The organism is Brackiella oedipodis DSM 13743, from assembly GCF_000621025.1.
In the GTDB taxonomy this organism is placed as follows: domain Bacteria; phylum Pseudomonadota; class Gammaproteobacteria; order Burkholderiales; family Burkholderiaceae_B; genus Oligella; species Oligella oedipodis.
The window spans coordinates 228,836-286,506 of the sequence record NZ_JHZJ01000009.1; the positions used below are offsets into that span (position 1 = coordinate 228,836).

The window sequence follows — 57,671 nt, forward strand, 5'->3', positions numbered from 1 at the left end:
GCGATCGACAACAGGATCCAAACAATCTCGGAGCGCTTGTTCTAATAGACTAAAATCGATACGACTTTCGGATTTAGAGACGCCTAGACGCTCACAAAAGAGACGAATGGCCTCGGGTGTGTAACCGCGTCGACGCAGACCAGAAAGTGTCGGTAAGCGCGGATCATCCCAGCCATTGACATATTGTTCTTTGACTAATTGCAACAGCTTACGCTTGCTGGTCACAATATACGTCATATTTAAGCGCGAAAATTCATGCTGATGTGGCAGGGGCTTGAGTAATTTACCCAATGCTTGTAGATGCTCTAAGAGCCAGTTATAGAAAGGGCGTTGATCTTCAAACTCCAGGGTACAAATACTATGCGTAATACCTTCGAGGGCATCTTCGATGGGATGAGCAAAGGTGTACATGGGATAAATCGGCCATTGTGTGCCGGTGCGATGATGCTCAGCATGACGAATGCGGTAAATCACAGGATCTCGCATATTAATATTGGGCGACGCCATATCGACCTTGGCTCGCAAGCATAAGCTACCGTCAGCAAATTCACCCGTGCGCATGCGCTGGAAGAGATCTTTGGATTCGGCAATTGGGCGGTCTCGGTAAGGGGAATTGACGCCGGGTGCCGTCAGCGTGCCGCGATTGCTACGAATTTGTTCGGGGGTTTGCTCATCCACATAAGCTAGACCAGCATCGATCAGGGCATGCGCAAACTCGTACATGTAATCAAAGTAATCACTGGCGAAAAAAAGGTTTTCTTTGTCACCTTCATGCCAATCAAAACCCAACCATTTGACCGCATCAATAATCGAATTGACGTATTCGGCTTCTTCTTTTTCGGGATTGGTATCATCGAAACGCAAATGGCAGGTGCCTTCGTAATCTTGGGCAAGACCAAAGTTAATGCAAATACTTTTGGCATGACCTAAATGTAAATAGCCATTCGGTTCGGGCGGAAAGCGAGTGCGAATGCGAGCGGGATCTAGAGGTGCATTGGCTTGCACGGCGGCCGGTCCAGGCGTGCCGGACCAATGTTTTTGTTCGAGTCGACCTGACTTAAGATCGTGCTCAATAATATTGCGTAAAAAATTAGAAGCCACAGGGCTTGTACTAGACGTACTCATATAAAACAAATCTAAATAAAAATATCAGTGAAGCGTGGGCGCTTATTGGAGAGGTTCAGGTACAGCCGCTTTTTCGACAGTGTAAGAGGCTTGACTTAAAATCTTGCGGCTATCTTTGTCGCGTAATCTGACACTGGCTTTGGTCGGTGTAAGCGTGTCATGTTCTAAATCCTGCCCCCCCTTGACCTGCGTGAAATTGCCAACGACCGTATCGATGGCTTGAAGGTGGGCATAACCGAGGCGACCGTTTTTGTAGCGACCCTGAATTTCAATTTCGATGACGGCATTGATATCTGGGGCGTCTGCGTTTTTTTTCATGACTAAGAATTGATAGTCAAGGTGACCCATAATGCCTTTAAGTTCAGCGCCACGGACACTCGCTGGCGCACCGCTAGGATCGGCTGGAATGGCCTGCATCACCATATCAAGCTTAGTTTGCAATTGTTTAATTTTCTCGTCTTTTTGGGCGAGCTGATTGGTGATTGAGTTTTGTTGCCCTTCATTGGCCCCTAATTTTTGTTGTAAATCATCGACTTGGGCTTTGAGGCTTTGACGCTCTTGGCTAAGGCTGTTGACCTCGTCATTGAGTTCGCGGGATTCTTGGACAGAGATGGTTGGTGGACCATAATTGGTGCGTACGAACCAGTAGCCGACGGCACCGATAATAATACCCGTAAAAAGAATGACGACCCAGCGTGGCAAGCCACGGCGTGGGCGCGTGCTAGATCCGTAAACAGAAGGTTTAAAGACATTCTTTCTTGAGCGGAACATAGATTATCCTTGTTAATGTTGGTGTTGCAATAATTGATTGATATGTTGCAGCCGCTCTGGGGTGCCAATATCAAACCACTGTCCCTGAAAGTGCTCGCCGGCTACCAAACCTTGCGCGATCGCCTGGCGCAGTACAGGCGCCAAGGGGCTAGAGGTATTCGGGACGATATGAGTAAATAACTTATGATTATAGATGCCAATGCCGGAGTATGTGAGCCCTGTCTGGCTTGCACTGGAATTTTCTAGGCGACCATCGGCATTGAGCACAAAATCGCCTTGCGGATGGTGAGCAGGGTTATCGACCAACCACAAATAAGCCAGCAGAGAGTTGGCTGTAAAATCCGCAATACGTTGCTGGGCTTGCTGGGGAGACCAGTCACACCAAATATCGGCGTTGATCACCAAAAAAGGCGCCTGGCCCAACAGCGGCAGTGCTTTAGCAATACCACCCGCGGTTTCAAGGCCAAGTTGCTTTTCGTCAGAGTATTGGATCTGTGCGCCCCACGCGGCACCATCTTGCAGATAATCACGAATTTGGGGGCCCAACCAAGCCAAGTTAATGACAATTTCTGTGATTGAGGCCTGCACTAAACGCTCGATATGATGCACGATTAAGGGTTTGCCGGCCACTTCGATAAGAGGTTTGGGCGTAGTGTCGGTCAAGGGTCGCAGGCGGGAGCCGCGACCCGCAGCAAGAATCATGGCTTTCATTAAAAGGTATACCCGCTAGTAGTTTGCACGTTTTCGAGACGATTAAAGATTTTGAGGAGCGGCGCATAGCGCTGATAGCGCTGAATGACTTGGCGTACGTATTTTTGGACTCGCGGCATATGAGCCAGATAATGCGGCTTATGGTCGCGGATGGCAAGCCGCGCAAACACACCCAAAATCCGTAAATTGCGTTGCAGGCTCATGCGTTCATATTGTGCATGAAAAACCGCAAAATCCTCTGGAATCGGTAAACCGGCTTGTTTGGCTTTTTGCCAATAACGAATCGCCCAGTCGAGTTGTTGAGCCTCTTGCCAAGTGGTACGGGCATCCATAATTAAAGACACAATATCGTAGCTGATGGGCCCTTGCAGCGCATCTTGAAAGTCTATGACAGCTGGATTATTGCCCTCGGGTCCCTCATAAATCATAAGATTGGGTGAATGGAAATCACGATGCATAAATACTGTGGCTTCTTGGCTGATCTCTGTCACTAATTGGTCGTACAAGGCATATAGCGATTTTTGTTCAGCTTCACTCAGTTGCTCCTGGCAATGTTGTTGCACATACCAGGTTTCAAATAAATCTAGTTCTGAGCGCATACGCTCAGCATCATAGTGGCCTAGCGAAGAGGCATCAGCTTGTTGCATATGCACGAGGGCGTCGATCGCCTCTCTATAGAGCTTTTGTAATTCTTGATGACTGATGGCTTGTTGGAGGCGGGCGTAGTAAGTCATGTCTCCCAAGTCATTAAGCAATAGAAAGCCCTGATCTACATCTTGTTCAAGGATTTGGGGGACATTGACGGCACTGGCGGCTAGTAAATGATCAATGTGCACAAAAGTAGCCACATCTTCTTGAGGCGCGGGTGCGTCCATAACAATCAAACTGCGATTACCGGCTTGCAATCTAAAATAACGCCGAAAACTAGCGTCAGCCGAAGCGGTGCTAAGTGTGTTAAGGTGTAAGTCGTACTTAGTTTGCAGAGGTTGCAACCATTGTTGCAGTGCTGTCACACGTGAATCTTGTGGTAGAGACGTTTGCATAAAGAAAAATATATAATGAGTACTAGCCAAGAGCTATGGCCTCAAGATTAAGGCTAAAATATCGGATCATTTTAACAGTAGCTACGTATTTCGTGTTTAATTCAGAGCCTCTAGCACGCAAGTACACCAAAGTTTTCAGGGAATCAATGTGCGCAAGATTAGTAGTCTTTTATTGTTAGCCTACGCATCAAATTCGCTGGCGCAAGTCACCAATTTTGGGTTACAAACTCATCCCCAACCGCGGTTGACAGAATCCAATTTGTTGCAAGATATCAGTCAGCCCCAGGATCAAATTGCGACCTTCAGTAGTAGTAAAACCGCCGATGTCATTGACGATACCAATACCATTATTTTGCAAGGAGAGGCTCAGGTAAGGCGCACGGATGCTATTCTCAAAGGCGATCGCATTGATTATGATCGGGAATCGGGGCAGGTCACGTCAACAGGCAATGCGCGATTATTCCAAAAAGGCAATCTTGTGACCGGCCCAAGTCTGACCTACAACGTCGACAAAGAACGCGGTAGCATCCAGAGTCCTATTTATCGTCTCAATACCGGAGCCGCTGGGCACGGTCGCCAAGCCGATATTCTTGATAATAACCACATGCGCATGTACGACACCTTTTATACAGGGTGTAATTGTAGCGCTGATCCCGTCTGGTACGTTAAATCTTCCAAAATCGATGTGTATGACGACGAAAATGAAGGCATGGCCGATAACGGCACCTTGTATATCAAGGGTGTACCCGTTTTGTACTCGCCCTGGTTGACGTTCCCCATCAAAAAAGAGAAAAAAACCGGTTTCTTATTGCCAACCTATGGTTATACCTCAAGGAGCGGGTATGACTTTATGTTGCCATATTTTATTAATTTGGCACCAAATTACGACATGACCATCACGCCGCGCTATATGACGAAACGTAATTTTAGTGCCGATGGTGAGTTCCGTTATGTCACTAAAAACTCTGCAGGTGTGCTGTCAGGCTCTTTTTTGCCAAATGACAAGGAATTTAAGGGTCGTTATGAGGACCAAAGTAAACGTCGCTGGACGTGGACTTGGTTACATCAGCACAAATTGGGCGAAGTGGCGGGTTTACACTTTGATTTAGACGTCAATTGGTCACAAGCCTCCGATGACGATTATTATCGTGACCTGCGCCAACTCTCCATTAGTCAAGCTGACAAATCCTATCTAGAGCAACGTATTAGTTTGAATTTTTCGGGCTACAAATACTGGAGTGGTTATTTGATGCTCAAAAAATACCAAGCGATGAGCGATCGAGATAGCGACTTGCTCTATGGCAAATACGAAAAACAACCTGAGTTGTTTATCCGTGGAGAACGGTATGACTGGGGTGGTTTTGACCTCAAAACCGAAAATACACTGACACATTTTGTGTTTCCAAAAATCCCCGACGGTTACTGGTGGGATAGTTACGGCCAACAAGCAGATGACCAACACGGTCACCTAAACCCTAACGGTACGCGCTTTATGTCGTATACCAGCATCGCTTATCCAATTGAGCGGGCAGGTTGGTACATCAAACCTAAGGCCGGGATTCATTATTCCAATTACCATACGGACTGGTTTGATGGCTACAAAAACTTTGCGGGTTTTTTCTCCCAAAATGGCTCTCAAATCCAAAACCGCAGTCGCACCTTACCGATTGTATCGGTGGATTCTGGCTTGACGTTTGAACGCAATACCACATTATTTGGTCATTCTGCCATCCAAACTCTTGAACCGCGATTGTATTACTTATACATTCCTTACCGTGATCAGTCAGATTTACCGGTTTATGATACCAATACCACCAGTCTGGATTTTGCCACCGCTTTTGCAGAGAATCGCTATGCAGGTTGGGATCGCATCAATAATGCCAACCAGATTACGGCTGGTTTGACCTCACGTTGGCTCGACAAAGACACCAATTATGAGCGTCTTGCCGTCGAAGTAGCACAACGTTTTCATATGCAAAAGCAACGCGTCACCATCGACAATCTTGAGCGCGAAGAAGATAAATCCCGTTCTGAATTCTTAGCGGGTGTGAGGGGGAGTATCACCAATAGCCTAAAGGCACAGGCTAATGTACAGTACGATCCCTATAAAGAACGTTTTATAGAGAGTTATGCGACTTTGCGTTGGAATCCCAAACGTCTCACGAGTGTGAGTATTGCCTATCGCTACCAACGGGATCCCTATGATGAAGAGCATCACCCACAAACGCGCTCTTTACTCGAAGGTCGCGAAAATATTATCGGTGCGTTCCAGTGGCCATTTACCAAAAATCTCAGTGCAGTGGGGCGACTTGATTGGTCAATCCGTGATCGTCGCAACACCCAAAGCCTATTAGGTTTAGAATATAGAGGCGATTGTTGTTGGGCGGCGCGTCTTATGATGCAACGCTACGTCGTGTCTCGAACTAAATCCAACTCTGCCATTTATTTCCAAGTCCAGTTGAGTGGTTTAGGGGATATTGGTACGAACCCAATGGAAGAACTTCGCAAAAATATCCCTGGATATGAGGATTCAACCCCTAAACCAATACCTGTCTCAACGTTTGAAAAGTATGAATAATATGACGACATTCAAAAAGAAAGCTACCCATCTTTTGCTACTGCCGATCTTGGCTGCGGGTCTAGGTTTGCATGTACAGGCCATGGCTGATACCAAGCAGCCCACCAAAAAAGCCCACACCAGCAAAAAAGCCAAAACTACCAAAAAAAGTGCAGCGCCAAATACTGCATTTAAGTCAGGTCAGTTTGCTGATGGCGTGGCCGCCATTGTCAATACCGAGGTGATCACGCAACGTCAACTTGAAAACCGATTGGGTGCGAATCGCCTGATGCAGGGTAATGGCGGTGATCCACAGCAGGTATTGCAAGACATGATCGATCAAAAATTAATCGAAGATGAAGCTGGACGTTTTGGCATGGGGATCACTGACGAGCGCCTCAAAGCTGCCATCAAAACCATCGCCGCCCGTAACAATCTCAGTATTGAGCAATTTCAACAAGAAGCCAAACGTCACAATATCGACTGGGATGCTTATACCAATGAGCTGCGCAACCAAATGCTAGTCGACGAGATGCAAAATCGTGTCTTATCAAATCGTATTAGTATTACCGATCAGGACGTTGATGCCTTTCTTAAACAAAATCCAACGGGTGTAAGCCCTGACTACAAACCCGAAGTACGCCAAGGCCAAGCGCCTCCACCCGAAAAACGCATTATGGTTGAGCGCTCTTTTGAGCCTAAGGCCATCGCTTTCAAACACATTTTTATTCGTGTCCCTGATAATGCCTCCGAAGCCGTCACCGAAAAAGCCCGCAAAAAGGCGAATGAAGCCTTACGCAAATTACGCGGTAGCTCTTCGTTTGAAGCCATCGCTCGACAATATTCAGATGCCCCTGAAGCCAGCAGTGGTGGTGATTTAGGCATTCGTATGTTTGAAGACTGGCCGAAACTCTTTGTCACCGTCACCAAAAACGTCAAAGACGGTCATGTGTCTGGTGTCTTCAAGGCACCGAATGGTTTCCACATCCTCAAAGTCGTTGAGCGCCGTGGTCTCATCAAAGAAAACCGTCGCGAAGTGGTGGTGCAAGCACCACCGCCAAAACCTCAAGTGGTTGAGGACCCACGAGTGATCGCCGCGCGGCAAGAAGGTCCTGTCGAAGTTACTGAGGCTCACGTTAAACATATTCTTGTTAAAAGCACGCCAGTCTTCACGTTTGATCAAGCGCACCAAAAAATCGAAGAGATTCAAAACCGTATTAACAACGGTATGAGCTTCGATGAGGCGGCCGAGAGATTCTCTGACGATACCTCTGCGCCGTTAGGGGGAGATATTGGTTGGTTGGCGCCCGGTACGGCAGATCCCGCGTTTGAGCAGACTGTCAATCAACTGGAGCTTGGCCAATTGAGTCAACCAGTCAAAACACGTTTTGGATGGCACTTAATCGAAGTCGTAGACCGTCGCACTGAAGACAAAAAAGAAGATATTCGTCGCAATCTAGCGAAAGAAGCCATTTATACGCAACGGGCCGATGCCGTCATTGCCGACTGGATGGCTCAACTACGAGCGCGGGCTTATATCGATAATCGTCTCACGGGTCAGGTGCTTAATCGCAATAGCCCAACGGTTAAATAGTCTTAGGTCGTGAAGCAACATCAAGCCCGTAAACGCTTTGGTCAGCACTTTTTGGTCGATAACACGGTTATCGAGCAGATTGTGCGCGCCATCGCGCCGCAGCGCCAAGACAATATGGTTGAAATTGGCCCTGGATTGACAGCGCTCACCCAACCACTCCTCCAACAGCTAGATCATTTACACGTCGTAGAAATCGATCGCGATCTGAGTGCGCAACTTTTACAAAAATACCCAGCGCAGCAAATGACGGTACATCAGGCCGATGCCTTACGTTTTGATTTTGCGAGCCTCGGTGCGCGTCTGCGCATAGTGGGTAATCTGCCCTACAACATCTCTAGTCCTTTATTATTCCATTTGATGACGGTGGCCGATCAGGTCATAGATCAGCATTTTATGCTCCAAAAAGAAGTGGTCGATCGCATGGTCGCGACCCCTGGTAGCAAGGATTACAGTCGGCTCTCTGTGATGTTGCAAGCACGCTATCGCATGATGTCTTTGTTTGATGTGCCACCAGAGAGCTTTGAGCCGCCGCCTAAAGTGGATTCAGCCATTGTGCGCATGCTTCCCTTGGGCGCAGATCGCCCGCAAGCCAAAGATCCCGCGCTTTTTCACAAAATTGTAGCGCAGGCCTTTACGCAACGTCGCAAGATGTTACGCCGTAGCTTGGCCGACTGGCACATCGATTATGCCGCGCTGCAAATAGCAGAAACCGCTAGGCCCGAAGAACTAGCGGTTGCAGATTTTATAAAATTAGCGGACTATGTCACACAGCATGCGCGCCCTTAGCCTTGACTTAACGTAAGCCAGCGCCTTCGGCTTGCATATCTTTACGTTCTATTAATTCGATTTTATAGCCATCTGGATCTGTCACAAAAGCGATGACCGTGGTGCCGCCCTTGACGGGACCGGCTTCACGAGTGACATTGCCACCCGCCGCTTTGACGCGTTCACAGGCGGCATAAGCATCGGGCACGCCAATGGCGATATGGCCATATGCATCGCCTAAGTCATAACTCTCTTGGCCCCAGTTATAGGTCAGTTCGAGCTCGGCTTGCTCAGGATTAGGGGCATAGCCTAAAAATGCCAAATCGTATTTGTACTCGGGGTTAGATGAGGTACGAAGCAGCTTCATGCCCATGACTTTGGTGTAAAACTCAATCGAACGCTCTAGGTTTCCCACTCTGATCATCGTATGTAAAAATTGCATATAAACTCCTTAAAGATTAAATATAAGCACTCAAATTCACAGTTTTGAGAAGCTGATGCGGGGTGTTGTAATCTGGCATAATTCGTGCGACCTCAGCCCAGAACAAGTCACTGTGATTCATATGCTTAAGGTGTGCTAATTCATGCACAATCACATAATCAATCAGTGCTGGTGAAAGACGCATGAGCTGCCAATTGAGGCGAATCACTTTGTTACTCGCGCAACTACCCCAGCGCCGACTGGCCTTGGTTATGGCAATTTTGGACGGTGCTAGACCGCTGTATTGACTCCAGTATTTAGCGCGTTGCCTAAAAAACACCAGTGCTCGGCCTTGTAACCATTCTTCAACGTATTGGCAAATCAGCTTGGCACTGAGCGATTCTGAGTCGGGTATGGTGAGCAGCAAACGATCGTCCTGGCTAGGGTCATTAAAATCACCTTGATAGACATGACCAATACCTTGACGTCGAATCTTCAATTGAATTTTTTGGCCTAAGTAGGCAAAATGACCGCCATCCTGCCAAACTGCAGCAATAGGGGGAACATGGTTGGTATAAGTCAAGAACTACCTCTTATGCAATGCGTTTTGAGCTTGCTGAACCAAGTCCTGTGTTTCTTGTTCAATCCATTGTTCGACTTCAGCCAGCACGGTATTGGCTTCACGCGCCTGCGCGTGGATTTCTGGACCAAACGAAAACGTCACTATCCCCGCATACTTAATAAACGAGCCCTTGGGCCAGAATACCCCTGCATTATGAGCCACAGGGACGATAGGGGTCTTGCTATGAATCGCTAAGCGCACACCGCCTGCTTTATAGTGGCCTTTTTGGCCCACAGGGACGCGGGTACCCTCAGGAAACAAGACGGGACTACGACCTTCTGCAATGCGCTGACTGCCCGTGCGTAGCACTTGTTGCATCGCTTCGCGTTTATTGCTGCGATTAATGGGAATATTGTGCAGACTTGCCAAACACCAGCCAAAAATCGGAATCCGTTCGAGGCTTTTTTTGTAGACAAAGACCACAGGAAAAGGCGAATACCAGGGCAGAAAAAAGGTCTCGTAAGTTGACTGGTGCTTGACTAAGTAAATCACAGGATGTTCTTTAGAAATATTGTCGGCACCGCGCACCTGGAACTTAATGCCAATGGTATATCGCGCCAAAGCCATCACAATCTTTGGCCAGCGTGTGACAAACCAATAATATTTCTTAAAGGGCAAGATAAAACTGGCGCATAACACTAGTAAGCCGTAGCCCACCAGCACAAACGACAGGATTACATAAAACAGTAGAGTACGTAAGAGCGCAATCAACTTCATAGAGCTTAAGTCTTAGGTTGTAGAAAGTGACTCACAAAATCCGCTAAATCGTTATAAACCGGGATTTGGCTATCAGCGCTCAGTTTAGTGAGCGTATTGATACCATTGCCTGTTTTCACCAGTACTGGCCTAAAGCCCGTCGCCTGAGCTGCTTGTAGGTCACGTAACGAATCCCCAACGGCAACGACCTCTTGTTCATCGCTTAAGTGATAACGCTGGCGAATTTCTTTAAATAAACCGGGTGCTGGCTTACGACAGTCACAGCTTTCGTCTGGATGATGGGGACAGATAAAAAAAGCGTCGATACTGCCCCCTAAGCTACTCAAGGCTTGTTGCATCTTAGTGTGCATGGCGAGTAAGTCATTAAAAGAAAACAAGCCACGACCAATCCCAGACTGATTAGTCGCGACAGCAACTTTATAGCCAGCAGCATTAAGACGAGCAATGGCTTCAAGGCTACCCGCTAGTGCATGCCATTCATCGGCTGACTTGATGTAATCGGGACTGTCTTTGTTGATCACGCCATCGCGATCGAGAACCACTAACTTCATCTTAAACCACTAAACCGCTGATATCTGCCACTAAATTCATGGTGTGATGCAAGGCTTGCAAGAGCGCAAGACGGTTATGTTTGAGGCGCTCATCATCACTCATCACCATGACATCGGCAAAGAAGGTATCGACGGCATCGGCAAATTGCGCCATGATTTGTAAGGAACCGCTAAAGTCCTTGGCGTCGAAGGCTGCTACCGCTTTTGGACCTTGTTCTTGCAATAATTTGTAGAGGGCTTGCTCAGCAGGCGCTTGCAATAGTGCAGGATCGACGGCAGGCAGTGCATCGTCGACTTTTTTGAGCAAATTACTAATGCGCTTGTTGGCGGCGGCTAGATTTTGCGCCGCCGGTAGATTGGCAAACTCAGAGACCGCGGCTAGACGACTAGGAATTTGATCTAAAGGTGGTTGTTTGGCCAGAACCGCATCGATCGTGCGTTTGTCATAATCAGTGCTTAGCTGATTGCGATAGCGCTCTAAAATAAAGTTAAACACCTCTTGAGCGGTATGCGGGGCGACTAAATCACCAAAGCATGTGGCCGCAAAATCGAGTAGGGCTTGGATGTCGAGAGGCTTAGCAAGCTGTGATGGTTGCGCGGCTTGTAGTTTTTCACTGGCGCTAATAATACCTAAGGCAGCACGTCGTAAGGCATAAGGATCGCGCTCACCACTTGGAATTAAGCCTACGCCCCAAATGCCGATCAGCGTTTCGGTACGTTCAGCAATATACAAGGCAATAGCTGTTAAATCATCGGTGCTCTGGATATCGGTCACAAAACGCGTAGCGTATTGTTGTGCCAAGGCTTGGATAACCCCCTCAGGTTCTTGCTGGGCTTTGGCGTAATAGGCTGCCATAATCCCTTGAAGCTCAGGAAATTCACCTACCATGCTGGAGCTTAAGTCATTTTTAGCAATCGCGGCGGCACGCGCTACCTCGTCTTGCTTGGCACCTATTTGTTGGGCAATATAGACGGCGATTTTTTGGACCCTAGCCGTGCGTTCTAATTGCGAACCTAATTGGTTTTGGTACACCACTTTGCTTAGTTTTTGCATGCGGTGTTCTAGACTTTCTTTGAGATCGGTAGTAAAGAAAAATTCGGCGTCTGCCAATCGTGGTCGCACCACGCGCTCGTTGCCTTCAATAATATTACTTGGGTCGGCCACTTCCATATTGGACACAATAAGGAACTTATTGAGTAGCTTGCCATTCTCGCGATTGAATAATGGGAAGTACTTTTGATTAAGACGCATGGTCAAAATCAAACACTCTTGTGGTACTTGCAGGAATTTTTCTTCGAATTGACCGACATAGACGCAAGGATATTCGACCAAAGAAGTGACTTCTTCGAGTAGATCTTGGACTTCTGGGTCTTGGTCTTGGATACTGGCATCGTACTCTTGGGCGGCTGCCAATAATTGCTCTCGGATGCGTTGCTTACGCTCATCATAAGAGGCAATGACTTTGCCTTCTTGCAAAAGGGTTTCGGCATAGGCATCGGCGTGTTTGATTTTGGGGCGAACTTTGCCCAAAAAACGATGACTAAAACTGAGGTTATCAGCGTCAATTCCCAGAATATTGGCCGGTAGTACCTCTGCACCATGCAGCACAATCAAACTATGTGCAGGGCGTACAAATTTTACGGTGGTATGACCGTCCGCTAATTGGTAACGCATCATTTTAGGAATGGGTAATTGCTCAATCGCCTTATTAATAAGGGCTTCGATCTGAGCGGCAAGTTGTGCTCCGGGAGCCTTACCTTTGGCAATTAAGAAGTCTTGCTTACCATCGTTTTCGGTCTCTAAATTAGCGAGGTTGAGGTGTGAGAGATTTTTGGCGGCCAGTTTTTTGAGAAGGGCAGGACTCGCTTCGCCCTCAGCCGTCAAGGCGACTTTTTTGGGCATGAGTTTTTCAGTGAAGGATTGCTCTGGCGCTTGCTCGAGGACATCAGGAATATGCACGGCCAAACGGCGGGGTGTGGCAAAGTATTGGGGCTGACTGTCCTCAGCCACTAGGTGCAATTGTTGTAAACCTTGGATAATACTAGTGGCAAAACTCTGACCGAGTTTGCGCAAGGCTTTTGGGGGAAGTTCTTCGGTGACTAACTCTATAAGTAAAGGATTTGTGGTCATCTTATGCTGCCTTATCTTGTTTCCGAATCAATGGGAAACCTAATTTTTCTCGAGAATCGTAATAACATTGGGCGACGGCTCTGGATAGATTACGGATTCGACCGATATAGGTGGCTCTCTCAGTGACACTGATGGCGCCCCGCGCATCTAAGAGATTAAATAAGTGGGCGGCTTTGAGCACCGATTCGTAAGCCGGCAAGGCTAAGGGAATCTCTACTAAGCGTTTGGCATTTTGTTCGTAATCATTGAATTGCCGAAATAACATATCCACATCGGCCACTTCGAAGTTATATACCGATTGTTCGTATTCATTTTGGTGAAAGACATCGCGGTAATAGACTTTTTCGCCGTTAGGATTGACAGACCACACCAGATCATAAACACTTTCGACCTTTTGCAGATACATGGCGAGGCGTTCGATACCGTAGGTAATTTCGCCTGTAGTGATGGGACAATCTAGACCGCCGACTTGTTGGAAATAAGTAAATTGCGTCACTTCCATGCCATTGAGCCAAACTTCCCAACCTAAGCCCCAAGCCCCTAGTGTTGGGTTCTCCCAGTCATCTTCGACAAAGCGCACATCGTGCTCTTGGGGGTCAATGCCTAAGGCTTTGAGAGAGCCGATGTATAAATCGATAATTTCTGGGGGCGCCGGCTTGAGCACTACTTGGAACTGATAATAATGTTGGAGGCGATTCGGATTTTCGCCATAGCGACCGTCGTTAGGGCGGCGTGATGGTTGTACATAGGCGGCATGCCAAGGCTCAGGCCCGATCGCGCGCAAAAATGTAGCGGTATGAGAGGTGCCGGCACCGACTTCCATATCGTAGGGTTGCAATACTGAACAACCCTGATTGGCCCAGTATTCCTGGAGTTTAAAAATGATTTGCTGGAAAGTAAGCATAATGATTAATCGATTTTGTCGTCAGAGTAAGCAATAATTTTAGGTGATTACATGCTGACTAGGTATAAAATTTCGGAGATGTTTTATTTTAAATGACTTTTGTAACTTTTTGCATAGCCTAACAGCCCTAGGCTCAGCGTCGACCTGCAGTAAACCCCTTAGAATGAAGTACCGATTAGTCTCTAAATTTTTTAGTAAATTTTCTTGCCAAGCTGGCATTTGCAAACCACAAAGCCATTCACTACACACCCAGCCCCGCGCAGGCCTTAAGCTTAAGTATAGGCGGTGGTCAATGCTGCTGGGCAGCCTACTACTGGCATTGGCACCCTTGGCGCACGCTAAGCCAAGCCAGACGTTAGTCTACTGTACCGACAATAGTCCCCAGGGGTTTGATATCGCGCAACTGACGACGATTCCCGATGCCGACGTGGCCGCGCAGATTTTTAATGGTTTAGTGCAATTTAAAAAAGGCAGTACCCAAGTTGAACCGGCGCTCGCGGAGCGTTGGCAAGTTAGTGAGGATGGCCGCCACTACACTTTTTATTTGCGGCACGATGTGAAATTCCATGACACCAGCTATTTCACACCGACACGAGCGTTTAATGCCGATGATGTCGTGGCGACCTTTGAACGACTCAGTCATACCACTGACGCTTTTAATCAAGCTTATCCCGCTCAATTTCCGTATTACGCGACGATGGGTTTGAATACCTTGATTAAACAAGTCGTTAAACTCGACGATTACACGGTTAGGTTTGATTTGAATTACAACTATGCGGCTTTTTTGCAAACACTGGCCATGAGTATTGCTTATATTTATTCCGCTGAGTATATGCAGTACTTGTTGCAGCACCAGCAAAGTAGTCAAATCAACCAGCAACCCATAGGCACGGGGCCTTTTAAGTGGCAGCGCTATGTCAAGGATTCACAGTTGCGCCTACGTGCTCACGAGGCGTATTGGGACCGCAATAATATGCCCAAAGTCAACACTTTGGTGATGGCATTTATTCCTGATGCTTCGGTGCGTTTACAAATGCTACGAGCCAATGAGTGCCAAGTCATTAGTCGCCCCATACCCAGTGATGTCAAAAAACTACAAGACCACCCGACGATCAAAGTTAAATCGGCCCTGGGGTTTAATGTCGGTTTTATCTATTACAACAATCAACATCCGCCATTAAATGACGCCCGAGTGCGCCGTGCTCTTGATATGGCCATTGACAGAGAACGGATTCTAAAGTCGGTGTACATGGGTTTTGCAGAATTGGTGGCCAACCCTATGCCATCGACCCAATGGTCTTTTAATAAAAATATCCGCAATTATCCCTATGATCCAGAACAAGCCAGACAATTGCTCAAAGACGCGGGGTATGCCCAAGGGTTTGAGATGACACTGTGGTCCTTACCGAAGTCCAAATCATTTTTTAATGGTCGCTTAATCACTGAAATTATCCAAGCAGATTGGGCCAAGATCGGGGTACGAGCGCGGATTCAGTCCTATGAATGGGGTGAATACGTTAAGCGTGCGCAAGCCGGAGAGCATGATGCCGTGATGCTCGAATGGATCGGCGATAATGGTGATCCTGATAATTGGTTAGGGAATCTGTTTAGTTGTCCCAGCGTTAATCGCAAAAGCTACACACGCTTTTGTCATCCAGAGTTCCAAAGACTCATTGATCGCGCCCGTCGCAGCACTAACAAAGCAGAGAGAACGCAACTCTATGAACAGGCTCAGGTGATTTGGCATCGTGAAATTCCCGCTACACCGTTAGGCACTTCAAGAGTCAATATCCCTATGCGCAAAACTGTCCATGGCTTTGAGATCAGTCCCTTTAATGTCATGCATTTTGCGGGTGTTTGGCTCGAATAAATCGAGGGCAAACCAACAAAAAACAAAAAAAATCAAAAAAAAGCGTATTTACTAATTGTTTTTTGTAAATAAACGCTATAGATTGAATCTATTTTACAAGGAGGAGGGAGAGATGAAGAAGTCATCTTTAACACTGTTAAGTGCTGCAGTTATGGCTGCACTGAGTCTTTCAGCACAAGCCGCCCCGTCAGGCACCTTGGTTTATTGTTCCGAAGGCAGTCCCGCCGGTTTTGACGCTACTCAATATACAGCCGGTACGGATTTCGATGTGTCTGCGCGTGTCGTAATGAATCCGCTAGTGCAGTTTAAGCGTGGTACCACAGAGGTTGAACCCGCGTTAGCGGAGTCTTGGGAGATTAGTGACGATCATCTGACCTACACCTTCCATTTGCGAAAAGGGGTGAAGTTTGGCGCCAATCGCGAGTTTAAACCGAGCCGTGACTTTAATGCCGACGATGTGGTCGCCAGTTTTGATCGTTTAGCCAACCCTAATAATGCCTTCAATAAGGCCTATCCGGTGGCTTTCCCTTACTACACCGATATGGGTCTCGATAAAGCCATCAAAACGGTCGAAAAGGTCGACGACTATACTGTCAAAATCCAACTAAACGAACCCAACGCGCCGCTGTTACAGACCTTGGCTATGCCTTTTGCTGTGATTTACTCTGCGGAATATCTGCAACAACTACTGGATCAAGGCAAAGCCTCACAAATCAATCAAGTGCCTATCGGCACGGGTCCGTTTATCTTCCAACGTTACCAAAAGGATTCGCAAATCCGCTATAAAGCCAATCCAGACTATTGGGACAAAAACAACCAAGCGGGTGTGCAGAATCTGATTTTTGCGATTACCACCGATCCATCGGTACGGGCCCAAAAACTCAAAACTGGCGAATGCCAAATTATGGCCTATCCATCGGCCATTGATCTAGAGGGTCTCAAACAAAATCCAGACCTTAAGGTAGAGAGCCTACAAAGCTTAAATATGGGGTCGATTTACTACAATACCGAGAAAAAACCATTTGATAATGCCAAGGTCAGACTGGCTCTTGATATGGCCATTAATCGTCAACAAATCCTAGATGCCGTCTATAAGGGCACGGGTAAATTATCAGCCAATCCTATTCCAGAAACGCAGTGGTCCTTTAATAAGAACGTGCAATTGCATCCTTACGACCCCGAAAGAGCCAAACAACTACTCAAAGAAGCTGGGCTTGCCGATGGTTTTACGGCGACTATTTGGGCCTTGCCGGTGCAGCGTCCCTACAATCCCAATGGTCGTCTCATGGCAGAAATGCTGCAATCTGACTGGAAAAAAATTGGTGTCAACGTCAGTATCAAGACCTTTGAATGGGGGGAGTATCTCAAACGCGCCCAAGCAGGTGAGCACGAAATTGTCATGTCTGGTTGGAGTGGCGATAACGGTGACCCCGATAACTGGTTTGGCAATTTATACGGCTGCAGCGCCATTGGGGGTTCTAATTTAGCGCGTTTTTGTTATCAGCCTTTCCAAAAAGTGGTTGATCAAGCACGTGTAGAAACCGACAAGGATACGCGTGTCAAACTTTATGAGCAAGCTCAGGTGATTTATCACGAGCAAATGCCAGCTTCACCCATCGCGTCTTCTGTGGTTCATATCCCTATGTCCAAAAAAGTCCAAGGCTTTAAAATCAGCCCATTGGGTTCGATGCAATTTGAGGGCGTCACCATTAGCCAGTAGTACAGTCTTAGCAAATAGTGCCTATAGGGGTACTATTTGCTAATTTTTTGAGTATTGATATGTTGTTTTTTTTCCTAAAAAGGGTGTTACTTTTAATCCCTACGATAATAGGTATTACCCTTTTAACCTTTTTATTAATTCATATGATACCGGGAGATCCGGTGCAAATTATGCTGGGTGAACGCAGTGTCGATCCCCAGGTACGACAGGCAATGATGGAGCGTTTAGGGCTCGATCAACCTCTTTATATTCAATATTGGGAATACCTAAAATCCCTTTTACACGGGGATTTTGGTAAATCGTTTGTCACGCAACGTCCCGTGGTGGATGAATTCCTCTCCTTATTTCCAGCTACCCTAGAATTAGCCATTTTCGCGCTGATCTTTGGTGTGGTGTTTGGTATTTTGTTAGGTGTCTTGGCCGCCGTCAAACGTGGTAGTTTTTTGGATCACGGTGTCATGGGGCTATCACTGGTGGGCTATTCCATGCCAATTTTCTGGTGGGGGCTCATGCTCATTATGTTGTTCTCCGTCTATCTCGGCTGGACCCCGGTCTCGGGGCGCATTAGTTTGCTCTACGATATCGAACCGCACACAGGTTTTATGCTGATTGATAGTTGGCTCGCGCAACAGCAAGATCCAGAGTTTAATGGCGGCGCTTTCCTCGACGCCTGTAAGCACTTAATTTTGCCAGCTATTGTCTTGGGCACCATTCCATTGGCCGTAATTGCTCGTATGACACGTTCTTCCATGTTAGAGGTCATGGGTGAAGACTATGTGCGCACGGCCAGAGCCAAGGGCTTGGCGCCTTGGCGCGTGATTTTTGTGCATATTCTGCGTAATGCCATGATTGCCGTGATCACGGTGATCGGTTTACAAATCAGTTCCTTAATGGGTGGAGCGGTCCTCACCGAAACTATTTTCTCTTGGCCAGGTGTGGGTAAATGGCTGGTCGATTCTATCTTTAGACGTGATTATCCGGTGGTACAAAATGGCTTACTACTGGTGGCTCTTCTCGTCATTATTGTGAATTTATGTGTTGATCTCTTATATGGATTGATTAACCCACGGGTGCGTCATTCAAGGTAAGTGTATGAAGTTAGTAAATCAAGAAATAAAAGCAGAAACACCAGCAACAGTGAGTACCGAGCTCTATGCTGCTAGTGATGCTATGTTGATTCCAGAGAGCCGGCCGCGCCGTGATTTTTTTAAAGCCTTTGCCGCCAATCGCGGGGCTTTGTTTGGCTTAATCTTTTTGTGCCTGATGGTCTTGCTGGCCTGTTTAGCGCCATGGATTGCGCCTTATAGCCCGATTGAGCAATTCCGCGAACATATGTTGCAGGTACCCGCTTGGTCCGAGGGCGGCAGCTGGGACTTTATTCTCGGTACCGACGAAGCTGGCCGTGATATTTTGTCACGTCTCATTCATGGCAGCCGCTTGTCCTTACTAATCGGTTTTTTTGCCGTCTTAATTACGATTATACCGGGCGTCTGCTTAGGCCTGATTGCCGGTTTTTATCCTAATGGGGCGGGGCGCGTTATTATGCGAGGCACGGATATTATGCTGGCCTTACCTGCTGTCTTGTTAGCCATTGCCATTATGGCCATTATGGGCCCTGGGATTGTGAATGCCATGATTGCTATCGCGATTGTGGGCTTGCCAGCGTATATACGATTAGTACGAGCCTCTGTGATGACAGAACTTGAAAAAGAATATGTCACGGCCTCCAAACTCGCGGGCGCCAATACGCTACGCCTTATGTTTGTAGCGGTGCTACCGAATTGTATGGCGCCTATTATTGTGCAAGCCACCTTAGGGTTTTCTTCGGCCATTTTGGATATTGCGGCCTTGGGGTTCTTGGGCTTAGGCGTACAACCCCCTGCGCCGGAGTGGGGCACGATGTTGGCTACGGCCAGGGACTATATTGATCGCGCTTGGTGGGTGGTGACCTTCCCTGGCTTGACCATTCTGTTGACGGTATTGGCAATTAATTTAATTGGTGACGGTCTACGTGATGCCCTAGATCCGAAATTAAAAAGAGCGGAGTAAGGCATGAGTTTATTAGAAATCAAAAATCTAAACGTTCGTTTTGGTACCAAAGATAAGCCTTTTCATGCCGTCAAAAACCTTAACCTGAGCATGAATCATGGCGAGATACTGGGTATTGTAGGCGAGTCAGGATCGGGTAAATCTGTGTCCATGATGGCCATCATGGGCCTATTAGCCGGGCAGGGTGAAGTCAGCGCAGATAGCTTGATGTTCGATGGCCAATCGTTGTTGGATATCTCCAGTGCAGATCGGCGCAAAATCATTGGTAAGGATTTGTCAATGATTTTTCAGGATCCGATGACCTCGCTGAATCCAAGCTATACCGTGGGTTATCAAATTGCCGAAGTCCTCAAACTACACAAGGGCTTGCGCGGTAAGGCGCTACGGGCTCGTTGTTTAGAATTATTGGAGTTAGTGGGCATCCCAGATGCTCCGGCTCGCCTCAAAGCTTATCCCCACCAATTATCTGGGGGTATGTGTCAGCGGGTTTCGATCGCTATGGCGATGGCTTGCGAGCCTAAATTACTGATTGCTGATGAACCGACCACGGCCTTAGATGTGACCATTCAGGCCCAAATTATCGATTTGTTATTGCGTCTCCAAAAAGAACAAGGCATGGCCTTAATCATGATTACCCATGATTTAGCCGTGGTTAACCAAATCGCTGAGCGAGTGGCAGTAATGTATTTAGGGGATTTGGTCGAAGCAGGGCCATTGCCTGATGTGTTTTTGCATCCCCAACACAGTTATACACAACGCCTTTTGCAATCAATGCCCGACGCACGTGACGAATCCAACACCGATGCCGAGAGCGATTATGTGCTTGAAGCCGAACATTTAGCGCGACACTATGAAGTGAGTCGCGGTACTTTTAAGCCAAAAGCCACGGTCAAAGCCTTAGCCGATGTTTCTATTAAGCTACGCCGTGGTCAAACACTGGCCATCGTGGGTGAGTCGGGTAGTGGTAAATCCACCTTAGCGCGCCTCTTGGCCATGATAGAAAAACCGAGCCACGGTAAATTAGTGATTAGTGGTCAGGATGTGAGTGAAGGCAATAGCAAGACCATCAAAAATCTTCGCAAAGAAGTGCAAATGGTGTTTCAAAACCCTTACGCAAGCCTAAATCCGCGTCGCAAAATCATGGATCAGCTGCTTGAGCCCTTACTCATGAAACCTGAGCTAAGCCCGCAGCAACGCCGTGAAATGGTGTTTGAAATGATGCAAATTGTGGGGCTCAAAGCACAGCATGCGAATCGCTATCCACATATGTTCTCGGGCGGTCAAAGACAGCGTATTGCAATTGCACGTGCCATGATTCTTAAGCCGGATATAGTGATTGCCGACGAACCGACCTCCGCCCTAGACGTGTCCATTCAGGCACAAGTGCTGAATCTTTTTATGAAGTTACAAGCCGATCAACAAAATGCCTACGTCTTTATTTCCCATGATTTGGCGGTAGTTGAACATATGGCAGACGAAGTGTTGGTGATGTATTTGGGCAAAACCGTCGAATTGGCCAACAAAAAGGATTTGTACGAAAAACCGCTGCACCCGTATACTAAAGTTCTCTTGTCGGCGACACCGACCATGTTTACTGAGCCACGATACGAACGCATAAAAATCAAAGGGGAATTGCCATCACCACTGAATGTGCCAAGTGGTTGTGCGTTTCATAAGCGCTGTCCTTTTGCGCAGCCCATGTGCTCTGAACAAGAACCGAAAATGCGAGAATTAGCGGGTCGACAAGTCGCGTGTCACTTTTCAGAACAGTTTTTATGAGTGGCTTAATTTATTGATTTTTATAACTCCGGAGGAATCATGTCAAATCGCATCTTACCAAAAATTTTCGCCTTGTCTTTGGGACTAAGTCTAAGTTTGCCAGTATTGGCAGCTGCTCAAGCGCAGGGTACCTTAGTCTATTGTTCCGAAGGCAGCCCCGCTGGTTTTGATCAAGCCCAATTTACCACAGGCACGGATTTTGATGCGGCAGCGTACACAGTACAAAATGGTTTAGTGCAATTCAAAAAAGGCAGTACGGAAGTAGAACCCGCCTTGGCTGAAAGTTGGGAGATTAGTGATGATGGTTTGACCTATACCTTCCATTTACGCAAAAACGTTAAATTTGGCAAAACGAGTTACTTCACACCAAGTCGTGACTTTAACGCTGATGACGTAGTGGCCACTTTTGATCGTCTAGCAAACAAGGACAATGCCTTTAATAAGGCTTACCCTGTGCAATTTCCGTATTACACCAATATGGAACTCGACAAGATTATTAAATCTGTGAAGAAGGTGGACGATAACACGGTCGAGTTTACACTGAATGAACCCAATGCTTCTTTAATCCAAAGCCTAGCCATGCCGATTGGTTCGATTTATTCGGCTGAGTATATGCAACAGTTACTCAAAGCCAATCAGGCTGCCCAAATTAATCAACAGCCTGTCGGGACGGGACCATTTGTGTTTCAACGTTACCAAAAAGATGCGCAAATTCGTTATCAAGCTAACCCCGATTATTGGGACAAAGACAATCTCCCCGAAGTCAAACGTTTGATTTTTGCGATTACACCAGACGCGGCGGTCAGAACCCAAAAGCTCTTAGCCAATGAGTGCCATATCACGACCGACCCGTTGCCAAATGATGTTGAAAAATTCAAACAAAAAGACAATCTTAAAGTCCTGCAAGAACCGGGCTTTAATGTGGCTTTCTTGTATTACAACACCGAGAAAAAACCGTTTGACAATGTCAAAGTGCGTCAAGCTTTAGATTTGGCGATCAACAAAGAAGAGATTGTGAAATCGGTCTATCAAGGTCTAGCAGAAGTTGCGCCTAATCCAATTCCACCAAGCCAATGGTCTTTTAATAAGGACATAAAATCGAACCCTTATGATCCCGAAAAAGCCAAACAGTTGTTGGCCGAAGCCGGTCTCAAAGATGGCTTCGAAACCACCCTATGGGCTTTGCCAGTGCAACGACCTTATAACCCTAACGGTCGCCTCATGGCCGAAATGGTACAAGCGGACTGGGCCAAAATCGGTGTTAAAGTCAAGATTCAAACTTATGAATGGGGTGAGTACGTGAAACGTGCACAAGCCGGCGAGCACGATATCTTTATGATGGGGTGGACCGGTGATAATGGTGACCCAGACAACTGGTTCAGCAATCTCTTTACGTGCTCTTCTGTGGGGGGTGGTAATTACTCGCGCTACTGCAACAAAGATTTTGATCCACTCATTACCAAAGCCCGCAAAGAAACCGATCAAGCAGCACGCTCAAAACTCTATGAGCAGGCTCAAGTCCTCTATCATGAGCAGATGCCGGCTTCACCGATTGCCACCTCAACCATTAGTAAACCAATGGTAAAAGCGCTAGAAGGCTTCAAAATTAGCCCATTTAGTTCGATGTTGTTTAAGGGTGTGAAACTCGATAAATAAGATCACCAAATAGCGCTGTACGCTAGAAGGTGAGTAAAAGCAGTGTTTAGTCAGACTAAACACTGCTTTTTTTTTGGGGCAGGTGATAATTTGTAAATGGTCTGCCCCGCGGCTATCGCTTGCTTGAGTAGGCTCGTTAAATCACCTTGAGCCAAAACGAGCCGAGGTTCGATTTCTTGCAAAGGTTGGAGTACAAAAGCACGTTCATGCATGCGAGGGTGCGGCAGTATCAGTTCAGGATCGTGACTTTGCAGTTGCCCAAAAAGCAAAATATCGATATCAAGCGTACGTGGCGCATTCTTGTAGGGCCGCACTCGTCCAAAGGCATTTTCAAGTGCTTGCATAGCATGCAACAAGTCTTTGGCGCGATAACTGGTCTCAATCCGTAAGGCTGCATTCACATAATCCGGTCCATGAGAATCGACCGGGCTTGAACTATACAAACTGGATTCGTCTTTAATGCGAATCTGAGGATCCTGGGCAATGGCGTCGATGGCTTGGCGCAATGTTTGGGCGGCAGCCCCCAGATTAGCGCCCAAGCTTAGATAGGCTTCAGTCATTGTTTTGAGGGCTAGTAGTGCTCGTTGCTTTGAGGGCGGATTTACGTTGACTGCGACGGCGGCCATGGCGACGCTTACGTTTGTGCTTATGGCCTGAAGAGGCAGGTGCGATGGCATTGATCATGAGCTCGCGTTGTTCGCTTTCGGCATCGGCTAGGTCCATCCACCACTGCGCCTTCACACTATCGAATTCATGCGCCGCGGCGCGGATTTGCAAAAAGTCCACAGCCGCCCTAAAGCGCCGTTGCTCGATCAATTTATAAATCGATTTGCGATTAAGTTTTTCAAAGCGTACTTGGAAGAACCATATTTCGCGCATTTCTGCCGTATGGCGTTTTTGAAGCATTAATTTGGCCGCGTATTGATCTAAGACATCGTTGGCGGCCATGATTAACGCCTGCACATAGGGTTCATCGGCTTGTAAGGCTTGCCAACGTTGTTGCACTCTTGGCCACAAAATAGCCGCATACAAGAAACTTGGACTCACTGATTGACGTGAGCGTATGCGTTGATCAGTGCGCTCCATGCTGAGCTGCAAAAACTCGCTCTCTTCGACTTCTTGCAAAACAAAGTCGAGCAGAGGCAGTATGCTAGGTTGTACGCCGAATGCGCGTAGGTTTTGGAGGCATTCCAGTGCATTACCGCAGGTCAGTAACTTAAAGGTCTCATCAAACAAACGCGACTCAGGCACATGACTGATCAAATGCGTCATGCGCGGGATGGCTTCGGCGGTGCCTGCTTCGAGTTTGCCATTTAGTTTAGCAGCAAAACGCACGGCTCTGAGAATACGCACGGGATCTTCACGGTAGCGCAACTCAGGGTCGCCAATCATACGAATCACGCGATGACTTAAATCTGGGATGCCTTGATGGTAGTCGAGCACTTGCTCCTTAGTGGGATCATAATACAGGGCATTGAGGGTAAAATCGCGGCGCTCGGCGTCCTCGATGATGGTGCCGTAATTGTTGTCACTGAGAATGCGGCCGAACTCATCGCTATGAACTTTTTGTTCGGAGTGACGCCTAAAGGTAGAGGTCTCGATGATTTCGCGACCAAAAAGCACATGCACTAATTTAAACCGCTTCCCAATAATACGAGCACGACGCAATAGTCGTTTAACTTCTTCAGGCGTGGCATTGGTGGCCACATCAAAATCTTTGGGCTGTAGGCCAAGAATTAGGTCTCGGACCGCACCCCCGACAATATAGGCTTGAAAATGATTTTTTTGTAAGACGTCGCAAACTTTTATGGCATTGCGAGAGACCAAACGACGATTGATTTTGTGTGAATCTTTTTCGTAAATCGTCAGCTTGCCCGTGTGGATGGCGGCTGATTTATTAAAAAAGCGCTTCACAAAGCCTTTGATTGCATTCATTTCAAACTTCCTAGGACTTAGACTTTTTGAAACAAGTCGAGTATGTCCCAATGATTTTGCTGAGCAATAGTGCGTAGCTCATCTTGCGGATTCACAGCGACGGGGTGGCTAACTTGTTTTAGTAATGGTAAGTCATTAATAGAGTCACTATAAAAATAACTAGTGTCGAACGAAGATAAGGGTCCATGCCCTAAGGCCTTAAGCCATTCTTCGACGCGCGTAATTTTGCCCGCTTGGTAGCTGGCTGTGCCCACGAATTTACCGGTATAGCGACCATTGAGGTATTCGGGGGTGGTGCCGATCACATGCTCAAAGCCAAAGGCGCGTGCAATGGGGGCAATCACAAAACTATTAGTGGCAGAGACCAAGCAGCACAAGTCGCCGTTTTGTAAGTGTTGATCGACTAAATCAATAGCGACTTGATGGATATGCGGGCGAATTACTTCTTGCATATAGATTTCGTGGATTCTGGCGAGTTCAAACGGATCCAGATTTTTGAGGAAACTCAGCATAAAGGCCATAGAGTCTTCGATCTTTAGTTGACCCGCATGATAGAGCTCGGTCAATTCTTGATTACGTTTTTCTACTTCTGGCAAGTTGCCCACATAGTTATTTTTGGCCAGCCAAACCACCCATTCGTGATCGCTATCAAGGGGTAATAACGTATGGTCTAAATCGAATAAGGCTAAAGCTTGTGAAGTCGTCATTGATCATTACCTTCGCTAAGCGGCACAGCGTCTTGATGCTGTGCCATATAGCTTTTGATTAAAGGAACGGTGATTTGGCGTCGTTGCGCTATGGAATAATTATCGAGCGCACGCAACCAGGCGTAAATCGTAGGAATACTGCGTTCTGTGTGGTTGAGTAACCAACGGCAAGCGCTATCGGAAATTTTCATGCCTAAATCGAAAGCTCGTTGCTGAATCGCCGTCAGCATATCATCCGTCGCAAGCGGATGTAGGCGATAGGCTAAATCCCATCCTAGGCGATTGCGTAAGTCCTCACGAATTTGCATATGAAGCGGGGAGTGTGCACCTGCTAATACCAGGATAAAAGCATCGGTACTGCCTTGTTGGCGTTTCCAGAGGTTGAGCAAATCAAAAAGCAAGCTTTGTTGGGCGTCATTGAATTGCTCGATGTCATCGATAGCTAGCAAGGGCTCGGCCTGTAGGGGGGCAAAATCGCTAAGCTCTTCGGGCCAATTTTGGGCATCAAAATACAAACCACCGTAGTGATGCTGCAGTGCCTTGAGTAAGTGGGTTTTGCCACAATGGGACGAGCCAAATAAGTACAACAAATGACCAGCTTGCAGCTTAAAAAGCTGATTGTATACCTCGAGATTTGGGCCTGGAATAAAATTATAGAGGCTCAAATCTTGGGGTAACACAATATTTAAGGCAGGTTGTTGACTCATTGACACCAAAAAAGGATAGTAGGGGCTGCTTTACGCAGCTAAAACCGTATTTTAGCGTAAAATACACTAAATTTTCTTCGCTTTTATTGTGACATATTTAGGTTTTAAATCTCATGACAAACACACACAACGATTCCTTAAGCTATCGTGATGCTGGTGTCGATATTGATGCTGGCGATGCCCTTGTAGAGCGTATCAAACCGCTTGCCAAAAAAACCATGCGTGAGGGCGTCATTAGTGGACTCGGTGGTTTTGGTGCCTTATTTGAAGTACCAAAGCGTTATCAAGAGCCTGTCTTGGTTTCTGGTACCGATGGTGTGGGCACCAAATTGCGTCTTGCCTTCGAGTGGGATTGCCATGATACCGTCGGTATTGACCTGGTCGCCATGAGTGTGAATGACATTTTAGTCCAAGGTGCCGAACCTTTGTTTTTCTTGGATTATTTCGCTTGTGGCAAGTTATCTGTCGACACTGCCAGTCGTGTCGTTGCAGGGATTGCTAAAGGGTGTGAGTTGGCGGCGTGTGCCTTAATTGGTGGCGAGACGGCCGAGATGCCTGGCATGTATCCTGAGGGCGAATATGACTTAGCGGGTTTTGCTGTGGGCGCCGTCGAAAAATCCCGTATTCTGAGTGGTGCGCAAATTCAAGCTGGCGACGTGGTCCTAGGCTTGGCTTCTAGTGGCCCTCATTCTAATGGTTACTCCTTGATTCGCAAGATTATTGAGCGTAGCCAAGCCCAAGCGAGTGATCGCTTGGACGATAAAACCTTACGCGAGCATATCATGGCACCGACGCGTATTTATGTGTCATCCGTCTTGGCGGCCTTACAACAACATGGTGAACACATCAAAGGTTTGGCTCATATTACAGGTGGTGGCCTCTCTGAAAATATTCCCCGTATTTTGAGTCCAGAATTGGCCGTACATATCGAACGACACAGTTGGTCTATGCCAGCGATCTTTAAGTGGCTACAAGAACAGGGTCAAGTCGCTGACACAGAAATGTATCGCGTCTTTAACTGCGGTATTGGTATGGTCGTGATAGTGGCGGCTGAACAAGCCCAGGCTATTACAGATAGCTTTAAGCAAGCGGGCGAAACGGTCTATCAATTAGGCACGGTGCAAGCGAGAGCCGAGGATCAGGCACAAGTAGTGATTGACTAGATCCTGGCTGTTCGATTTATAACTGCAAAATGCGCTGCATCTGTTCGACGAACTGTTGTGGCGCTTTTTCTTGTAAACAATCAATTTGGATCCGCTCGTCTTGACTGCGCAACCAAGTGATCTGGCGTTTAGCCAACTGACGTGTGGCTGCAATGCCTTTGTCAATGGCCGTTTGCAAATCATAGTCTCCCGCCAAGTGCTGCCACAGCTGGCGATAGCCGACGCAGCGAATTGAAGGCAGGTCGGCATGCAGCTGTGGTCGCTGATACAGTCGTTCGACTTCTTGCAAAAATCCAGCCGCTATCATTTGCTCAAAACGCTGAGCGATACGAGCATGCAATTGGCTACGATCAGAAGGCTCAAAACTAATCGTCACAAATTCATAAGCATGCTGTTTGGGCGGCGTTTTGGCGAGTAGAGTAGACATGGCTTGGCCACTTAAGAGGCTTACTTCTAGGGCTCTTTGAATGCGTTGACTATCATTGGGTGCTAAGCGTTGGGCTGTGATGGGATCTAAGGCCTGCAGACGCTGATGCATATGTGGCCAGCCATGTTGCTCGGCCTCCTCACTTAATTGTTGACGTAGCTTGGCATCGGCCTGGGGCAAATCATGCAGTCCTTCACGCAGCGCCTTAAAGTACATCATGGTGCCACCCGCCAATAAAGGAATATGACCTCGATCTTGAATGTCGGCGATTAATTGCAAAGTACTTGCACAGAAATCGGCAACACTCCAGCTTTGTTCGGGCTCAAGGATGTCCAGTAAATGCTGAGTGCTTTGCTGTCGTTCAGCCTGGCTCGGTTTCGCCGTGCCAATATCCATATCTTTATAAATAGTGGCCGAATCCACATTAATAATTTCGATGGCATAGCGTTGGCTGGCGGCCAAGACCGCTGCTGATTTGCCTGCAGCGGTGGGACCTGTGAGACAAATGATTTTGGACATGACTGAAAGATCCTATTGACCACGCATAAATAGCTTATCGAGGTCTTGCATGGACCACTGGAACCAAGTGGGGCGACCATGATTGCATTGGTCAGCACGTAAGGTGTGCTCCATTTGCCGTAGCAAGCTATTCATTTCTGGCAAACTCAAATAGCGATGAGCACGTACGGAACCGTGGCAGGCCATGGTCGATAATATCTGATTTTGTAATTGCTCAATATGAGAGCTGCTGCCAACTTGTTTGAGATCTTGCAGCACTTGTTGGCAAAGCGCATCGGCATCCTGTCGAGTAAGTAGGGCAGGTAAAGCGCGCAAGGTCAGGCTATTGGGGCCGCTCACTTGTAAATGCAAACCTAATTGTTGCAACATCTCGGCCTGTTCTTCAACGATGGCCGTATCACTTTCATCACAATGGATGACCACGGGCACAAGTAAGTCTTGCATGACAATAGCCTGACGGCTTTGTTGTTGCTTAAGTTGCTCATAGAGCACGCGTTCGTGCGCGGCATGCATATCGACTAAGACCATCCCTTGTCGATTTTGTGCGAGGATGTAAATACCATGGAGCTGCCCAATTGCCACGCCTAGTGGTAAATCTAAGCCAGCTTCCTGGGCCTTTTGAGCGGCTGAGCTGCTGGCTTCAGAAAAGTTAGGATTAGCCTGACCTTCAGGCGTTAGGGGGGCATAGGCTTCTCGCCAGACTTCTTCTTTGAGTCCTAAAGGCGCTTGTTGCGCACGCGGCATAGAGGCAAAAGGCCTTGGGTGGGCCGTTGGTAAAGTTGCGCTGCTTTTGGAACCCGCGACCTGACTAGTAGAAAAACCACTCGCGACGGCTTGCAGTTGCGTCGCGGCATCATTCACTGTGCTACTGCCAGCACCCGCGGTTTGTTCCAGTGCCGTGCTAATCGCTTGCTTGATCAGTCGATAAACGGCACCGCTGTCTCGAAAGCGCACTTCACTTTTAGCGGGATGGACATTAACGTCCACCGCACTGGGATCAATCTCTAAAAACAGCACATAAGCCGCTTGTCGCTCACCATGCAAGACATCGGCATAAGCACTACGGATGGCGTGGCTGATTGCGCGATCTCGCACAAAACGACCATTCACATAGAGGTATTGTTTGTCGCTTTTATTGCGGGCGGCTGTCGGATGAATGATTAAGCCAAATACATTGGCAATGCCCTGGTCAAGATCGACTTCTAGACCATGCGCCATGAAATCATTGCCAAGAATATCACGCACACGTTGTAAAGGCGCTGCCGCTTGCCATTGGCGGTAGACCTTAGCGTTGTGATAAATCCGAAAACTAATATGGGGATGCGCTAAGGCGATACGCTCAATCGCACTTACACAATGCGCAAATTCAGTGGCTTCTGATTTCAAAAACTTGCGTCGCGCCGGGATACGCTCGAACAATTGGCGCATATCGACCATGGTGCCCACTGATCCTGCCGCGGGCTCCACTACCTGTGTATGTCCATGAATGCTAAAGGCATGGGGCTGTTCAGCTGTGCGCGAGGTAATGCTCAGTTGCGCGACCGAAGCGATGGACGCTAGGGCTTCACCTCGAAAGCCCATGGAAGCTACGGACTCCAAGTCTTGTAAGCTCGCAATCTTACTAGTAGCGTGACGTGTTAGGGCTAATTTAAGTTCGTCGGCCGCAATACCCGCGCCATTATCACTGACGGCAATGCGTTTGATGCCGCCACCATCGAGACGAATCTCGATACTGTTGGCTTGGGCATCAATAGCGTTTTCGAGGAGCTCCTTAAGGACTGAAGCGGGTCTTTCGATGACTTCGCCCGCGGCGATTTGACTGATTAATTTATCAGGTAAAGCGTGAATAGATCGCCGCGTGGTATTCATATTGACGGCTTAGCCACGGGTGGAACCGAGGGCAGGATTAGTTTTTAGGAAGGCATCGACGCCACGCAAAATACCCTCGGCTAATTGCTGTTGATTAGAAGGGTTGCGCAGGAATTTCTCTTCTTGGGCGTTAGAAATAAACGCTGTCTCGACCAAAATAGAAGGGGTATCAGGCGACTTCAGGACAGCAAAACCCGCTTGCTCGACTTTGCGGCTGTGAACACCATTGATTTGTGACAGGGCGTTGAGCACGCTGTGACCAATCTTGAGAGAGTCGTTAATTTGGGCATTGGTGGTCATGTCTAATAAGACCTTGGCCGTGGTTTTGTCATGAGAACCAAAATCAATCCCCCCGATAGCATCGGACTCATTATTGTATTTTGCTAAATAACGTGCTGAAGCGCTGGTCGCGCCTGAACGAGACAAAGCAAATACTGACGTACCACGCGCGTTGGGATTGGTAAAAGCATCGGCGTGAATCGAAATAAATAGATCAGCTTTGACGCGACGGGCTTTGACCACGCGTGTATGTAAAGGCACAAAAAAGTCAGATTCGCGCGTCATATAGGCCTTCATATTGGGCCGCGCATCAATGAGTTTTTTGAGGCGGCTGGCAATACTCAGGACGATGTCTTTTTCGCGGGTGCCCATACGACCTTGGGCACCGGGATCCTCGCCACCATGACCCGGGTCGATGGCAATCATAATCGAGCGATTGCCATGTTTGGGACTGACCGAAGGGGATACGGGTGCGCGTGGTGCTTTTTGACCAGGAACAGTAGGGGCAGGTGCATTGGGCTTATTGTCGCTAGCGACTTGATCGATGACCGTCGCTAATGGATCATCCGATTTGTCATTGATCAAGGCCATTAATGGATCCTTGGCGACTTTTGGATACAGATCTAAGACTAAGCGGTATTTGTAATTACCTACTGGTTTGAGGGTAAAGACTTGAGGTGCAATTTCTTGTTTGAGGTCAATCACCAAGCGCACCACATCGGCACGATTTTGGCCAACACGCAAGGCAGAAATATAGGGATCGTTGGGTTGGATCTTAGAGACTAAGGAGTTCAGCGCCTGATTCATGGTCAGGCCATTAAGATCCACCACTAGCCGTTTGGGATTGTCTAACAGAAAGTGCTCAGCCTTGAGGGGCGAGCTAAGCTCAAGGGTGACTCGGGTATATTCATCGGCTGGCCAAGAGCGTACTGCAAGAACCTTGGAGTCTTGATTAGCACGCGCCAACGTAGGGATCACACTGAGTGTCAGTAGCCCACCCGTGGTTTTTAGGACTTGTCGGCGGTCAACAAACCGTCTGCGATTAATCTTGTTAGCCATATCGAGCCTTGTTCCGTATGAGTTCTTAAACCTAGTTTGCGACCAGGGTCTTGATAACTTAAATGGATCTCTATATCGGCACTAGGTAACTGTGGGCCGGCTTTATCGGGCCATTCTACCAATACCACTGCTTGCTCGGCTTGGTCGATTAATTGCTCTTCAAAACCTGCTTCTTGCCACTCGTCACTATTATTAAATCTATAGAAATCAAAATGATATAAGTATAATCTAGAAACTTTATAGGTTTCAAGTAAAGTATAGGTTGGGCTCTTAATCCGTCCCGCAACGCCCATAGCCCGCAAAAATGCACGGGCAAAAGTGGTCTTGCCCGCACCTAAATCGCCGTACAAATGTATCACCATACCCTTAAAGGGTAAGGCCGTTGCAGCTGGCGGGCGATCACCTTCAAGGGCCAAATTAAAGGTGCTTTGCAGGTGCTGTGCCAACGCTTGCGCGAAATGCTCGGTTGCGTTCTGATCAGCTAAGAAAATATCTTGATTAGCGCTCATGAGTGAAGACAGATATTGCCGCTAATGGAAGGTGCATAGAAGAAAAAAGCATGTGAAAAATTGATCCATCGCGATCAATTAGCGATAGGCTTTTATTATAATAATTTAAGTTCTCGAGGGCATTGAAATTACCTCTATGTTGAATAATACCGAAGTCATTGATTTATTTTTAGATGCGCTCTGGCTCGAGGCCGGACTCTCCAAAAAAACGCTCCAAGCCTATCGTCAAGACCTCAAAAACGTCGTGTCTTTTTTGGAGGCGCGTGCAGGGGTCACATTATTGCAGGTGCAAGAGCATCATCTTCAGGCATGGTTAGCCTATAGTTTTGCTAACTACAAGGCCAGCACCTCCAATCGCCATTTAGCCAGCCTTAAACGCTTTTTTGCCTGGGCTGAGCAACACCACTATATAGCACTGGATCCTAGTCTTACTATCCAACGCGCCAAAGAACCGAGTCGCCTGCCCAAAACCCTCAGTGAGAGTCAAGTGGAGCAATTGCTTAACGCACCTGACCGCCGCCAGGCTGCTGGCTTACGCGATAAAGCCATGCTCGAAACCCTTTACGCGACTGGATTGCGAGTGAGTGAATTAGTCGGCCTGAAATTATTTCATTTGAGCCTCCAAGAAGGCTATGTACGCGTGGTCGCTGGTAAGGGCAATAAGGATCGCATTGTGCCTTTAGGCGAGGAGGCTTGTGATCATTTACAGCAATACCTCGATCAAGCGCGGCCTGAGATATTGAAGGGCAAACAATCTGAGGCTTTATTTGTCAGTCGCTTCGGCCGTGCCATGAGTCGCCAAGCCTTTTGGATGATCATCAAAAAATACGCGGCTCTAAAGCACATTAGTGTGCCATTATCACCGCATGTGTTGCGCCATGCCTTTGCTACGCATTTATTAAATCACGGTGCCGATTTGCGCGTAGTGCAAATGCTACTTGGGCACAGTGATATTTCGACCACGCAAATCTACACACATGTGGCTAAGGAACGCCTCAAAACAATGTATCAGCAACATCATCCTCGCGCATAAACAAAAATAATACTTATTTGCATTTGTTAATGTATAATGTTTTTTCATTTTATTAATTTCCTTTTAGTTATCCCTTTGTTAAGGATATAAATATGTTAAAAAAATCTGCTTTATTTTTAGCATTGGCCGCAGTCGCAGGTTTGGCTCAAGCACATGTTCATGTAGAAACTCCAAAAAAACTAATCGCCCAAAAAACTAATCGTGTTGTGCTTTCTGTACCGCACGGTTGTGATGGTGAAGCCACCAAAAAATTCACAATCACGATTCCAGAAGGCTTTGTGAATGTTCATCCACAACCAAAAGCAGATTGGGATTTAGATATCGAAAAAGGCAAATACGAAAAAAACTACGAACTCTGGGGCAAACAAGTCAATGAGGGTGTTAAATCTGTCACTTGGTCTGGTAAATTGCCTGATGATCAATACGATGAATTCCTCATTTCTGGTTTCTGGGCTGGTCCCGCCAAGGCTGGTGACAAGGTCTACTTTGCCGCCAAACAAGAATGCGAAAGCAAAACAGCCGATTGGTCAGATACTTCTGGCGCGCATATTCATGGCCACGACTTCAGTAAACCAATGAGCGCACCTGCTGTTGATTTAGCACCCGCTAAAGAAGACAAAAAAGGCGATAAAAAGGCGGCAGCTCACGACCACGATCACGACCACGATCATAGTCACTCACACTAAGCCTTAATGCGTTAAACATCCAAAGCATTTACCTCGGTAAATGCTTTTTTTTATGTTTGTGCTAGCAACGGCTAACAAGGATGTTAAAGATGCGGTTAGGGCTCAGGCCAAGCAAGTTTGTTATAATTATTCGTCTATAGTAGTAGGCTCTCATTTTTGCGTCCCCGTAGTTCAATGGATAGAATAGATCCCTCCTAAGGATTAGATATCAGTTCAATTCTGGTCGGGGACGCCAATTAAAAGCTATTTATTTGGCACTTAAATCGTTTACACTATTTACACTAAAGCAACACTTACCTCGCACAAGCTTAATCGCATTCACCCCTGATAAACCGCCCACCACCCGTCTTGATATACGCATGAATCGCCAAAAACATATCATTCTCAAAACAACTCAAGGTAAGCCTAGTCATGTGATTGTGCCTTATGACGATTATGTGGAGCTGCTAGATAGAGCGCAATACCCCAAGACGCTACACTCAAAAACACCAAAGACCAAAACGGCTCATTCCAACACGTCAGAGAGTGGGGCCATTCCGCTAGAAGTGGCTGAGTTATTAAAAAATAATTGGAGTCTGATTCGTGCTTGGCGTGAGTATTTGGGCGTTACACAAATCGAAATGGCACAGCGACTCAATATTAGACAGCCGACCTTTGCCCATATGGAGGCTCCTGGGACCAAACCGCGTAAAGCCACCCTCAAAAGAATTGCCAAAGCCTTAGATATTTCTTTAGAGCAACTCAGTCCTAAATAAAGTCGGTCGGGGAGCTAGGGTGACCTTCAAACTAATTAGGCAATCAAGCGCGTCAGTGGCTGACTCGCGCTGATGGCGGTGCCTATGTTGATCTTTACTCTTTTTAGTAAGTCCTCCATCTAAGCGCTGGGTGACTCGTTGGTAGCGTCTGCTTGGTGCTGAGGATCATCTGCGTAGCGGCGCTGACCTAGGTATTTTTTACTATAAAATTTTGATTACAAGCTTATCCTGGGACAGCGTATTTTTGTTTGCACAGTCCTATAAAATAAAGTCAGTCCCTACCTTAAACCAGTTGGCTTGCGCCACCTTTAAACTAAATCTACATGAGCGTTTTTCTCGATAGTCTTTGCCAAAAATCTATTCACGATCTAGCAGCGCAGGAAACTGCTCAAAGCCTGGTCCTGACAGTCAATAATCGCTTGAGCCTGAGTTTGCGACAGCGCTTATTAGCGCCACGGCAGTCAGATAAGCAAGGCCCTGGCGTGATGCAGTTGCCCACTATACAGCCGTGGCAGCGCTACCTAGAGGAACTCAAGCAGGAATATATTTTTGTGCAAGACGCTGCTCCGCGGGTGCTACTCGATAGCTTTGCCAGTCAACTGCAATGGGAGCATGTACTCAAGCAGGACGAGGTAGATAATCTAAGTCTCAATGTCTTAGCGCGCAATCTTAATCAAGCACGTGAGCTTGAGGCAGAATGGGGGGTAGAGGTTAGTGATTTAGAAAGTAACCAAGAATATGAGTTCTACCAAAAATATCTAACACAGTATTTAGCGCGCATACAAGCGCTTCGCGCCAACGATGCAAGCCAGATCAAGCAGCAGCTGTTGGCGGCACTACAGCAACATCAATTAAGCACCCCATACTCGACAATTTACTTATTAGGTTTTAATGAACTCTCAGCGTTTCAAAAGCAACTCCTTGGTGCTTTGCAGCAGCAGGGTCTAGAGATCTGCCTATTGCGTTTAGATCGTATACCAGCCAAGCATACGGTGGCCTATCCCATGCCAGATAGCGGCCAAGAATGGCAGGCTGCGGTCAGCTGGGCTAAGCAGCAATTACAAGCCAACCCAGTGGGGCGTTATGCCATTGTCGATCCGCAATTGCAAAGTCATGTAGCGATGGTACAACGCTATGTACATCAAGGTCTCGAGGATGAATCAGGACAGTTACGCTTTCACTACAATATCTCAGTAGGACGCGCCCTGAATGAGTGGCAATTAGTCGGTGCAACCTTAATGTGGCTGCAAATCCTCGTCAGCCTTCCTCAGTCTCAAAAAATCGCGGTGACTGAGTTAGGACAGGCCCTTTTACAGGGGCGGTATAGTTTGTTGGCCAATTATGCAGCCCAAGCTTGTTATATGGATGCCGAGATACGTAAATTGGGCCAACCCGAGCTCACGCAGGCTCAACTCATGGAGCAATTCGAGCAACATATGCCGCAATTTGCACCATTGTTTAACGCGGCCAGTGACTATTTGCAGGCTCTTCATCAACAAACATTGCCGCTGAATGTGTGGATTGAGCATTTCTTTGCCGTGCTGGACTTATTACAATTTCCCGGCCTTGGTGCGCTCAATAGCCAGCAGTATCAAATCAGCAAAGAATTCGAAAAAACGCTGCATAAAACCACCTTATTACACGCGTGTCTACCCGCTATGGAGGCACCACAAGCCTTTACGCTGCTCGAGCGTGTCTGCCAAAGACGTTTGTATCAACCACAGCTACAGGTCCAAAGTCGCTTAGATATCTTGGGTTTATTAGAAGCCGAAGGCGGCAATTGGGACGGTATTTGGGTGCTTGGTATGCAAGATGATGTCTTGCCAATGCCACCTAATCCCAATCCATTTTTACCCATTGCCGCGCAGCGCCGAGCCAATGTGCCACGTGCTAGCCAAGAAAATGATTTTTTGTGGGCCAAAAGAATTATCGAGGATCTAAATCACTGTGCGCCGACGGTTATTTATAGTTGGCATGAATTTGAAGATGAGCGAGAGACGCGAATATCGGCGCTGCTAAACGCGGTCGAACGCCAAGCGTTTGCGCTAGAAACTCCCACAGAACATCAAGCAGCAGATTATTTACAAAAAATGCCCGAAGATGAAGCGCCCACCTACAAAGGCGCGCTCTCTGGGGGTTACGACCTACTAGAAACGCAATCGCGTAATCCTTTGTGGAGCTTTGCAAGATATCGTTTAGGCATGAAAGCGCTAGAACCTTATCCGCATTTTAATTTTGATCCAAGAGTGTTGGGAACGATAGTACATAAAGTCTTGGAGGCTTTTTGGCACGATCATCCAAGCTCAGAAGCAGCCAGGAGACTCGGTAAAGATGGCATTAAAGACAAGGTCCACACAGCTATTTTTGTCACCCTTGGTCTTGACCGCAATGGTCAATCTTACGCGCCCATCTACAAAAAGCTATTCTCTGAGCTAATTGCCGACTCTGTATGTAAAAGTATCACAATGGAATTGTACGATCGGGATGAGTTTACGGTCATAGAGACCGAGAAACAGGTGGAAATACCGCTTGGCGATTTGCAAATTGGTCTACGTCTCGATCGCATCGATCAAGCAGAAAGGGGAGGCATATTTTTTCTAGACTATAAAACCGGAAATTTGCCAAACATCAAAAAAGATTGGGATCAAAAGCGTGGACGTATGATTAATTTGCAATTACCACTCTATGCCGCCCATTATGCTCAAGATAAGCAAGTTGATGGTGTGATTTTACTGAGTACTAAACTCAGCAATTCTGAAATCAAATACTATGGCCAACAAACACTAAAAGAAGGGAGAAACATCAAATTAGAACCAGGCCTAGAGGTATATGTCAAATTCAGCAATGCTAAGGGTGTCGTTCATAAGCCAGAAGAATGGCAGGATATTTTAAGTGACTGGCGCCAAAAAACCAGTCAGTTAGCTCAGGAAATCCTCGCAGGCTATGCCAAAAATCAGTACTGGGAAGCGTCCGATTTGGAATACTGCGACATCAAATCTTTTTTACGCATAAATCAAGAGGCGCTAGAGGAAGCAAAAGATGAATAATGAATTATTAGTCACGCCAGCCAAGGAACCGGTTGATAGCGAGGTGAGACGTCAGGCCATTGATCCCACGCAATCTTTTTTAATTCAAGCGCCTGCGGGATCTGGTAAAACTGAATTGGTGACCGATAGGATGTTAGCGCTCCTGGCCACAGTCGAACAACCCGAAGAAATATTAGCCATTACTTTTACACGGAAGGCCGCGGGTGAAATGCGCCAGCGGGTACTCGAAAAACTGCGATTGGCTGATCTGGACGAACCCACAGAAGAGCACAAAAAAAAGAGCTGGCGACTCGCTCAACAGGTAAAAACTCGTGACCAACAGCGCAATTGGAATCTTCAGCAACATCCAGCGCGCTTACGAATGATGACGTTTGATTCTTTTTGTGCATCGCTTGTCAAAAGTATGCCTTTTAGTGCGGCTAGCGGTGGCGCCTTACAAATTAGTGAACAAAGTACGCTACTGTATCAACGCGCCGCTAGATCTGTCTTAAATAAGCTCGAAACCAATGAGGCCGTGGAGTTCTTAGTGCGCCACTATGCACTCAACATGAAGGCATTAGAGCAAGCGCTGATTGAAATGTTGGCCTATAGAGATCAATGGCAAGATCAGCTGACTGAAGGCCCGCAAATAGCCCTCAATAAAATGATATTGACCATGGAGTCCTTTTATCAAGAGGCATTGAACAAGGCCTGTTATTCCATGCCCATAGGCTTCATGGCTCAGTACGCTGATGCATTGGCGGAATGGGCCGACAGATTTTCTGACATCTCCGTGTTAAAAGATCTGAAATATAGCCCACTGCAACCTAAGATAGATGATATAGAGCGCTGGAAAGCATTGACGACTGCTTTACTAACAAAAACGGGTACTTTTCGTAAAACAGTCACACAAAGCGACAAGGTTCCTGCCAAATCACCACTAAAAGAACGCTTAGTGAAATGCTTTAAATGTTTAAAAGATGAGCGTGATTTCCAAGAGAATCTACTCGTGCTCAAATATCTGCCCAAAAGTTATATCACAGAGGCTGAAGTTGAGCTCTGTAAAGCGCTCTTTGAGGTCCTTGAAATAGCCCTGGAGGAATTACAGTTAATTTTTAAATCCGAAGGTGTGGTTGACTTCACGGAAGTGGCGTTACGAGCGATTCAGGCGCTTGGTTCTAGCGACAATCCGAGCGAATTACTACTCAAACTAGATAATAAGATCAGCCACTTATTGGTGGATGAATTCCAAGACACCAATATCTTGCAAATTAATTTACTTGAGAAATTGCTCTCAGGATGGCAGCAGGGCGATGGTCGAACACTATTTTTAGTGGGTGATCCGATGCAATCCATCTATCGCTTTAGAACGGCCGATGTGACGCTGTTCCTTAAAGTTTTTAAAGATGAGCAGTTAGCGCAATTACCCTTACAAACGCTAAAGTTACAAACAAACTTCAGATCAACCAACAAAATCGTCGAATGGGTCAATAAGTCTTTCAAGGAGATATTTCCAGAGGCCTATGATTTGGAGTTTGGGGGCGTAAAGTATTCTCCATCCATCGCCTTCAAAGAAGACAATAGCCCAGAACCGGCGGTACAACACTTAATCGTCCCCTTTATCAAAAACGTGGAGGCAGACGAGCCAGCCAAAAGACTTAAGGCTCCTATCCCGATGCCCGGTGAACCAGACAGAAACTGGGTTGAGAGGTATACCAATGAAGAACTCGTCCCTGAGCAATTACAAAATGCAGTAGTTGAGCGTATCAAAGCTTCTCTTAACCAAGCGCCAGAGGGACAACCTTATTCGATTGCCATTTTAGTCAAAGGTCGTAAGCATTTGGGCGGCTTGGTTAAAGCATTGCGCGACGCGGGTATTTTTGTGCGCTCGACAGAGATGTCACCACTGGGTGGGCGCCCTTGTGTAATGGATTTGTTGCAGGTGATCAAAGCCGTCAGCCATTATGAGGACCGAGTGGCCTGGTTATCTGTGTTGCGCTCGCCTTTATGTGGCCTCACGCTTAAGAGTCTGCATGCTATTTTTGGGGAGCACCTCAAAGGTTCAACCTATGAGCAATTACAAAGTGCCCTCCACAATCCAGACTTGTCTACGTTAATAGGGGCCGAGCAAGCTCTACGATTTAAGCATGTGGTCAGTCTCCTTCTGAATCGAGAAGATTTAAAGCAAGGCCTGACCTTTACGAATTACCTCGTAAACTTGTGGCAAGCCCTGGGCGGACCGTTATGTTACGGTAGTGCCAACGATCAGACCGATGTGGACGTCGTCTTTGCCAAAATCGATGAGCTTGCGCCCTATGGTATTTTGGATATGCAGGCGTTTGAGCAAACCCTCGAAAAGCTTTTTGCGGCCGCCGATAACCATCCGAATGCGGTCGAAGTCATGACCATGCATAAGGCCAAGGGGTTGGAGTTCGAAGAGGTCTATCTTTACGGCTTGCACAAACGACGTGCCTATAGTCGGGAGGCCTTGATTAGTTTTGAAAACTACATGGAGCAGGGTCTGATGATGGGCTTTGTGCACTCCAAGCGCGAAGAAAAAGATGATGATGCATCTATAGGCAAAGTCATTCGCATGCGTAACACAACACGCGAATTACTAGAAGAAGCCCGATTATTCTACGTGGCCGCTACAAGGGCGCGCCAGAAGCTTTATCTGTGTTATGCGCTCGAGTGCTTACCTTCCAAAAAAGACTACAAAAAAGCTAGCGCTAATATGTTAAAACACCTGGAAAAAGTTACCATCGATATTGGCAGAATGCGTTTTATAGAAGGCCCAAGCGATGTTGACAAGATTGAGAATTCGATTAAAACCCCTGGAATTACTGATGTGCCGGTGTCATCTTGTCTACAGTTAACAGCGATTCAAGGCTTACTGAGTAAGCGCGTCGTGCCAGCGTCAGCGACCACGATTAAATGGCGTTTTGAGGATTTGTACTTTAGTGCAGTAGGGACGGTGACGCACTTGTGGTTGTATTATATGGGTCGTGATCGGTTGCTCGGTTGGGATGAACAAAAAATCACACAGGCTCAAGCCAAATTAGCTTATCACCTGGAATTGGCGGGTGTCACCAGCAATCAGCTATCTCAGGCCACGCAGACTGTACAAAAACTGTTACAGCGGGCCTTGACCAATCCACGTCTGCAAGATTTTTTGCGTCAGGATCAACTCTATCTTGAATGGTCTTTGTTCAGTGGCGAAGGGGAAGAGCGCATTATCGATGCGGTGCAATCACGAGGTGATCACTGGCAAATAGTAGACTACAAGACCAATCAGCGCCTGCAAGATGAATCATTACCACAGTTCGAACAACGTTTACGCGATATGTATGTAGAACAGATGCAGACATACTGCCAGTATCTACAGCAATTTGACGGTCGCCCCGCTAAGGCCGCATTATTTGCGCTAGCAGAAGGGGTTTGGATTGATATCATTAGTTAAACCTTGCTATACTTACGGCTGGGTGGGTCCCTTCGCATGGGCCGACGGTCAATCTGGTCAGGTCGGGAACGAAGCAGCCACAGCCGTTTAGGCGCAGTGCCGAAGTTAGGCTCACCCATTCTTCCTCCAGTAAATATCTATGAGTTATCTTGTTCTGGCCCGTAAATGGCGGCCGCGCTCGTTTTCTACCCTTGTCGGCCAAGACCATGTCGTTAGAGCACTAAGTAATGCACTACAAACTCAACGGATTCATCATGCTTGGTTATTTACCGGTACACGCGGGGTCGGTAAAACTACCCTAGCGCGCATTCTGGCCAAGTGTCTCAATTGTGAACAAGGGATCTCTGCAGAGCCCTGCGGCGTATGTTCAGCCTGTACCGAGATCGACCAAGGCCGCTTTGTTGATTACATAGAGGTCGATGCCGCCTCTAACCGCAGCGTCGACGAGATCACCCCCTTACTAGAACAAGCCATTTATGCACCGACGCGAGGGCGCTTCAAAATCTATACGATTGACGAAGTGCACATGCTTTCTACGCACGCCTTTAATGCCATGTTAAAGACGCTTGAGGAGCCTCCGCCGCATCTTAAATTTATTCTTGCGACCACTGATCCCCAAAAAATTCCTGTCACCGTATTGTCACGTTGTATTCAATACAATCTCAAACGCATGTCAACTGACAATGTCGTGCACTATTTACAACATATTTTGGATCAAGAACAAGTGGGCTATGATGAGGCCGGTTTACGGCTCTTGGCCCATGCTGCGGCTGGCTCGATGCGTGATGCCTTATCGCTCACGGATCAAGCCATTGCTTTTAGTGGCAATCACATTAGCACGCAGGCCATGCAAGACATGTTGGGGGCAATCGATCCGACCTTTTTAGTACGTTTGATTGACTCCCTTGCCAAAGGAGAGGCACAACAAGTCGTGGCTCTGGCAGATGCATTGGCAGAGCGTTCTTATTCTTTTGAAGGCGCCTTAGCAGATCTTGCTTCCTTGCTCTCTAAAATCGCCATCGAACAAAAAATCCCCGGCACTATAGGTTCGGACGAGCCTTTGCAGCCGGAGTTGCAAGCGTTGGCTCAAACCTTGTCGCCAGATTTATTACAGCTATTTTATGCGATTGCCATTAATGGCCGCAGTGAACTCGTCAATGCCCCTGATGAATATGCTGGCTTTGTCATGGTTTGCTTGCGCATGTTGTCGCTCACCGAAGCTCCGCAAGTTCAAGCAGAAATGCATCGACCGCCAGCGGTGACAGCACCGACGACAGTCACTAACACGACGCCCACCGAGGATCTAAAAAACACCCCGGCTCCAAAAAATACCGCGACATCGCCAACCAACACTCGCTCGCCTCAAGCACAAAATACACCAGCGGCCTCGGCCGCCACTGTGACAGCCGCACCAAAAGCACCCGCCGCACCACAAGCGGCATCATCAGCGCCAGTGTCACAGGACAACAGGGGAACGAGCGCTAACAGCGCTGCTAAAAAGCACCAACCATCGGCGGACTCAAGCCCGAAAACGGTAACATCTCGTCAGTCTAGTCAGAGAGCCGCTCAGTCGCCATCGACTAGCAGTGACGAACCGCCTTTTGAACCTGACCCAGAACCTGACTCTGCCTCAACGACTAACTTAGATCGTGCAACGCCGGTTAAAAGCACTCAGGCTCCCCGCACCAAAGTTGCAGCAGATCATCGCCAGGCTTCAGCGTCAGAGCCAGTGGCTCCGTCTGAGACCACACCAGCGCCTCAAAAAGTATCCTCGTCCAGTCCAGAACCTAGCGAGTATGATTTGGCGGATTATCCCGAGCTCGATGCGAGCTACGATAAACAAGAGGGCTTCGAGGGGGCGCAAGAAGAGGATCGGACCTGGCAACCTACCCAAGAGAGTCATCAGCTTATCGCGCTCGAGGCCCTGGACCCCAATACCTGGATCCAAGTGGTGCAAAATATTCATGCTACTGGCTTAGCCGGAGAAATACTGCGTCAAAGCGAATGGCTAAAGACGGAGGGCAATACGATTTATCTCAAAAATGCCGTGGCAAATGTCCAAGACTTCAAAGCCAAAGATACCATTAGTACCTTGCTCACGGAGTATTTTTCCAAGATCGTTAAAGTCAACTTTGTCTATCAAAAAACGGGTGATGCGACTTTGTATGCGCAAGAGCAGCAACAAATAGAACAGCGGCAGCAACAAGCCTGGCTAGAAATCCAGAGCAATGATTTTATTCAAAGTTTGCTCAAGGACTTTGATGGCAAGATAGATAAAGAATCTTTACAATTGGGTCATTAGTTTCACACTTGAGCAAGCCTTTTCTCGCTCAATTCCAAACAATTACATACTATTTCGCAATTTTTATTCAGAGGTATTGATATGATGAAAAATCAACTTGCGGGCTTGATGAAACAAGCTCAGCAAATGCAAGAAAACATGAAAAAAGCGCAGGAGCAATTAGCCAATATTGAGGTTGAAGGCGCAGCAGGCGGTGGCCTTGTAAAAGTTACAATGAGTTGCCGTCATGATGTCAAACGTGTCACTATTGACCCGTCCTTGTTTGAAGAAGACAAAGACATGCTCGAGGATTTAGTGGCGGCCGCCTTTAATGACGCTTTGCGCAAGGCTGAGACGACGTCTCAAGAAGAAATGGCAAAAGTCACTCAAGGCATGCCAATGCCACCGGGTATGAAGTTCCCTTTCTAAAATGGTCTCCAAACCAAATACTAAGGAGCCCCTCGAGGAACTCCTCAATAGTCTGTGTAAGTTGCCTGGCGTCGGGCAACGCACAGCTAGACGCATGGCTTATCATCTTTTACAAAACGATCGCGATGGCGCGCAAGCCATCGCCAATAGCATTAGCCATGCGCTCAATGCCATTAAACATTGTCAATACTGTAATAATTTTAGTCTAGATGATGTTTGTCATATTTGTAGTAATCAACAGCGGGACCCGAGTTTACTCTGTGTAGTTGAGACGCCGGCCGATCTCAATATGATAGAAAATAGCCATAGTTACAAAGGCTTGTATTATGTCTTGATGGGTCGCGTCGAACCGATGGCAGGTGTGGGAGCACAGCAATTACAAATTCAACGTCTACTCAAAAGAGCGCAAGACGGGATTGTCAAAGAAGTCATTCTCGCCACCAACTACACTACAGAGGGTGAAACCACCGCGCATTACATCAGTGATTTGTTGCGCAGTCACGGTCTCAAGGTCACGCGTATCGCTCGAGGCGTGCCCGCCGGTAGTGAACTCGAATACGTCGATGCGGGCACGATTGCCTGGGCCTTTATGGATCGCCGCAGCGAGAATTAAGCGGCGGGTGAATGCTCTCTAACGCTGACGCAGAGTCTCAATCGTATTATCCAACTGGTAGGCATCGGCGACAAAGACCCGTATCCCTTCGGCCAGTTTTTCAGTGGCCATCGCGTCTTCATTGAGATCAAAACGAAATTGCGCTTGAGTGAGTGTTTCGGCAGCCTTGACCTCGTGCTCAGGATCCAGTCGTAACACAGGTTCTAAAGGTTCGTGACTGTTAGCCAATTGCTTGAGTAACTCAGGGCTAATGGTCAATAAATCGCAGCCTGCCAGGGCACGGATTTGACCAATATTCCTAAAACTGGCACCCATGATTTCAGTGTTGATTTGATGCTGTTTGTAGTAGCGATAAATACTGGTAACCGATTTGACCCCCGGATCGTGAATACCTGCATGCGCTTGCTCATCCCATTGTTGACCGGCTTGCTTTTTGTGCCAATCATAAATACGCCCCACAAAAGGTGAAATCAGTTTCACCTTGGCTTGCGCGCAGGCGATAGCTTGGGTCAAACAGAACAATAACGTCAGATTACAGTTAATGCCTTCTTGCTGTAATTGTGCGGCGGCTTCAATACCTTCCCACGTGGCGGCGATTTTAATGAGTACGCGCGATTTATCAATACCTGCCTGCTCATATAACGCTATCAAATGGCGTGCTTTGGCAATGGTGGCGGCACTATCAAAAGACAAACGCGCATCCACTTCGGTTGAAACACGACCCGGCACAATGTCGAGAATTTTCTGGCCAAAGCGCACCAAAAGTAAATCGGCAATGGCTTCGGTACTGGCGTCTGGATGTTGGCGTAATAAATCCTCTAATAGAGGTTGATAACGGGCTTGCTTGACCGCTTTCAAAATCAGTGAAGGGTTAGTCGTTGCATCGGTGGGCTGCAAATCACGGATGCTCTCAAAATCGCCAGTGTCTGCGACAACAGTGGTATATTGCTTAAGATTTTCTAGTTGATTTTCCATCTTGGGCTAACCTAATGATTGACAAATACCAAAAAAGAATACACAGATTCGTGGCCGTTTGTAAAGATGAATAAACTATAAACAGCCCTGATAATTAACGACATATCACATAAATACTTTAGGTATAAGATTTAGCGAATGACGCCTAAAATTATGTTACATTAAGTGTAATTTGTTACATAATGGCGCTCACTTTTTCGCCATTTTTCGACCCTTTACAGATAATTTTTAATGACCGCCCTCAAATCTGCATTTAAATCTGCATTTATATATTTGCTACTCGTATGCAGTCTGCTCACTGCGGGGGTACCGAGTCATGCCCAAGAAATGCTTAACAGCGAGGCGCCACTGGGCTTTCGCACGGCAGCCGAAGAAGTTGCCATTAATCCCTGTCTTTCTGACACTGTCCTCCTAGAGGCTTTTGGTAGGGAGGCCTTACCTATAGCCGCCCGTGAGCGTCAACAGTGGCCGGCTGATCTTTGCCAAAATCTGCGTGCTGTCTCGCAACTGCAGCAATGGCATTATTTTAGTACTGCGGTTTTAGCCAATACCGACAGGATCCAGGTGGTGGGTACCGCTATCAAACAGCGTCAAGGCAATCTGCAACAATGTCGGAGTGCCGCTTGCATTGCCGCGCTTTTGCCCAAGTACAACGAATGGATTATGTTTAATTTTAAGCGCTCACCGATTGCCTCGGGGGTGCTTAATCGTAAACCTAAATTATTGGTGGGCGAAGCGGTCGAACTGCCTAATCTGGCCTTGCGTAACCTCGTGTTACCGCTCAAGGATCAAGAAGCGTCTTGCGGCGGGACCGACATGAGTGACTTAAACTTTAGCTTGGCAACCATCAAAATCCCTGCCAAAACCATTGTCGTGGCACAATGTGCCAAGGACAAAAACCAACGTCTTTGGCTCTTACAAAATCGTAATGCACCTACCAAGGGCTGGGATGTGATTTTTTCTGTCCAAAATAGCGATCAGGTCTTTGCTCTCCCCGACGTCTACAATGACTATCCCTTACTTTTTGGTAAATCCCAAGATAGTCACGATGGTCGCTTAAATTTATTTTTCTATAGTCCCAAAAACCATCACTATATACAGGTCGCCAACTTTGTGCTCGGTACCGATGGTTATGGTTTATTGCATGCCATTTTGCGCTAATGATCGCCGTACTGCGTAAGTCATAGGGGAGTGTTGCGCAGGTGCTGTGCGGCAGTGCTGCTAACTGCACTCGCCACCCTCGAGCGAGTTTGACGGGTCTCAAGTCGTCTAGCTCGCGGCTTATTGAGTCCCTACAATCCTCGTCCAATCTATTTCGAAAGTTCATTACAAGCCGATTTTTCTTTCTAGAAAAGCGCTGAATCTTTTATAATAAGAAGGTTTATGTATTTAACTTACACGGGGTGTGATAGTGCAATTAACTTCAATATTTTCAGGGCAAGTAGGACAAGCGGGAGCAGGTGGGCAAGCGCCGACTAAAGGCATCTTGGCCCTGGCCGATGGCACAGTGTTTCACGGCTATTCAATCGGTGCTCCTGGTCAAGTGACGGCTGAGCTCGTCTTCAATACGTCGATGACAGGCTACCAAGAGATCCTCACTGATCCGAGTTATGCACAGCAAATTGTCACCCTAACATATCCTCATATTGGTAATACCGGTATCAACGCTGAAGATGTCGAATCTAACGGTGTGCAAATATCTGGTTTAGTGATTCGTAATTGTCCATCTACTTACTCCAACTTTAGGGCTCAGCAATCACTGCCCAAGTATCTCCAAAAAAATGGCATTGTCGCGATCAGTGACATCGATACCCGTAAACTCACCCGTATCCTCAGAGAAAAAGGCGCTCTGGGCGCTTGTATTCTCGTCGGTGATGACGAAGCTAGCGCCGTCAAACAGGCTCAAGCCTACCAAGGTATGCAAGGCCAAAATCTGGTCGCCGATGTCTCTACCAAGGAAGCGATTCGCTGGCAAGAGGGCACTTGGCACTTAGGCTCAGGCTACAGTAGTGGTCATGCCAAAGAGTACAAAGTCGTCGCTTACGATTTTGGCGTCAAAAGTAATATCCTACGTCTGCTGACCGATGCTGGTTGCGAGGTCACGTTAGTGCCCGCCAATACCAGTGCACAAGAGATACTGTCGATGCAACCCGATGGCGTGTTTTTGGCAAATGGTCCGGGCGACCCCGCCGCCAATTCGCAGGCCATTGCCAATGTCAAAGCGTTACTCAAACACAAAATTCCTTTATTTGGTATTTGTATGGGGCACCAGCTGCTGGCCCTGGCCTTAGGCGCACAAACCCTCAAAATGAAAACCGGTCACCACGGTGCTAACCATCCTGTTCGTGAACTCAAAACAGGACGGGTCTTTATTACGAGTCAAAACCACGGTTTTGCGGTCGATGCCAGCACGCTACCGAGCAATGCCGAGGTCACCCATATCTCACTGTTTGACGGCAGCCTACAGGGCTTTGAGTTAACTGATCAACCTGCCTTTTGTTTTCAGGGGCATCCAGAAGCGAGTCCAGGTCCACACGACATCATTGTTCTTTTCCAAAAATTCACTAATTTAATGCAATCAGCCAAAAAGAGTTAATTATGCCTAAGCGTACAGATATTAAAAGTATTTTAATTATTGGTGCTGGTCCAATTATTATTGGTCAAGCGTGTGAATTCGATTATTCTGGTGCCCAAGCATGTAAAGCCCTCAAGGCCGAAGGCTATCGTACGATTCTGGTCAATAGCAATCCAGCCACCATCATGACTGACCCTGCGACAGCAGATGTCACTTATATCGAGCCGATTACCTGGCAAGCCCTCGAAAAAATCATCGAAAAAGAACAACCTGATGTGATTTTGCCGACCATGGGTGGCCAAACGGCATTGAACTGTGCTTTGGATTTGGCTAAACATGGGGTTCTCGAGAAACATGGCATTGAATTAATCGGAGCCAACAAAGATGCCATCGAAACCGCTGAAGATCGCCAGAAATTCAAACAAGCCATGGATGAAATTGGCCTAGAATCCGCGAAATCGGGAATTGCTAATTCCATGCAAGAAGCCTGGAATGTGCAAAAGCGCATCGCCGAGGAAGTGGGGTCTTCAGGTTTTCCGATTGTTATTCGTCCTAGTTTTACGCTGGGTGGCACGGGCGGTGGTATTGCTTTTAACCCCGAAGAGTTCGAAACTATTTGTCGCCGCGGCCTTGAAGCCTCACCCAATAATGAGTTGCTGATCGAAGAATCCATGCTCGGTTGGAAAGAATTTGAGATGGAGGTCGTGCGCGACAAAAACGATAACTGCATTATTGTTTGCTCCATTGAAAACTTGGATCCAATGGGTGTCCATACCGGCGATTCCATCACTGTGGCGCCTGCGCAAACGCTAACTGACAAAGAATACCAATACATGCGCGATGCCTCTATCGCCGTATTGCGTAAGGTCGGCGTCGAAACCGGAGGTTCCAATGTCCAGTTCGCGGTCAATCCCGAAAATGGTCGCGTGATCGTCATCGAAATGAACCCACGCGTTTCTCGTTCTTCGGCCTTAGCCTCAAAGGCCACCGGTTTTCCTATCGCCAAGGTCGCAGCACGCTTGGCTGTCGGTTACACCCTTGACGAATTAGCCAATGAGATTACCGGCGGCGCCACGCCAGCGTCTTTTGAGCCAACACTAGATTATGTGGTCACCAAAATCCCACGGTTTGCCTTCGAAAAATTTCCCCAAGCGAACTCACGTTTAACCACGCAAATGAAATCCGTGGGAGAAGTCATGGCTATGGGACGGACCTTCAAGGAATCTTTCCAAAAAGCCTTGCGCGGCCTTGAAGTCGGTGTCGATGGTTTGAATCAAAAAACCGTCGATCGCGAAACCTTACAAGCCGAATTAGCTGAGCCAGGCCCAGAGCGTATCTGGTATGTGGGCGATGCTTTTGACAAAGGCTTTAGCATTGAAGAAGTGCACCGCCTCACAAAAATTGATCCATGGTTTCTTGTACAGATCAAAGAAATTGTCGATATCGAGCTGGCGCTCGAGCAACGTTATTTAGCGGATATTGATGCAGAAACCATGTTGCAGCTCAAACGTGCCGGCTTCTCCGACCGTCGGTTGGCCTTTTTATTAGACTCCTCCGAGTCAGAAGTGCGTAAACTGCGTCAGCAATACCATATCCATCCTGTCTACAAACGCGTCGATACCTGCGCGGCAGAATTTGCCACTAGCACTGCCTATATGTACTCAACTTACGAAGAGGAGTGTGAGGCGCAACCGAGTAACAAAGCCAAAGTCATGGTGTTGGGCGGCGGTCCAAACCGTATTGGCCAAGGCATTGAGTTTGATTATTGTTGTGTGCATGCCGTGCTTGGACTCAAGGAAGATGGCTACGAAACCATTATGGTGAACTGCAATCCAGAGACGGTTTCCACGGATTACGATACGTCCGATCGCTTGTACTTTGAGCCACTCACTCTTGAAGACGTCCTAGAAATTGTGCGCGTTGAGCAACCTACGGGTGTGATTGTGCAGTATGGCGGTCAGACACCGCTTAAATTGGCGCGCGACCTAGAGGCCAATGGTGTGCCTATTATTGGTACCAGTCCAGATTCAATCGATGTGGCAGAAGACCGTGAACGTTTCCAAAAATTACTGCAAAAACTCAATCTCAAACAGCCACCTAATCGTACGGCGCGTACCGAGGATCAAGCGCTAATGCTTGCCGAAGAAATTGGTTATCCACTGGTAGTTCGTCCAAGTTATGTATTAGGCGGTCGTGCCATGGAAATTGTCCATGAGGCCAGTGATTTGCAACGTTATATGCGAGAAGCTGTCAAAGTCAGTAATGACTCACCGGTGTTATTAGATCACTTCCTCAACAATGCCATCGAGGTTGATGTTGACTGCGTGGCCGATGGTCAGGATGTGGTGATTGCAGGGGTCATGGAACATATTGAACAGGCTGGTGTGCACTCGGGTGACTCTGCTTGCAGTATTCCGCCGTTTTCTTTGTCTAGCAACACCATTAACGAGATTAAACGCCAAACCACATTGATGGCCAAAGCGCTCAAGGTCAAAGGCCTGATGAACGTGCAGTTTGCCGTCCAAAACGGCGATGTCTTTGTCTTAGAAGTCAATCCGCGAGCCTCTCGTACTGTGCCATATGTCGCCAAAGCGACTGGTTTAGCCCTCGCCAAAATTGGTGCTCGGGTTATGGGTGGCCAAACTCTCGCCGCTTTAGGCGTCTCAGAAAAAGCCAAGAGCGATTATTTCTGCGTCAAAGAAGCCGTCTTCCCATTCGTTAAATTCCCTGGCGTCGATACCATTTTAGGCCCAGAGATGAAGTCAACCGGCGAAGTCATGGGGGTTGGTAAAACCTTTGGTGAATCCTATGTCAAGGCGCAATTAGCCGCAGGGGTCGTGTTACCTTCTTCTGGGACGGCTTTTCTGAGCGTGCGCGACCAAGACAAGGCACGGGCGATTGAAGTCGCTAAAGGCTTGCATGAACTTGGTTTCAAACTATTAGCGACGCGAGGCACGGCGGCCAAAATTCAGGAACACAATATTCCCGTAGAAATTGTCAATAAGGTGACCGAGAGCCGTCCACACGTGGTCGATCGCATCAAGAACCATGAGGTCGACTTAGTGATCAATACGGTAGAGGAGCGCCGGAACGCCATTAATGACTCTAAAACCATTCGTACGTTTGCTTTGTCTAGTCAAATTTGTATTTTTACAACAATTTCTGGGGCTCAAGCGGCGGTCGAAGGCATGCATTACATTCGTGAGTCCAAGGGTTTACAAGTCTATGCCCTGCAAAACATGCACGAATAAAGGCTTTTGCCAAATTCGCCCTGAGTGGAATGTAAGCATAAATACTAATTGCTCTCATTTAGATTTATTAATGGTTTTTTCAAATCACCTATAATTGAGCTGTTGTTAATTAAGGAGTATCACTATGAAAGGTAATAAAGAAGTTATTGATTATTTAATCTTCTTAAACAAAGGTGAATTGGCAGCTAGAGACCAATACTTCATCCATTCTCGTATGTATGACGAATGGGGCTATACCAAATTGTACGAACGCATTAATCACGAAATGCAAGAAGAAACTGATCACGCAGACGCTATTATGCGTCGTATCCTTATGCTCGAAAGCAAACCGGATATGCGTCCAGAAGAACTCAATATTGGTACAGACGTTGTGTCTATGCTTGAGTCTGATTTACAGCTTGAGTATCAAGTGCGCAAAAACCTCAAAAAAGGTATTGCGCTCTGTGAGCAGCACCACGATTTCGTCACTCGCGAAATCCTAAGGGTGCAACTCGATGATACTGAACAAGATCACGCTCACTGGCTTGAACAACAACTTCGCCTTATCAAAACGGTGGGTCTAGAAAACTACTTACAATCACAAATGTAATTAGTAATTAGCTTTTTCTAGCACCAAAAAAAGCCCTAAACTGCAGCAAGCGTTTAGGGCTTTTTTGTACCTGGGGGCGCTACTATGATGATGTGGCTTGTGCAGGTCCTTGGTGGCGTTTGATGCGCAAGCCAAAATGGACACATACAGCCGCAATACAACTACCAATAATCAAGAGGATAAAGGCGCTGATCGCATGATCACTCCCTAAACCAGATAAAAACGAAAAGATAGAACCCACCATCATTTGCGTAAAGCCATATAGACCAGAGGCACTACCAGAAATCAAGGGGTGCAGGCTGAGTGAATACGCCATGATGAGCGAGGAGCACATACCGGTACCAAAGGTATAGAGGCAAATGCCCAGCAACAATATATGGGAATTTAAAAAGCCATGAGTAGCGGCCACGAGTAATAAGACACCAAAAGCGGTCGCAATCGTTAAACCGCATGTAAAAATCACACGTAAAGAAATTTTGTAGCGATACAAGGATTTGGCGAGGAAATTACCCAAGGTATAACCGACGATAGAAATGCCGACATACCAACCGGCATGGCTTGCCGTTTGATGAAGATTATTGTGCGTAATAAATGCCGAAGCCGCGACAAAGGCATAACTGGCGGTAGAGACACAAGCGCCGGCAATCGTCATCAACATAAAGGCTCGAGATTCAAATAAGACTTTGTATTTGAGCCAAATGCGCGCGGGTTTGAGATTATGGGAAGGACGGCCGGTTTCTTCGATCTTGAGCGTAGCAATCAGCGTCAAGATGACGGCAAACACAGCAATCACGATAAAGATACTGCGCCAACCATATAGATGCGTTAAAAAACCACCAATCAATGGCGCGACCCCTGGTCCAATTAAGACCATAATATTCAGCGTAGAGATGCGTTGCATCAGCATATCAGGGGTGGAGCTATCGCGTGCCATGGCCCGTGCGAGGATCAGACCAGAACAGCCTCCCAAGGCTTGAAAGACCCGCAATACTAGGTGAACAGTGAAGTTGGAAACAAAGCACAAGGCCACACTACTGATCGAAAATACGACTAAACCAAAGAGTAGGCAGGGGCGACGACCCAGAGCGTCAGAAGCCGCACCATACAAGATTTGACCAAAGGCAAGACCCACGGCATAGAAACTGATGCTCATTTGCATGGTTCTTGGGTCGACCATAAAAGCACCCTGGGCATCAGCGAGCGCAGGAGCAAACATATGCATAGCCGTAGTACCACTAAACGTCACGAGTACTAACAGCCACAAAGGAGCGGATGGAATTTTGTGATCGGATATAGATTGATTCATTGTGTTGATTAAATAAGAGGAGGCTTGACCTACTTAGATTTGGTAGGAGTTAAGAAAAAAGCAATCTAAATAGTTTCTATCAAGCTTGGTTATTATTATACTCTTATATAAGACTAAAGAAAAATCATTATCCTTGTCGTTTTGGTAGGCGTGCCCTAAGTTTTCTCAGATGGCTGTAACAAAAGCCTACAAGCTGTAAATTTTTTTATAAAATAGCAGCGTCTTAATTAATAGCCACCGCCGTGGAGTTCTTATGTTTTTTAATTTGCCTAATTGGCGTCTCATCAAAAATCCATCGACCTCGCAAGTGATTGCACCCGATGAACGTTTAGCGATGGGACCATCGTTGGTGTTGGGCGTGCAGCACGTGTTTGCCATGTTTGGTTCCACCGTATTGGCGCCATTATTGATGGGCTTTGATGCGAATTTAGCCATCTTAATGTCGGGCATAGGGACCTTGATTTTTTTCTTTTTCGTGAATGGTCGAGTGCCCAGTTATTTGGGCTCGAGTTTTGCACTGATTGGTGGCGTGATTTCAGTCACTGGCTATAGTGGTAGCGGCCCTAACCAAAACATTTCGCTAGCGCTAGGCGCAATTATTATCTGCGGCCTGGCTTATTTTCTTATCGGGGTGGCGGTTTGGCGCTTTAAAGACCGCGCCGCTCGACTCATTGATACCTTGATGCCACCCGTGGTGACTGGGGCGGTGGTGGCGGTCATTGGTCTGAATCTGGCACCCGTGGCAGCGAAGAGCGCCATGGGAGAAGGCACGTTTGCGACCCTTATGGGGCTGTTAACCATGCTATGCGTAGGTTTAGTGGCCGTGTTTACACGCGGCATGCTGCAGCGTCTGTTGATTTTATTGGGGACGGTAATCGCCTATCTTTGTTATTTTATCTTTGCGAATTTATTACACTTAGGCACCCCCATTGATTTTACGCCGGTGACTCAGGCGGCGTGGTTAGGTCTTCCCCATGTTTATAAGCCCGCTTTTTCTTTCTCTGTCATTACGGTGATTTTACCGGTAGCGGTGATTCTCGTGGTCGAGAACCTGGGGCATATCCGTGCCGTGAGTGCCATGACCAACCAAAATCTAGACCATTACTTGGGTAAAGCCTTTATGGGCGATGGTTTAGCCACCATGCTTTCTGGCGCCGTGGGGGGCACGGGTGTGACCACCTATGGAGAAAATATTGGTGTGATGGCAGCCACCAAAATCTATTCCACCGTCTTATTTGTCATTGCCGCTCTGTTTGCTGTGCTCTTAGGTTTCTCGCCTAAATTTGGTGCGCTCATTCATACTATTCCAACGCCTGTGTTGGGGGGTGTCTCAGTGGTGGTGTTTGGCTTAATTGCGGTGGCAGGCGCGAGAATTTGGGTTGTCAATCAGGTTGATTTTTCAGCAAACAAAAATCTCATTGTGGCCGCGGTCACGCTTATCATGGGCGCTGGTAACTTCACTCTAGAACTAGGTTTTTTAAAATTAGAAGGGATTGGTACGGCCACCTTTGCGGCCATTATTCTATATGCGCTTATGAACCGAAAAAAAGCCTAAGTTACTTGAATTTAATTGCAATTTAGCAAAGTTTTGCGCATAATATACGTTTGAATTTGCGATCGCCCGGCCGCAAGTAGGCAGCTTATAGAGGTTTTTATAGGGACTTTTATATAGGCTTATATATTGGCTTTTATAGTCTCTTATATAGGCTGATATATAGACTTTTATAGGCTAAGTGTTAGAAAAATTTTAGACAAATTTTGAGCTAAATTTTAGCTTAAAGTTGAGCTAGGTTTATTGATAAATTTAGTGCTAAATTTATGACCTTAAATTGACCCCTAAGTTTAGCCTAAGCGTGATAACACTGAGCAATATAGACCAAAAGTATAGCCGTATAGTGTCCCATCCCATGCTGCTGGCGATCCCGAGCATACGAGAGTTAATTAACATATTTTAGTGAGTCTTCATAAACTCGATATAAACGACTAGTCTATAACTATTTTATTAGTTGATATTTTATTTGTAGCGCCCTGCAATCACTTAAATTGCGGGGCGCTTAATCTTTAGACTCAGTCATTAAGATGAATAATGAGTAAGGATAACGAATTGGTTGAATACCGATGCGCTATCAGCACTCGTAACCATAAAAAGGTGTATTAATATGGCAAGTATCCCTATGACTGCTCAAGGCGCGAAGCGTTTGGCAGCAGAACTTAAAAACCTCAAAGCAGTAGTTCGCCCAGAAGTGATTGAAGCAATTTCTACTGCCCGCGCGCAAGGTGATCTTTCAGAAAATGCTGAGTATGATGCCGCCCGCGAAAAACAAGCGTTTGTCGAAGGCCGTATCAAAGAGCTCGAAAGCGTGCTTTCTAGCGCCAATGTCATCGATCCGAGCACCTTGGATGTTGATGGCCAAGTCGTCTTTGGTGCGACTGTAGAGTTAGTCGATTTAGATACTGATGCCGAGATTACTTATCAAATCGTGGGGGATTTTGAGGCCGATATCAAACAAAATACGATTTCGGTGTCTAGCCCAGTGGCACGCGCCCTCATCGGCAAAAGCGTGGGAGATACAATTACCGTGCGTACACCGGCTGGCGAACGTGAGTACGAAGTGTTAGATGTGCATTATCGCTAAATAAACCCCAAAAAAACACGTCGCCTGAGATCATGGCGACGTGTTTTTTTGTGAGCGAGGCGAGCTAAGTCAAAAGCGAAACAGGCGCGGATTATTTATTTTTGTTGTGCACACTGCGGCGACTGCGTAAACTAAAGGCGCTGCTCGGTTTGCGAAAACCTTGAGTTCGAGTCATGGTGTCGGCTTGGCCCAAACGATTGGCACGATTGCCGCCATTGGCACGACTAGGAACATTTGAGCGACTAGGGCGATTAGGACGATTGGCAATGGCTTGACGACGGGTACTGCCGCCCCCCAAGCGTTTTTTGGGGATGTAATGTTTATCGGCAGGTCGATTAAGTTGCTCAATCTCGGAGTGCTCGGTGTCAGCAGTGTCTGCACTCTCTGGGCGATACAAGGTCAGCGTTTTGCCAATGTGCTGTACCATGGCACAGTCAAGCGCGTCACATATTTGCTCAAGCATTTGTAAACGTTGCTCTCTATCGTCACCCGCGACTTTGATTTTGATAAGTTGATGGGCCTTGAGATGCACATTGATTTCTTTAAGAACGGCTGCCGTTAGGCCCTTATCACCGATTTGTACAATTGGTTTGAGGGAGTGCGCAGCCGCTTTAAGTAAACTACGTTCTTTGGCTGTTAATTCTAACTGAGGCATAAATCTGGTTATGGCTAAAAAAAAGTTTTCTAAAAATTGGATCCATCAGCATATTAATGATCCATATGTAAAATTGGCGCAGCAGAAGGGGTATCGCGCTCGGGCGGCCTTTAAGCTTCTCGAAATCCTAGACACCGAGAAATTGATGCAGCCAGGTGACATTATAGTAGACTTGGGTAGCACGCCAGGGAGTTGGTCACAAGTCGCCAAAGAAAAATTAAGCGATGGCCAGGGAAAGCTAAATGGTCGAGTCATCGCCCTCGATTTATTACCCATGGAAGCGATTGCAGGCGTGGAATTTATTCAGGGGGATTTTCGACAAGAGGCTGTTTTAGAACAACTCGTCGAGACCCTAGATGGAGAAGTTGTCGATCTCGTCATCAGTGATATGGCACCGAACCTCTCAGGGATTGGGGCCGCCGATGCCGCTCGCGTGCAACATGTATGTGAATTAGCCCTGGAATTTGCAGTGTCACATCTCAAACCAGACGGTGCCCTAATCGTCAAAACTTTCCATGGCAGTGGCTTTTCACAAATCGTCGAACTCTACAAAAAACACTTTAAACGAGTCGTTGAACGCAAACCGAAGGCCTCACGTGATAAATCTTCAGAAACCTTTTTGGTGGCACGACAGCTCAAAGCCTAAAAAAGAATTCGCGAGCGGCAGGCCTTTTAATTTTTTCAAGCGCCCATACATATCAAACGATAAGCAAAAATTGTTTGCAATTAAATCCAAAAAAAGCCTTTAATTACCTATTTTTAGGAAGCTTTCGTTATAAAATAGGCTATTAATCTACATAGACTTACAAGCTAAGCAAAGTTACGGAGTACTAATCGTTGAATAACTCATTTTCTAAATTAGCGCTGTGGGCAGTCGTAGCTGTCATACTGTTTGCTATTTTTAAACAATTTGAGGGCCCAGCACCTACCACAGAGACGGTGAGCTATACCCAGTTCATGAGTGATGTCAAGCATGGCAAGATTGCTTCGATTGAGCAACAAGGTCAGGAACTCACTGTTAAGCCCAAGTCTGGCACGAAATATACCCTGACCGCACCTCACGACATCTGGATGATCAGTGATCTGATCGACCACAATGTCCAAATCACCGCGCATCCACCAGAAAAACCGTCATTCCTCATGAATGCCCTGATTTCTTGGTTCCCAATGTTGCTCTTGATTGGTGTTTGGATCTTCTTTATGCGACAAATGCAGGGTGGCGGCAAGGGCGGCGCTTTCAG

General features: G+C 47.1%; 47 protein-coding genes, 1 tRNA gene and 1 other RNA gene (2 of these 49 running past the window's edge). 28 read left to right on the plus strand and 21 right to left on the minus strand.

Going from position 1 to position 57,671, the window contains the following annotated elements:
- The 4 genes in view from Q335_RS0101065 to Q335_RS0101080 are tightly spaced (at most 42 nt apart) and all read right to left on the minus strand, a layout consistent with a single transcriptional unit that may run on beyond the window.
- Positions 1 to 1,125, minus strand: partial view of a glutamine--tRNA ligase/YqeY domain fusion protein gene (locus tag Q335_RS0101065; RefSeq protein WP_028357041.1) — the 5' portion only. Its footprint begins 636 nt before the window's first position; only the first 1,125 of its 1,761 coding nucleotides appear in the window; its start codon is at positions 1,123 to 1,125; the stop codon falls past the left edge of the window.
- A 42-nt stretch (positions 1,126 to 1,167) separates the two neighbouring features.
- A complete protein-coding gene (locus Q335_RS0101070; RefSeq protein ID WP_028357042.1) occupies positions 1,168 to 1,896 on the minus strand; it encodes a hypothetical protein in 729 nt (242 codons plus the stop codon).
- Positions 1,897 to 1,908: 12 nt separating this feature from the next.
- On the minus strand, positions 1,909 to 2,607 hold the full coding sequence (gene murU, locus Q335_RS0101075; RefSeq protein WP_028357043.1) for an N-acetylmuramate alpha-1-phosphate uridylyltransferase MurU: 699 nt from the start codon (positions 2,605 to 2,607) through the stop codon (positions 1,909 to 1,911).
- On the minus strand, positions 2,607 to 3,650 hold the full coding sequence (locus Q335_RS0101080) for an aminoglycoside phosphotransferase family protein (RefSeq protein WP_028357044.1): 1,044 nt from the start codon (positions 3,648 to 3,650) through the stop codon (positions 2,607 to 2,609). The genes murU and Q335_RS0101080 overlap by 1 nt, the downstream gene beginning before the upstream one ends.
- A gap of 259 nt (positions 3,651 to 3,909) precedes the next feature.
- Here Q335_RS0101080 and Q335_RS0101085 point away from each other — a divergent pair, with 259 nt between their 5' ends.
- From Q335_RS0101085 to rsmA, 3 genes are read left to right on the plus strand one after another with little or no spacing between them, the layout of a single operon-like run.
- The gene (locus Q335_RS0101085) at positions 3,910 to 6,228 is read left to right on the plus strand and encodes an LPS-assembly protein LptD (protein WP_211248234.1); all 2,319 of its coding nucleotides are present in this window, start codon (positions 3,910 to 3,912) and stop codon (positions 6,226 to 6,228) included.
- Position 6,229: 1 nt separating this feature from the next.
- Entirely contained in the window at positions 6,230 to 7,801 is a 1,572-nt protein-coding gene (locus Q335_RS08835; protein WP_051532199.1) for a peptidylprolyl isomerase, read from the plus strand.
- Positions 7,802 to 7,810: 9 nt separating this feature from the next.
- A complete protein-coding gene (gene rsmA, locus Q335_RS0101095) occupies positions 7,811 to 8,587 on the plus strand; it encodes a 16S rRNA (adenine(1518)-N(6)/adenine(1519)-N(6))-dimethyltransferase RsmA (RefSeq protein ID WP_028357046.1) in 777 nt (258 codons plus the stop codon).
- Between the two features lie 7 nt (positions 8,588 to 8,594).
- Here the strand turns inward: rsmA and gloA are convergent, their stop codons facing one another.
- The 6 genes from gloA to glyQ are packed head-to-tail and all read right to left on the minus strand — an operon-like array spanning position 8,595 to position 13,912.
- Complete coding sequence (gene gloA / locus Q335_RS0101100) at positions 8,595 to 9,008, minus strand: lactoylglutathione lyase (RefSeq protein ID WP_028357047.1); 414 nt, start codon at positions 9,006 to 9,008, stop codon at positions 8,595 to 8,597.
- 16 nt (positions 9,009 to 9,024) lie between these two features.
- Entirely contained in the window at positions 9,025 to 9,570 is a 546-nt protein-coding gene (locus Q335_RS08840; RefSeq protein WP_051532200.1) for a M48 family metallopeptidase, read from the minus strand.
- Between the two features lie 3 nt (positions 9,571 to 9,573).
- A complete protein-coding gene (locus tag Q335_RS0101110; RefSeq protein WP_028357048.1) occupies positions 9,574 to 10,326 on the minus strand; it encodes a lysophospholipid acyltransferase family protein in 753 nt (250 codons plus the stop codon).
- Positions 10,327 to 10,331: 5 nt separating this feature from the next.
- Positions 10,332 to 10,877: a D-glycero-beta-D-manno-heptose 1,7-bisphosphate 7-phosphatase gene (gene gmhB, locus Q335_RS0101115; protein WP_028357049.1), complete on the minus strand. Its 546-nt coding sequence runs from the start codon at positions 10,875 to 10,877 to the stop codon at positions 10,332 to 10,334.
- 1 nt (position 10,878) lies between these two features.
- Entirely contained in the window at positions 10,879 to 13,008 is a 2,130-nt protein-coding gene (glyS, locus tag Q335_RS0101120; protein ID WP_028357050.1) for a glycine--tRNA ligase subunit beta, read from the minus strand.
- Between the two features lies 1 nt (position 13,009).
- Positions 13,010 to 13,912, minus strand: a complete 903-nt coding sequence (gene glyQ / locus Q335_RS0101125) for a glycine--tRNA ligase subunit alpha (RefSeq protein ID WP_028357051.1) — start codon at positions 13,910 to 13,912, stop codon at positions 13,010 to 13,012.
- A 292-nt stretch (positions 13,913 to 14,204) separates the two neighbouring features.
- On the opposite strand from glyQ, the gene Q335_RS0101135 reads away from it, so the two are divergent.
- The 6 genes from Q335_RS0101135 (at position 14,205) to Q335_RS0101160 (ending at position 22,986) form a co-directional block, all read left to right on the plus strand.
- Positions 14,205 to 15,782, plus strand: a complete 1,578-nt coding sequence (locus tag Q335_RS0101135; RefSeq protein ID WP_028357053.1) for an ABC transporter substrate-binding protein — start codon at positions 14,205 to 14,207, stop codon at positions 15,780 to 15,782.
- Between the two features lie 112 nt (positions 15,783 to 15,894).
- Entirely contained in the window at positions 15,895 to 17,502 is a 1,608-nt protein-coding gene (locus Q335_RS0101140; RefSeq protein ID WP_028357054.1) for an ABC transporter substrate-binding protein, read from the plus strand.
- A gap of 59 nt (positions 17,503 to 17,561) precedes the next feature.
- On the plus strand, positions 17,562 to 18,590 hold the full coding sequence (locus tag Q335_RS0101145; protein WP_028357055.1) for an ABC transporter permease: 1,029 nt from the start codon (positions 17,562 to 17,564) through the stop codon (positions 18,588 to 18,590).
- 82 nt (positions 18,591 to 18,672) lie between these two features.
- Complete coding sequence (locus Q335_RS0101150; RefSeq protein WP_051532216.1) at positions 18,673 to 19,551, plus strand: ABC transporter permease subunit; 879 nt, start codon at positions 18,673 to 18,675, stop codon at positions 19,549 to 19,551.
- Between the two features lie 3 nt (positions 19,552 to 19,554).
- Positions 19,555 to 21,330: an ABC transporter ATP-binding protein gene (locus Q335_RS10395; RefSeq protein ID WP_038369133.1), complete on the plus strand. Its 1,776-nt coding sequence runs from the start codon at positions 19,555 to 19,557 to the stop codon at positions 21,328 to 21,330.
- A 36-nt stretch (positions 21,331 to 21,366) separates the two neighbouring features.
- Positions 21,367 to 22,986 (plus strand): ABC transporter substrate-binding protein, encoded by a 1,620-nt coding sequence (locus Q335_RS0101160; RefSeq protein WP_425393499.1) that lies wholly within the window; start codon positions 21,367 to 21,369, stop codon positions 22,984 to 22,986.
- 50 nt (positions 22,987 to 23,036) lie between these two features.
- On the opposite strand, the gene folK is transcribed toward Q335_RS0101160, so the two are convergent.
- Genes folK through Q335_RS08855 form a run of 4 tightly spaced genes read right to left on the minus strand, consistent with a single transcriptional unit; the run spans position 23,037 to position 26,335 of the window.
- On the minus strand, positions 23,037 to 23,546 hold the full coding sequence (gene folK, locus Q335_RS08850) for a 2-amino-4-hydroxy-6-hydroxymethyldihydropteridine diphosphokinase (RefSeq protein WP_051532201.1): 510 nt from the start codon (positions 23,544 to 23,546) through the stop codon (positions 23,037 to 23,039).
- Positions 23,539 to 24,921: a polynucleotide adenylyltransferase PcnB gene (gene pcnB, locus Q335_RS0101170; protein ID WP_028357058.1), complete on the minus strand. Its 1,383-nt coding sequence runs from the start codon at positions 24,919 to 24,921 to the stop codon at positions 23,539 to 23,541. Before pcnB ends, folK begins: the two co-directional genes overlap by 8 nt.
- Before the next feature lie 17 nt (positions 24,922 to 24,938).
- On the minus strand, positions 24,939 to 25,628 hold the full coding sequence (locus Q335_RS0101175) for an HAD family hydrolase (RefSeq protein WP_028357059.1): 690 nt from the start codon (positions 25,626 to 25,628) through the stop codon (positions 24,939 to 24,941).
- Positions 25,625 to 26,335, minus strand: a complete 711-nt coding sequence (locus tag Q335_RS08855) for an HdaA/DnaA family protein (protein WP_051532202.1) — start codon at positions 26,333 to 26,335, stop codon at positions 25,625 to 25,627. Before Q335_RS08855 ends, Q335_RS0101175 begins: the two co-directional genes overlap by 4 nt.
- 113 nt (positions 26,336 to 26,448) lie before the next feature.
- Here Q335_RS08855 and purM point away from each other — a divergent pair, with 113 nt between their 5' ends.
- Positions 26,449 to 27,498 carry a phosphoribosylformylglycinamidine cyclo-ligase gene (gene purM, locus Q335_RS0101185; protein ID WP_028357060.1) on the plus strand — a complete coding sequence of 350 codons (1,050 nt, stop codon included), beginning with the start codon at positions 26,449 to 26,451 and terminating at the stop codon, positions 27,496 to 27,498.
- Between the two features lie 16 nt (positions 27,499 to 27,514).
- Here the strand turns inward: purM and miaA are convergent, their stop codons facing one another.
- The 4 genes from miaA to tsaE are packed head-to-tail and all read right to left on the minus strand — an operon-like array spanning position 27,515 to position 32,160.
- On the minus strand, positions 27,515 to 28,444 hold the full coding sequence (gene miaA / locus Q335_RS0101190; protein ID WP_028357061.1) for a tRNA (adenosine(37)-N6)-dimethylallyltransferase MiaA: 930 nt from the start codon (positions 28,442 to 28,444) through the stop codon (positions 27,515 to 27,517).
- Between the two features lie 12 nt (positions 28,445 to 28,456).
- Entirely contained in the window at positions 28,457 to 30,313 is a 1,857-nt protein-coding gene (gene mutL / locus Q335_RS0101195; protein WP_028357062.1) for a DNA mismatch repair endonuclease MutL, read from the minus strand.
- A 9-nt stretch (positions 30,314 to 30,322) separates the two neighbouring features.
- The gene (locus Q335_RS0101200) at positions 30,323 to 31,651 is read right to left on the minus strand and encodes an N-acetylmuramoyl-L-alanine amidase (protein ID WP_038369135.1); all 1,329 of its coding nucleotides are present in this window, start codon (positions 31,649 to 31,651) and stop codon (positions 30,323 to 30,325) included.
- Positions 31,600 to 32,160, minus strand: coding sequence for a tRNA (adenosine(37)-N6)-threonylcarbamoyltransferase complex ATPase subunit type 1 TsaE (gene tsaE / locus Q335_RS0101205; RefSeq protein ID WP_028357064.1), 561 nt, complete (start codon positions 32,158 to 32,160; stop codon positions 31,600 to 31,602). The genes Q335_RS0101200 and tsaE overlap by 52 nt, the downstream gene beginning before the upstream one ends.
- 136 nt (positions 32,161 to 32,296) lie before the next feature.
- Between tsaE and xerD the strand changes: the two genes are divergently transcribed.
- From xerD to recR, 10 genes are all read left to right on the plus strand, one after another.
- Positions 32,297 to 33,193 carry a site-specific tyrosine recombinase XerD gene (gene xerD, locus Q335_RS0101210; RefSeq protein ID WP_038369137.1) on the plus strand — a complete coding sequence of 299 codons (897 nt, stop codon included), beginning with the start codon at positions 32,297 to 32,299 and terminating at the stop codon, positions 33,191 to 33,193.
- Positions 33,194 to 33,285: 92 nt separating this feature from the next.
- Positions 33,286 to 33,879 (plus strand): YcnI family copper-binding membrane protein, encoded by a 594-nt coding sequence (locus Q335_RS09940; RefSeq protein ID WP_051532203.1) that lies wholly within the window; start codon positions 33,286 to 33,288, stop codon positions 33,877 to 33,879.
- A 160-nt stretch (positions 33,880 to 34,039) separates the two neighbouring features.
- Positions 34,040 to 34,114, plus strand: a tRNA-Arg gene (locus tag Q335_RS0101220).
- A gap of 124 nt (positions 34,115 to 34,238) precedes the next feature.
- Positions 34,239 to 34,634, plus strand: coding sequence for a helix-turn-helix domain-containing protein (locus tag Q335_RS10085; protein ID WP_028357066.1), 396 nt, complete (start codon positions 34,239 to 34,241; stop codon positions 34,632 to 34,634).
- Positions 34,635 to 34,957: 323 nt separating this feature from the next.
- Complete coding sequence (locus tag Q335_RS0101230; RefSeq protein ID WP_028357067.1) at positions 34,958 to 37,681, plus strand: PD-(D/E)XK nuclease family protein; 2,724 nt, start codon at positions 34,958 to 34,960, stop codon at positions 37,679 to 37,681.
- On the plus strand, positions 37,674 to 41,120 hold the full coding sequence (locus tag Q335_RS0101235) for a UvrD-helicase domain-containing protein (protein WP_028357068.1): 3,447 nt from the start codon (positions 37,674 to 37,676) through the stop codon (positions 41,118 to 41,120). Before Q335_RS0101230 ends, Q335_RS0101235 begins: the two co-directional genes overlap by 8 nt.
- A 21-nt stretch (positions 41,121 to 41,141) precedes the next feature.
- Positions 41,142 to 41,239, plus strand: an RNA gene (gene ffs / locus Q335_RS10090) — signal recognition particle sRNA small type.
- A gap of 20 nt (positions 41,240 to 41,259) precedes the next feature.
- Positions 41,260 to 43,422, plus strand: a complete 2,163-nt coding sequence (dnaX, locus tag Q335_RS0101240) for a DNA polymerase III subunit gamma/tau (RefSeq protein WP_028357069.1) — start codon at positions 41,260 to 41,262, stop codon at positions 43,420 to 43,422.
- Between the two features lie 81 nt (positions 43,423 to 43,503).
- A complete protein-coding gene (locus Q335_RS0101245; protein ID WP_028357070.1) occupies positions 43,504 to 43,830 on the plus strand; it encodes a YbaB/EbfC family nucleoid-associated protein in 327 nt (108 codons plus the stop codon).
- 1 nt (position 43,831) lies between these two features.
- Positions 43,832 to 44,443, plus strand: a complete 612-nt coding sequence (gene recR / locus Q335_RS0101250; protein WP_028357071.1) for a recombination mediator RecR — start codon at positions 43,832 to 43,834, stop codon at positions 44,441 to 44,443.
- Between the two features lie 18 nt (positions 44,444 to 44,461).
- Here recR and tal read toward each other — a convergent pair whose 3' ends face one another.
- Positions 44,462 to 45,418, minus strand: a complete 957-nt coding sequence (tal, locus tag Q335_RS0101255) for a transaldolase (RefSeq protein ID WP_028357072.1) — start codon at positions 45,416 to 45,418, stop codon at positions 44,462 to 44,464.
- A 231-nt stretch (positions 45,419 to 45,649) separates the two neighbouring features.
- On the opposite strand from tal, the gene Q335_RS09945 reads away from it, so the two are divergent.
- From Q335_RS09945 to bfr, 4 genes are all read left to right on the plus strand, one after another.
- Complete coding sequence (locus Q335_RS09945) at positions 45,650 to 46,579, plus strand: hypothetical protein (RefSeq protein WP_051532204.1); 930 nt, start codon at positions 45,650 to 45,652, stop codon at positions 46,577 to 46,579.
- 322 nt (positions 46,580 to 46,901) lie between these two features.
- Positions 46,902 to 48,014 carry a glutamine-hydrolyzing carbamoyl-phosphate synthase small subunit gene (gene carA, locus Q335_RS0101265; RefSeq protein WP_051532217.1) on the plus strand — a complete coding sequence of 371 codons (1,113 nt, stop codon included), beginning with the start codon at positions 46,902 to 46,904 and terminating at the stop codon, positions 48,012 to 48,014.
- A 2-nt stretch (positions 48,015 to 48,016) separates the two neighbouring features.
- Entirely contained in the window at positions 48,017 to 51,244 is a 3,228-nt protein-coding gene (gene carB / locus Q335_RS0101270) for a carbamoyl-phosphate synthase large subunit (RefSeq protein ID WP_028357074.1), read from the plus strand.
- 124 nt (positions 51,245 to 51,368) lie between these two features.
- Positions 51,369 to 51,833 carry a bacterioferritin gene (gene bfr, locus Q335_RS0101275; RefSeq protein ID WP_028357075.1) on the plus strand — a complete coding sequence of 155 codons (465 nt, stop codon included), beginning with the start codon at positions 51,369 to 51,371 and terminating at the stop codon, positions 51,831 to 51,833.
- Positions 51,834 to 51,915: 82 nt separating this feature from the next.
- Here bfr and Q335_RS0101280 read toward each other — a convergent pair whose 3' ends face one another.
- Entirely contained in the window at positions 51,916 to 53,139 is a 1,224-nt protein-coding gene (locus Q335_RS0101280) for a multidrug effflux MFS transporter (RefSeq protein WP_051532205.1), read from the minus strand.
- A 253-nt stretch (positions 53,140 to 53,392) separates the two neighbouring features.
- Between Q335_RS0101280 and Q335_RS0101285 the strand changes: the two genes are divergently transcribed.
- Both Q335_RS0101285 and greA read left to right on the plus strand, forming a co-directional pair.
- Complete coding sequence (locus Q335_RS0101285) at positions 53,393 to 54,694, plus strand: solute carrier family 23 protein (RefSeq protein ID WP_038369139.1); 1,302 nt, start codon at positions 53,393 to 53,395, stop codon at positions 54,692 to 54,694.
- Between the two features lie 604 nt (positions 54,695 to 55,298).
- Entirely contained in the window at positions 55,299 to 55,775 is a 477-nt protein-coding gene (greA, locus tag Q335_RS0101290) for a transcription elongation factor GreA (RefSeq protein ID WP_028357078.1), read from the plus strand.
- Positions 55,776 to 55,866: 91 nt separating this feature from the next.
- Here the strand turns inward: greA and yhbY are convergent, their stop codons facing one another.
- Positions 55,867 to 56,430 carry a ribosome assembly RNA-binding protein YhbY gene (gene yhbY, locus Q335_RS0101295; protein ID WP_028357079.1) on the minus strand — a complete coding sequence of 188 codons (564 nt, stop codon included), beginning with the start codon at positions 56,428 to 56,430 and terminating at the stop codon, positions 55,867 to 55,869.
- A gap of 10 nt (positions 56,431 to 56,440) precedes the next feature.
- Between yhbY and Q335_RS0101300 the strand changes: the two genes are divergently transcribed.
- On the plus strand, positions 56,441 to 57,076 hold the full coding sequence (locus Q335_RS0101300; RefSeq protein WP_028357080.1) for an RlmE family RNA methyltransferase: 636 nt from the start codon (positions 56,441 to 56,443) through the stop codon (positions 57,074 to 57,076).
- A 191-nt stretch (positions 57,077 to 57,267) separates the two neighbouring features.
- Positions 57,268 to 57,671, plus strand: the start of a protein-coding gene (ftsH, locus tag Q335_RS0101305; protein ID WP_028357081.1) for an ATP-dependent zinc metalloprotease FtsH. 1,492 nt of this gene lie beyond the right edge of the window; 404 of the gene's 1,896 nt are visible here — the first part of the coding sequence; the start codon lies at positions 57,268 to 57,270; the stop codon falls past the right edge of the window.

What these genes read in the sequence shown, in the direction of transcription:
- Q335_RS0101070 (WP_028357042.1), bottom strand. Translation starts at nt 1,896, where the DNA reads ATGTTCCGCTCAAGAAAGAATGTCTTTAAACCTTCTGTTTACGGATCT.
- murU (WP_028357043.1), bottom strand. Translation starts at nt 2,607, where the DNA reads ATGAAAGCCATGATTCTTGCTGCGGGTCGCGGCTCCCGCCTGCGACCC.
- Q335_RS0101080 (WP_028357044.1), bottom strand. Translation starts at nt 3,650, where the DNA reads ATGCAAACGTCTCTACCACAAGATTCACGTGTGACAGCACTGCAACAA.
- Q335_RS08835 (WP_051532199.1), top strand. Translation starts at nt 6,230, where the DNA reads ATGACGACATTCAAAAAGAAAGCTACCCATCTTTTGCTACTGCCGATC.
- gloA (WP_028357047.1), bottom strand. Translation starts at nt 9,008, where the DNA reads ATGCAATTTTTACATACGATGATCAGAGTGGGAAACCTAGAGCGTTCG.
- Q335_RS0101110 (WP_028357048.1), bottom strand. Translation starts at nt 10,326, where the DNA reads ATGAAGTTGATTGCGCTCTTACGTACTCTACTGTTTTATGTAATCCTG.
- gmhB (WP_028357049.1), bottom strand. Translation starts at nt 10,877, where the DNA reads ATGAAGTTAGTGGTTCTCGATCGCGATGGCGTGATCAACAAAGACAGT.
- glyS (WP_028357050.1), bottom strand. Translation starts at nt 13,008, where the DNA reads ATGACCACAAATCCTTTACTTATAGAGTTAGTCACCGAAGAACTTCCC.
- glyQ (WP_028357051.1), bottom strand. Translation starts at nt 13,912, where the DNA reads ATGCTTACTTTCCAGCAAATCATTTTTAAACTCCAGGAATACTGGGCC.
- Q335_RS0101135 (WP_028357053.1), top strand. Translation starts at nt 14,205, where the DNA reads ATGCTGCTGGGCAGCCTACTACTGGCATTGGCACCCTTGGCGCACGCT.
- Q335_RS0101140 (WP_028357054.1), top strand. Translation starts at nt 15,895, where the DNA reads ATGAAGAAGTCATCTTTAACACTGTTAAGTGCTGCAGTTATGGCTGCA.
- Q335_RS0101145 (WP_028357055.1), top strand. Translation starts at nt 17,562, where the DNA reads ATGTTGTTTTTTTTCCTAAAAAGGGTGTTACTTTTAATCCCTACGATA.
- Q335_RS0101150 (WP_051532216.1), top strand. Translation starts at nt 18,673, where the DNA reads ATGTTGATTCCAGAGAGCCGGCCGCGCCGTGATTTTTTTAAAGCCTTT.
- Q335_RS10395 (WP_038369133.1), top strand. Translation starts at nt 19,555, where the DNA reads ATGAGTTTATTAGAAATCAAAAATCTAAACGTTCGTTTTGGTACCAAA.
- folK (WP_051532201.1), bottom strand. Translation starts at nt 23,546, where the DNA reads ATGACTGAAGCCTATCTAAGCTTGGGCGCTAATCTGGGGGCTGCCGCC.
- pcnB (WP_028357058.1), bottom strand. Translation starts at nt 24,921, where the DNA reads ATGAATGCAATCAAAGGCTTTGTGAAGCGCTTTTTTAATAAATCAGCC.
- Q335_RS0101175 (WP_028357059.1), bottom strand. Translation starts at nt 25,628, where the DNA reads ATGACGACTTCACAAGCTTTAGCCTTATTCGATTTAGACCATACGTTA.
- Q335_RS08855 (WP_051532202.1), bottom strand. Translation starts at nt 26,335, where the DNA reads ATGAGTCAACAACCTGCCTTAAATATTGTGTTACCCCAAGATTTGAGC.
- purM (WP_028357060.1), top strand. Translation starts at nt 26,449, where the DNA reads ATGACAAACACACACAACGATTCCTTAAGCTATCGTGATGCTGGTGTC.
- miaA (WP_028357061.1), bottom strand. Translation starts at nt 28,444, where the DNA reads ATGTCCAAAATCATTTGTCTCACAGGTCCCACCGCTGCAGGCAAATCA.
- mutL (WP_028357062.1), bottom strand. Translation starts at nt 30,313, where the DNA reads ATGAATACCACGCGGCGATCTATTCACGCTTTACCTGATAAATTAATC.
- Q335_RS0101200 (WP_038369135.1), bottom strand. Translation starts at nt 31,651, where the DNA reads ATGGCTAACAAGATTAATCGCAGACGGTTTGTTGACCGCCGACAAGTC.
- tsaE (WP_028357064.1), bottom strand. Translation starts at nt 32,160, where the DNA reads ATGAGCGCTAATCAAGATATTTTCTTAGCTGATCAGAACGCAACCGAG.
- xerD (WP_038369137.1), top strand. Translation starts at nt 32,297, where the DNA reads ATGTTGAATAATACCGAAGTCATTGATTTATTTTTAGATGCGCTCTGG.
- Q335_RS09940 (WP_051532203.1), top strand. Translation starts at nt 33,286, where the DNA reads ATGTTAAAAAAATCTGCTTTATTTTTAGCATTGGCCGCAGTCGCAGGT.
- Q335_RS10085 (WP_028357066.1), top strand. Translation starts at nt 34,239, where the DNA reads ATGAATCGCCAAAAACATATCATTCTCAAAACAACTCAAGGTAAGCCT.
- Q335_RS0101230 (WP_028357067.1), top strand. Translation starts at nt 34,958, where the DNA reads ATGAGCGTTTTTCTCGATAGTCTTTGCCAAAAATCTATTCACGATCTA.
- Q335_RS0101235 (WP_028357068.1), top strand. Translation starts at nt 37,674, where the DNA reads ATGAATAATGAATTATTAGTCACGCCAGCCAAGGAACCGGTTGATAGC.
- dnaX (WP_028357069.1), top strand. Translation starts at nt 41,260, where the DNA reads ATGAGTTATCTTGTTCTGGCCCGTAAATGGCGGCCGCGCTCGTTTTCT.
- Q335_RS0101245 (WP_028357070.1), top strand. Translation starts at nt 43,504, where the DNA reads ATGATGAAAAATCAACTTGCGGGCTTGATGAAACAAGCTCAGCAAATG.
- recR (WP_028357071.1), top strand. Translation starts at nt 43,832, where the DNA reads ATGGTCTCCAAACCAAATACTAAGGAGCCCCTCGAGGAACTCCTCAAT.
- tal (WP_028357072.1), bottom strand. Translation starts at nt 45,418, where the DNA reads ATGGAAAATCAACTAGAAAATCTTAAGCAATATACCACTGTTGTCGCA.
- Q335_RS09945 (WP_051532204.1), top strand. Translation starts at nt 45,650, where the DNA reads ATGACCGCCCTCAAATCTGCATTTAAATCTGCATTTATATATTTGCTA.
- carB (WP_028357074.1), top strand. Translation starts at nt 48,017, where the DNA reads ATGCCTAAGCGTACAGATATTAAAAGTATTTTAATTATTGGTGCTGGT.
- bfr (WP_028357075.1), top strand. Translation starts at nt 51,369, where the DNA reads ATGAAAGGTAATAAAGAAGTTATTGATTATTTAATCTTCTTAAACAAA.
- Q335_RS0101280 (WP_051532205.1), bottom strand. Translation starts at nt 53,139, where the DNA reads ATGAATCAATCTATATCCGATCACAAAATTCCATCCGCTCCTTTGTGG.
- Q335_RS0101285 (WP_038369139.1), top strand. Translation starts at nt 53,393, where the DNA reads ATGTTTTTTAATTTGCCTAATTGGCGTCTCATCAAAAATCCATCGACC.
- greA (WP_028357078.1), top strand. Translation starts at nt 55,299, where the DNA reads ATGGCAAGTATCCCTATGACTGCTCAAGGCGCGAAGCGTTTGGCAGCA.
- yhbY (WP_028357079.1), bottom strand. Translation starts at nt 56,430, where the DNA reads ATGCCTCAGTTAGAATTAACAGCCAAAGAACGTAGTTTACTTAAAGCG.
- Q335_RS0101300 (WP_028357080.1), top strand. Translation starts at nt 56,441, where the DNA reads ATGGCTAAAAAAAAGTTTTCTAAAAATTGGATCCATCAGCATATTAAT.